56 protein-coding genes and 1 pseudogene (2 of these 57 cut by a window edge) are annotated in these 54,157 nt (G+C 69.2%); 29 read left to right on the forward strand and 28 right to left on the reverse strand.

Features of this window, described 5'->3' with window-relative positions; translation table 11 throughout:
* A protein-coding gene (locus WME98_RS24610) for an ATP-binding protein (RefSeq protein ID WP_437953484.1) crosses the window boundary here: on the forward strand, positions 1-611 show its final stretch. 2,755 nt of this gene lie to the left of the window's left edge; the window shows 611 of its 3,366 coding nt (coding positions 2,756-3,366); its start codon lies off the left edge, out of view; it ends in the stop codon at positions 609-611.
* A 12-nt stretch (positions 612-623) separates the two neighbouring features.
* Here the strand turns inward: WME98_RS24610 and WME98_RS24615 are convergent, their stop codons facing one another.
* From WME98_RS24615 to WME98_RS24630, 4 genes are all read right to left on the reverse strand, one after another.
* A complete protein-coding gene (locus WME98_RS24615) occupies positions 624-1,631 on the reverse strand; it encodes an aldo/keto reductase (protein ID WP_437953485.1) in 1,008 nt (335 codons plus the stop codon).
* A gap of 265 nt (positions 1,632-1,896) precedes the next feature.
* Positions 1,897-2,940: a galactose/methyl galactoside ABC transporter permease MglC gene (gene mglC, locus WME98_RS24620; protein WP_437335386.1), complete on the reverse strand. Its 1,044-nt coding sequence runs from the start codon at positions 2,938-2,940 to the stop codon at positions 1,897-1,899.
* A 35-nt stretch (positions 2,941-2,975) separates the two neighbouring features.
* Positions 2,976-4,490 carry a sugar ABC transporter ATP-binding protein gene (locus tag WME98_RS24625; protein ID WP_437953486.1) on the reverse strand — a complete coding sequence of 505 codons (1,515 nt, stop codon included), beginning with the start codon at positions 4,488-4,490 and terminating at the stop codon, positions 2,976-2,978.
* A gap of 79 nt (positions 4,491-4,569) precedes the next feature.
* Positions 4,570-5,583 carry a galactose ABC transporter substrate-binding protein gene (locus tag WME98_RS24630; RefSeq protein ID WP_437953487.1) on the reverse strand — a complete coding sequence of 338 codons (1,014 nt, stop codon included), beginning with the start codon at positions 5,581-5,583 and terminating at the stop codon, positions 4,570-4,572.
* 482 nt (positions 5,584-6,065) lie between these two features.
* On the opposite strand from WME98_RS24630, the gene WME98_RS24635 reads away from it, so the two are divergent.
* The 5 genes from WME98_RS24635 to WME98_RS24655 all read left to right on the forward strand — a co-directional run bounded on the left by WME98_RS24635 (position 6,066) and on the right by WME98_RS24655 (position 10,920).
* Positions 6,066-6,473: a hypothetical protein gene (locus WME98_RS24635; RefSeq protein ID WP_437953488.1), complete on the forward strand. Its 408-nt coding sequence runs from the start codon at positions 6,066-6,068 to the stop codon at positions 6,471-6,473.
* Positions 6,474-6,655: 182 nt separating this feature from the next.
* Positions 6,656-7,741, forward strand: a complete 1,086-nt coding sequence (locus WME98_RS24640) for a Gfo/Idh/MocA family protein (protein ID WP_437953489.1) — start codon at positions 6,656-6,658, stop codon at positions 7,739-7,741.
* Between the two features lie 187 nt (positions 7,742-7,928).
* Entirely contained in the window at positions 7,929-8,495 is a 567-nt protein-coding gene (locus WME98_RS24645; protein WP_437954020.1) for a hypothetical protein, read from the forward strand.
* Between the two features lie 222 nt (positions 8,496-8,717).
* On the forward strand, positions 8,718-9,512 hold the full coding sequence (locus WME98_RS24650; protein WP_437953490.1) for an alpha/beta fold hydrolase: 795 nt from the start codon (positions 8,718-8,720) through the stop codon (positions 9,510-9,512).
* Positions 9,513-9,924: 412 nt separating this feature from the next.
* Entirely contained in the window at positions 9,925-10,920 is a 996-nt protein-coding gene (locus WME98_RS24655; protein WP_437953491.1) for a metal-dependent hydrolase, read from the forward strand.
* Between the two features lie 284 nt (positions 10,921-11,204).
* Here the strand turns inward: WME98_RS24655 and WME98_RS24660 are convergent, their stop codons facing one another.
* Positions 11,205-12,230 (reverse strand): AraC family transcriptional regulator, encoded by a 1,026-nt coding sequence (locus WME98_RS24660; RefSeq protein ID WP_437953492.1) that lies wholly within the window; start codon positions 12,228-12,230, stop codon positions 11,205-11,207.
* Between the two features lie 122 nt (positions 12,231-12,352).
* Between WME98_RS24660 and WME98_RS24665 the strand changes: the two genes are divergently transcribed.
* Entirely contained in the window at positions 12,353-13,267 is a 915-nt protein-coding gene (locus tag WME98_RS24665; RefSeq protein WP_437953493.1) for an NmrA/HSCARG family protein, read from the forward strand.
* Between the two features lie 92 nt (positions 13,268-13,359).
* Here WME98_RS24665 and WME98_RS24670 read toward each other — a convergent pair whose 3' ends face one another.
* The 4 genes from WME98_RS24670 to WME98_RS24685 all read right to left on the reverse strand — a co-directional run bounded on the left by WME98_RS24670 (position 13,360) and on the right by WME98_RS24685 (position 16,533).
* A complete protein-coding gene (locus tag WME98_RS24670) occupies positions 13,360-13,734 on the reverse strand; it encodes a hypothetical protein (protein ID WP_061626301.1) in 375 nt (124 codons plus the stop codon).
* Positions 13,735-13,973: 239 nt separating this feature from the next.
* A complete protein-coding gene (locus WME98_RS24675; protein WP_061626300.1) occupies positions 13,974-14,594 on the reverse strand; it encodes a glutathione S-transferase family protein in 621 nt (206 codons plus the stop codon).
* Positions 14,595-14,882: 288 nt separating this feature from the next.
* Positions 14,883-15,041 (reverse strand): hypothetical protein, encoded by a 159-nt coding sequence (locus tag WME98_RS24680; RefSeq protein WP_437953494.1) that lies wholly within the window; start codon positions 15,039-15,041, stop codon positions 14,883-14,885.
* 52 nt (positions 15,042-15,093) lie between these two features.
* On the reverse strand, positions 15,094-16,533 hold the full coding sequence (locus WME98_RS24685; protein ID WP_437953495.1) for an AAA family ATPase: 1,440 nt from the start codon (positions 16,531-16,533) through the stop codon (positions 15,094-15,096).
* Positions 16,534-16,653: 120 nt separating this feature from the next.
* Here WME98_RS24685 and WME98_RS24690 point away from each other — a divergent pair, with 120 nt between their 5' ends.
* A complete protein-coding gene (locus WME98_RS24690; protein WP_437953496.1) occupies positions 16,654-17,403 on the forward strand; it encodes a glutathione S-transferase in 750 nt (249 codons plus the stop codon).
* 100 nt (positions 17,404-17,503) lie between these two features.
* Here the strand turns inward: WME98_RS24690 and WME98_RS24695 are convergent, their stop codons facing one another.
* Positions 17,504-18,475 carry an aldo/keto reductase gene (locus WME98_RS24695; RefSeq protein ID WP_061626310.1) on the reverse strand — a complete coding sequence of 324 codons (972 nt, stop codon included), beginning with the start codon at positions 18,473-18,475 and terminating at the stop codon, positions 17,504-17,506.
* A gap of 63 nt (positions 18,476-18,538) precedes the next feature.
* Between WME98_RS24695 and WME98_RS24700 the strand changes: the two genes are divergently transcribed.
* Complete coding sequence (locus WME98_RS24700; protein WP_437953497.1) at positions 18,539-19,129, forward strand: TetR/AcrR family transcriptional regulator; 591 nt, start codon at positions 18,539-18,541, stop codon at positions 19,127-19,129.
* A gap of 28 nt (positions 19,130-19,157) precedes the next feature.
* Here the strand turns inward: WME98_RS24700 and WME98_RS24705 are convergent, their stop codons facing one another.
* Complete coding sequence (locus WME98_RS24705) at positions 19,158-19,310, reverse strand: hypothetical protein (RefSeq protein WP_437953498.1); 153 nt, start codon at positions 19,308-19,310, stop codon at positions 19,158-19,160.
* Positions 19,311-19,546: 236 nt separating this feature from the next.
* Here WME98_RS24705 and WME98_RS24710 point away from each other — a divergent pair, with 236 nt between their 5' ends.
* The gene (locus WME98_RS24710; RefSeq protein ID WP_437953499.1) at positions 19,547-19,768 is read left to right on the forward strand and encodes a hypothetical protein; all 222 of its coding nucleotides are present in this window, start codon (positions 19,547-19,549) and stop codon (positions 19,766-19,768) included.
* A gap of 59 nt (positions 19,769-19,827) precedes the next feature.
* Here the strand turns inward: WME98_RS24710 and WME98_RS24715 are convergent, their stop codons facing one another.
* Positions 19,828-20,721, reverse strand: coding sequence for a LysR family transcriptional regulator (locus WME98_RS24715; RefSeq protein WP_437953500.1), 894 nt, complete (start codon positions 20,719-20,721; stop codon positions 19,828-19,830).
* 223 nt (positions 20,722-20,944) lie between these two features.
* Here WME98_RS24715 and WME98_RS24720 point away from each other — a divergent pair, with 223 nt between their 5' ends.
* Positions 20,945-21,730 carry an MBL fold metallo-hydrolase gene (locus WME98_RS24720; RefSeq protein ID WP_437953501.1) on the forward strand — a complete coding sequence of 262 codons (786 nt, stop codon included), beginning with the start codon at positions 20,945-20,947 and terminating at the stop codon, positions 21,728-21,730.
* A 113-nt stretch (positions 21,731-21,843) separates the two neighbouring features.
* Here the strand turns inward: WME98_RS24720 and WME98_RS24725 are convergent, their stop codons facing one another.
* The 3 genes from WME98_RS24725 to WME98_RS24735 form a co-directional block, all read right to left on the reverse strand.
* Positions 21,844-22,629, reverse strand: coding sequence for an alpha/beta fold hydrolase (locus WME98_RS24725; RefSeq protein WP_437953503.1), 786 nt, complete (start codon positions 22,627-22,629; stop codon positions 21,844-21,846).
* 16 nt (positions 22,630-22,645) lie between these two features.
* Positions 22,646-23,281: an HD domain-containing protein gene (locus WME98_RS24730; protein ID WP_437953504.1), complete on the reverse strand. Its 636-nt coding sequence runs from the start codon at positions 23,279-23,281 to the stop codon at positions 22,646-22,648.
* Between the two features lie 81 nt (positions 23,282-23,362).
* Positions 23,363-24,370: a GlxA family transcriptional regulator gene (locus tag WME98_RS24735; protein ID WP_437335402.1), complete on the reverse strand. Its 1,008-nt coding sequence runs from the start codon at positions 24,368-24,370 to the stop codon at positions 23,363-23,365.
* 269 nt (positions 24,371-24,639) lie between these two features.
* On the opposite strand from WME98_RS24735, the gene WME98_RS24740 reads away from it, so the two are divergent.
* The 3 genes from WME98_RS24740 to WME98_RS24750 all read left to right on the forward strand — a co-directional run bounded on the left by WME98_RS24740 (position 24,640) and on the right by WME98_RS24750 (position 25,734).
* Complete coding sequence (locus tag WME98_RS24740; RefSeq protein ID WP_437953505.1) at positions 24,640-24,882, forward strand: addiction module protein; 243 nt, start codon at positions 24,640-24,642, stop codon at positions 24,880-24,882.
* 309 nt (positions 24,883-25,191) lie between these two features.
* Positions 25,192-25,545 carry a hypothetical protein gene (locus tag WME98_RS24745; RefSeq protein WP_437953506.1) on the forward strand — a complete coding sequence of 118 codons (354 nt, stop codon included), beginning with the start codon at positions 25,192-25,194 and terminating at the stop codon, positions 25,543-25,545.
* Positions 25,546-25,665: 120 nt separating this feature from the next.
* Positions 25,666-25,734, forward strand: a complete 69-nt coding sequence (locus WME98_RS24750; RefSeq protein ID WP_437954021.1) for an HNH endonuclease — start codon at positions 25,666-25,668, stop codon at positions 25,732-25,734.
* Between the two features lie 225 nt (positions 25,735-25,959).
* Here the strand turns inward: WME98_RS24750 and WME98_RS24755 are convergent, their stop codons facing one another.
* The 4 genes from WME98_RS24755 to WME98_RS24770 all read right to left on the reverse strand — a co-directional run bounded on the left by WME98_RS24755 (position 25,960) and on the right by WME98_RS24770 (position 27,706).
* Positions 25,960-26,196, reverse strand: coding sequence for a hypothetical protein (locus WME98_RS24755; protein ID WP_437953507.1), 237 nt, complete (start codon positions 26,194-26,196; stop codon positions 25,960-25,962).
* Between the two features lie 33 nt (positions 26,197-26,229).
* Positions 26,230-26,718: a nucleotidyltransferase gene (locus WME98_RS24760; protein ID WP_437953508.1), complete on the reverse strand. Its 489-nt coding sequence runs from the start codon at positions 26,716-26,718 to the stop codon at positions 26,230-26,232.
* Positions 26,693-26,884 (reverse strand): hypothetical protein, encoded by a 192-nt coding sequence (locus WME98_RS24765; protein WP_437512688.1) that lies wholly within the window; start codon positions 26,882-26,884, stop codon positions 26,693-26,695. Before WME98_RS24765 ends, WME98_RS24760 begins: the two co-directional genes overlap by 26 nt.
* Positions 26,885-27,157: 273 nt before the next feature.
* Complete coding sequence (locus WME98_RS24770; RefSeq protein WP_437953509.1) at positions 27,158-27,706, reverse strand: JAB domain-containing protein; 549 nt, start codon at positions 27,704-27,706, stop codon at positions 27,158-27,160.
* 243 nt (positions 27,707-27,949) lie between these two features.
* On the opposite strand from WME98_RS24770, the gene WME98_RS24775 reads away from it, so the two are divergent.
* Positions 27,950-30,580 carry a DUF6531 domain-containing protein gene (locus tag WME98_RS24775; RefSeq protein WP_437953510.1) on the forward strand — a complete coding sequence of 877 codons (2,631 nt, stop codon included), beginning with the start codon at positions 27,950-27,952 and terminating at the stop codon, positions 30,578-30,580.
* A gap of 29 nt (positions 30,581-30,609) precedes the next feature.
* Here WME98_RS24775 and istB read toward each other — a convergent pair whose 3' ends face one another.
* On the reverse strand, positions 30,610-31,362 hold the full coding sequence (gene istB / locus WME98_RS24780) for an IS21-like element helper ATPase IstB (protein WP_437945317.1): 753 nt from the start codon (positions 31,360-31,362) through the stop codon (positions 30,610-30,612).
* Positions 31,363-31,381: 19 nt separating this feature from the next.
* Positions 31,382-32,914 (reverse strand): annotated as a pseudogene (gene istA, locus WME98_RS24785) (IS21 family transposase); the annotation flags it as partial.
* 250 nt (positions 32,915-33,164) lie between these two features.
* On the opposite strand from istA, the gene WME98_RS24790 reads away from it, so the two are divergent.
* Both WME98_RS24790 and WME98_RS24795 read left to right on the forward strand, forming a co-directional pair.
* Complete coding sequence (locus WME98_RS24790; protein ID WP_437953511.1) at positions 33,165-34,700, forward strand: RHS repeat-associated core domain-containing protein; 1,536 nt, start codon at positions 33,165-33,167, stop codon at positions 34,698-34,700.
* 316 nt (positions 34,701-35,016) lie between these two features.
* Complete coding sequence (locus WME98_RS24795; protein ID WP_437953512.1) at positions 35,017-36,492, forward strand: hypothetical protein; 1,476 nt, start codon at positions 35,017-35,019, stop codon at positions 36,490-36,492.
* Between the two features lie 87 nt (positions 36,493-36,579).
* Here WME98_RS24795 and WME98_RS24800 read toward each other — a convergent pair whose 3' ends face one another.
* The gene (locus WME98_RS24800) at positions 36,580-36,804 is read right to left on the reverse strand and encodes an addiction module protein (RefSeq protein WP_437953513.1); all 225 of its coding nucleotides are present in this window, start codon (positions 36,802-36,804) and stop codon (positions 36,580-36,582) included.
* Between the two features lie 341 nt (positions 36,805-37,145).
* Here WME98_RS24800 and WME98_RS24805 point away from each other — a divergent pair, with 341 nt between their 5' ends.
* On the forward strand, positions 37,146-37,868 hold the full coding sequence (locus WME98_RS24805) for a hypothetical protein (protein ID WP_437953514.1): 723 nt from the start codon (positions 37,146-37,148) through the stop codon (positions 37,866-37,868).
* Between the two features lie 14 nt (positions 37,869-37,882).
* Positions 37,883-38,707: a hypothetical protein gene (locus tag WME98_RS24810; protein WP_437953515.1), complete on the forward strand. Its 825-nt coding sequence runs from the start codon at positions 37,883-37,885 to the stop codon at positions 38,705-38,707.
* A gap of 287 nt (positions 38,708-38,994) precedes the next feature.
* On the opposite strand, the gene WME98_RS24815 is transcribed toward WME98_RS24810, so the two are convergent.
* The 3 genes from WME98_RS24815 to WME98_RS24825 form a co-directional block, all read right to left on the reverse strand.
* Entirely contained in the window at positions 38,995-39,198 is a 204-nt protein-coding gene (locus WME98_RS24815; protein WP_437953516.1) for a hypothetical protein, read from the reverse strand.
* Positions 39,199-39,430: 232 nt separating this feature from the next.
* Positions 39,431-40,057 carry a JAB domain-containing protein gene (locus WME98_RS24820; RefSeq protein WP_437954022.1) on the reverse strand — a complete coding sequence of 209 codons (627 nt, stop codon included), beginning with the start codon at positions 40,055-40,057 and terminating at the stop codon, positions 39,431-39,433.
* Positions 40,058-40,062: 5 nt separating this feature from the next.
* Entirely contained in the window at positions 40,063-40,716 is a 654-nt protein-coding gene (locus tag WME98_RS24825) for an RNA polymerase sigma factor (protein WP_437953517.1), read from the reverse strand.
* A gap of 163 nt (positions 40,717-40,879) precedes the next feature.
* On the opposite strand from WME98_RS24825, the gene WME98_RS24830 reads away from it, so the two are divergent.
* Positions 40,880-41,158 carry a helix-turn-helix domain-containing protein gene (locus WME98_RS24830; protein WP_437953519.1) on the forward strand — a complete coding sequence of 93 codons (279 nt, stop codon included), beginning with the start codon at positions 40,880-40,882 and terminating at the stop codon, positions 41,156-41,158.
* Between the two features lie 365 nt (positions 41,159-41,523).
* Here the strand turns inward: WME98_RS24830 and WME98_RS24835 are convergent, their stop codons facing one another.
* The gene (locus tag WME98_RS24835; protein WP_437953521.1) at positions 41,524-42,474 is read right to left on the reverse strand and encodes an integron integrase; all 951 of its coding nucleotides are present in this window, start codon (positions 42,472-42,474) and stop codon (positions 41,524-41,526) included.
* Between the two features lie 444 nt (positions 42,475-42,918).
* On the opposite strand from WME98_RS24835, the gene WME98_RS24840 reads away from it, so the two are divergent.
* From WME98_RS24840 to WME98_RS24855, 4 genes are all read left to right on the forward strand, one after another.
* Complete coding sequence (locus WME98_RS24840) at positions 42,919-43,869, forward strand: DUF2934 domain-containing protein (RefSeq protein ID WP_437953523.1); 951 nt, start codon at positions 42,919-42,921, stop codon at positions 43,867-43,869.
* 161 nt (positions 43,870-44,030) lie between these two features.
* Positions 44,031-45,212, forward strand: coding sequence for a hypothetical protein (locus WME98_RS24845; RefSeq protein ID WP_437953524.1), 1,182 nt, complete (start codon positions 44,031-44,033; stop codon positions 45,210-45,212).
* Between the two features lie 222 nt (positions 45,213-45,434).
* On the forward strand, positions 45,435-46,865 hold the full coding sequence (locus WME98_RS24850) for a hypothetical protein (protein ID WP_437953526.1): 1,431 nt from the start codon (positions 45,435-45,437) through the stop codon (positions 46,863-46,865).
* 203 nt (positions 46,866-47,068) lie between these two features.
* Complete coding sequence (locus tag WME98_RS24855) at positions 47,069-48,154, forward strand: hypothetical protein (RefSeq protein WP_437953528.1); 1,086 nt, start codon at positions 47,069-47,071, stop codon at positions 48,152-48,154.
* 329 nt (positions 48,155-48,483) lie between these two features.
* On the opposite strand, the gene WME98_RS24860 is transcribed toward WME98_RS24855, so the two are convergent.
* Positions 48,484-48,843, reverse strand: coding sequence for an EthD domain-containing protein (locus tag WME98_RS24860; RefSeq protein WP_437953530.1), 360 nt, complete (start codon positions 48,841-48,843; stop codon positions 48,484-48,486).
* A gap of 213 nt (positions 48,844-49,056) precedes the next feature.
* Between WME98_RS24860 and WME98_RS24865 the strand changes: the two genes are divergently transcribed.
* The 4 genes from WME98_RS24865 to WME98_RS24880 all read left to right on the forward strand — a co-directional run bounded on the left by WME98_RS24865 (position 49,057) and on the right by WME98_RS24880 (position 52,875).
* A complete protein-coding gene (locus WME98_RS24865; protein WP_437953532.1) occupies positions 49,057-49,629 on the forward strand; it encodes a TetR/AcrR family transcriptional regulator in 573 nt (190 codons plus the stop codon).
* Between the two features lie 428 nt (positions 49,630-50,057).
* Positions 50,058-50,273, forward strand: coding sequence for a hypothetical protein (locus tag WME98_RS24870; protein WP_437953534.1), 216 nt, complete (start codon positions 50,058-50,060; stop codon positions 50,271-50,273).
* Positions 50,249-50,677: an HNH endonuclease gene (locus WME98_RS24875; protein ID WP_437953536.1), complete on the forward strand. Its 429-nt coding sequence runs from the start codon at positions 50,249-50,251 to the stop codon at positions 50,675-50,677. Before WME98_RS24870 ends, WME98_RS24875 begins: the two co-directional genes overlap by 25 nt.
* An 851-nt stretch (positions 50,678-51,528) precedes the next feature.
* Positions 51,529-52,875, forward strand: coding sequence for a DUF1552 domain-containing protein (locus WME98_RS24880; protein WP_437953538.1), 1,347 nt, complete (start codon positions 51,529-51,531; stop codon positions 52,873-52,875).
* 288 nt (positions 52,876-53,163) lie between these two features.
* On the opposite strand, the gene WME98_RS24885 is transcribed toward WME98_RS24880, so the two are convergent.
* Positions 53,164-53,991, reverse strand: a complete 828-nt coding sequence (locus WME98_RS24885) for an NAD-dependent epimerase/dehydratase family protein (RefSeq protein WP_437953540.1) — start codon at positions 53,989-53,991, stop codon at positions 53,164-53,166.
* Here WME98_RS24885 and WME98_RS24890 point away from each other — a divergent pair.
* A protein-coding gene (locus WME98_RS24890) for a hypothetical protein (protein WP_437954185.1) crosses the window boundary here: on the forward strand, positions 53,914-54,157 show its 5' end (the start). The gene runs 287 nt beyond the window's last position; 244 of the gene's 531 nt are visible here — the first part of the coding sequence; its start codon is at positions 53,914-53,916; the stop codon falls past the right edge of the window. The two genes, WME98_RS24885 and WME98_RS24890, sit on opposite strands and share 78 nt — an antisense overlap.

Here is a 54,157-nt window from a genome sequence, read left to right on the forward strand (position 1 = left end):
CCGCGCCGGCCGACCCTTCGCCGGCGCCGGCCGACCCTGCGGCGGCGCCGGCCGACCCTGCGGCGGCGCCGGCCCGCCCTCGACCCGGGCGCGCCGAGCCGCTGCGGCTCGTCCGGGAGGGCGAGTACTGGACCGTCAGCGCCGCGGGCGCCCTGTGCCGCGTGCAGGACAGCCGCGGCATGCGCATGCTGGCGCAGCTCGTGGACGAGCCCGGCCGAGAGCTCCACGTGCTCGAGCTCTCGGGCAGCCCCGCGGGCGTCGATCCCGGCGACGCGGGCGAGATCCACGACGCGCGGGCCCTCGCCGAGTACCAGGCGCGGGTGCGCGAGCTGCGCGCCGAGATCGAGGAGGCCGCGGCCTTCAACGACCTCGGCCGCCGCGAGCGGCTCGCCGCGGAGCTCGAGGCGGTGACCCGGGAGCTCTCGCGCGGCCTCGGCCTCGGCGGCCGCGCGCGGCGCGGCGCCTCGGCGGTCGAGCGCGCGCGCGTCAACGTCCGCCGCCGCCTGACGCTCGCGCTGCGCCGCATCCGCGCCGCGAGCCCCGCCATCGCCGACGAGCTCGAGGCGGCGCTGCGCACCGGCGTGCACTGCGTCTACACCCCCCCGACCTGAGCGCCTCGCCGCTCAGCCGCTAGCACGGTCGAGCTCCGCGCAGAGCTCGGGCGAGAGCTCCAGGTTCACGGCGCGCAGGTTCTGCTCGAGCTGCTCGAGCGTCCGCGGCCCCACGAGCGGGACGACGCGGGGGGCGCGCTGGTGCATCAGCCACGCGAGCACCAGCTGGTGCGGCAGCACCTCGAGCCGCCGCGCGATCGCGGCGACGGCCTCGAGGCGCGCGTCGCTGTCGCTGCCGAGGTAGGGCTGCATGGCCCAGTGGCCCTGCCGCTTCTCGGCGCTGTCGTAGATCCCCTTCAGGATGGGCGAGTACGCGACCAGCGTCAGGTCCGGGTGCTCGCGCAGGTAGTCGAGCTGCTCGTCGTCCACGATCGACGTGTGCTCGAGGCCCTGGCGCCGGCGGAGGTAGCTGTGCTGCTGCTGCAGCGCCACCGGCGCGGGCCAGCCCTCGGCCGCGCAGCGCTGGCGGATGCGCTCGAGGCGCCAGGTGCGCACGTTCGACCAGCCGATGAACCGCGCCTTGCCCGCCTTCACCAGCTGGGCGAGCGCCTCGAGCGTCTCGTCGAGCGGGGTCACCCGATCGTCGACGTGCACGTAGTACAGGTCCACGTGGTCCGTCTGCAGCCGGCGCAGGCTCGCCTCCAGGGCGCGCTCGAGCGTCTCGCGGCCGGCGCCCTCGAAGTCGCGGCGCGCGCTCGTCCAGTCGACCTCGCCGCCGCGCCAGTGCGCGTCGGGGGTCCGCACCATCGCCGCGCCCTTGGTCGCGAGGAACACCTGCCCGCGGTTGCCGCGCTGCGCGAGCCAGCGCCCCAGCACCGCCTCGCTCTCGCCGCCGTGGCTGCCCTGTCGCAAGAACCAGCCGTAGCAATTGGCGGTGTCCAGGAAGTTGCCGCCCCGCTCGACGTAGCGATCGAGCATCTGCCGCGACTCCTCCTCGCTCGTCAGCGTGCCCATCAGCATGCAGCCCAGGCTCAGCTGGCTGACTTTCTGGCCCGTGTTTCCCAGCTCGACGACCTTCATCGTGCGCTCTCCTGGCTCGAGGTGCCGCATCGGGACCGCGCCCGGCGCATGCCGTCTCCCGGGCCGCCCGCCTCGAGCCGCGCGGGCGCCACCCGAGGGGCGTAACTTGGCGAGGAACGGACGTAACCCGGGCGATCTCGCGGCGCCGGCCGCGCCGGAGGGCCCGCCGTTCCCCGGCGAGCCCGCCGTTCCCCGACGGGGCCGAGGCCTCTCGGGCCAGCGCCGCGTCGCCCAGGCTCGTCCCGGCGCTCCCGGCGACGGAGGCTCAGCGCTTCCGCAGGTACTTGCGAATGTCGACGGAGACGGCCGCCACGATGATGATGCCCTTGATGATCTGCTGCCAGTAAGGGGACACCCCGAGGATGACGAGGCCGTTGTTGAGCACCTCGAAGATGAGCACTCCGGTGAGGATGCCGCCGACGGTCCCGACGCCGCCTGACGTCGAGACGCCGCCGATGACGCAGGCCGCGATGGCGTCGAGCTCGTACATCAGGCCATAGTTGTTGGTGGCGCCGCCGGTCCTCGCCGCGAGGAGCGCCCCGGCCAGGCCGTAGAGGGCGCCGGCGAGGAGGTACACGAGCAGGAGCGTCTTCGGGACGTCGACCCCCGAGACGACCGCCGCTTCGCGGCTCGAGCCGATGGCATAGATGTTCTTGCCGAGGCGGGTCTGGTTGAGGAGCACCCAGATGAAGAACGTGATCACCGCCGCGATGATGACGAGATACGGCAGCGCCCAGTCGCCGCCGAAGCGGATCGCGCCGGTGCCGATGGCGGTGAAGTCGTCCCGCAGGCCGCCGATCGGCTGGGCGCCGAGCGGCGGGCGGTCGACGTAGAGCGACGCGGCGCCATAGGCCATGATCATCGTGCCGAGCGTGGCGATGAAGGGCGGCACGTTGAGGAAGGCCACGATCGACCCGTTGACGAGCCCGACCGTGGCGCCGACGCTGACGGCCGCGGCGACGCACAGGAGCACCGGCTGGCTGGCGAGGTGCGGGTACATCCGGCTCGCGTAATCGGGCCGCTGCAGCAGCGAAGCGGCGACGCAGGCGGCGAGCCCCACCGTGCGGCCGGCGGACAGGTCGGTCCCGCGCGTGATCAGGACCCCTCCCTCGCCGAGGGCGATGATCACCCGGACGGAGGAGATGATGAGGACGTTGATGAGGTTGGCCACGCTCAGGAAGCTGGGCCGCAGGACGCCGATCACGAGGACCAGGAGGAGGAGGACCAGAGAGATCGCCTGCCGGCTGGCGAACTCTCGAACTGCCCTCATGCGATCGCGGGCGGCGCCGCCGGCGCTGCTGGTTGCCATGGAGTGGTCCCTCTGCTTTCGATCGATCCGGTGGCTCAGCGGAACTGCGTGGACAGCGACATGATCTCCTCCTGGGTGGCGCTCTTGCCTTCCAGGATGCCCGTGACCCGCCCCTCGCACATGACCATGATGCGATCGGACATGCCGAGCACCTCGGGCAGCTCCGAGGAGATCAGGATGATGCTCTTCCCCCGCCTCGCGAGGTCCGCGATGATCGTGTAGATCTCGTATTTGGCGCCGACGTCGACGCCCCGGGTCGGCTCGTCGAGGATGAGGATGTCGGGGCTCGTGAGGAGCCAGCGCGCCAGGATGACCTTCTGCTGGTTGCCGCCGGACAGGTCCTGGATGAAGGCGCGCGTGCTCGGCGTCTTGACCCGCAGCGCCTCCACGAGCCGCCGCACGTCCGCCTCGGCGCGGCCGAGATCGAGCAGGCCGGCCCTGCGCTCGTAGCTCTTCCAGCTCGCCGAAAGCGTGTTGTCGGCCACGTGGAGCATCGGGAAGATCCCCGTCGAGCGGCGCTCCTCGGTGAGGAGCGCCATCCCGCGCGCGATGGCCTTGATAGGGCTCCCGAGCTGCGCCTCTCTCCCGTCGACGACGACACGACCCTTCGCGACGGAGCGCAGCCCGAACAGCGCTTCCATCACCTCGGTGCGCTGGGCGCCCACGAGGCCGCTCACCCCGAGGATCTCGCCCCGCCGGAGCTCGAAGCTCACGTCCTCGAAGGACCCCGGATCCGCCGAGGTCAGCCCCTCGACCCGCATCACCACCTCGCCGGGGTCGTTCTCGCGCGGCGGGAACCGGTGCGTCATGTCGCGGCCGACCATGCGCTGGATGATGAGATCGGTCGTGAGCTCGGACGACGGATAGGTCCCGACGAGGCGCCCGTCGCGCATGATGGTGACCTCATCGGAGATGCGGAGGATCTCCTCCATCTTGTGCGAGATGTAGATGATGGCCACCCCCTCGCCCCGGAGCCTGCCGATGATCTCGAAGAGGTGCTCCACCTCGTGCTCGGTGAGCGACGAGGTCGGCTCATCCATGATGATGATCCTGGCGCGCCGGGAGACCGCCTTGGCGATCTCCATCGACTGGAGCTTCGAGACCGGGAGGTCCACGGCCCAGGCGGTCGGGTCGATGTCCATCCGGAGCTCCTGGAAGAGCGCCTGCGTGTCCCGCAGCATCTTCTTGTGATCGACCAGCTTGAGCGGCCCGAACCGACGGATCGGGAAGCGCCCCAGCCAGAGGTTCTCCATGACGCTCCGGTAGGCGATCGGCTGCAGCTCCTGGTGGATCATGGCGATGCCGTGATCGAGCGCGGCGCGCGACGACGACAGCGATACGGTCTTGCCGGCCAGCGCGATCGTGCCGGCGTCCGGCGTGTACATGCCGAACAGGCACTTCATCAGCGTGGACTTGCCCGCGCCGTTCTCCCCCATGAGGGCGTGGACGGTGCCCGGACGGACCCGCAGGGTCACCGAGTCCAGGGCCTTCACCCCCGGGAACACCTTGGAGATGCCGCTCATCTCGAGGGCGTAATCGGCGCCGGCCATGACGATCTCCTGTTGCTCTCGGCCGGGGGAGGCGGCGCCGGCCGCTCCCCGACCGACGCGCGTCGCCAGCGCGCTGGCCTCACTTGTACTGCTGGTGGTTCTCCTTCGTGACCTTCCGGTAGGGGACCCAGACGTACCTGCCGTCGAGCGGCGCGACGCTGGTCTTGACCTCGGCGCCGGTGGCGAGCGCGAGGGAGATGTCGAAGATCGCCTTGCCCTGGCCCTTGGCGTCGTTGAGGACGGTGCCGAGGAGCGTGCCGCTCGCGATCGCGTCGAGGGCGGGCGGCGTCGCGTCGACGCCGACGACCGGCATGTACTTGCCGCCGGTGAAGTACCCGGCCGCCTTGAGCGCCTCGATCGCGCCGAGGGCCATGTCGTCGTTGTTGGCGAGGACGACCTCGATCTTGTCGCTGTGCGCGGCGAGGAAGGCGGCCATCTTCTCCTGCCCCTTGACGCGCTCCCACATGGCCGTGTCCTCCGCGAGCTTCTCCACCTGGAGCCCGGCGCCGGTGATGGCCTTGATGGAGTACTCCGTGCGGATCGGGGCGTCCTGGTGCCCGGGCTCGCCGGTCAGCATGACGTACTGGATCTTTCCATCCTTGTTCCGGTCGGCCTCGGGGTGGGCCTTCCAGTAGTCGACGACGATCTCGCCCTGCATCGTGCCGGACTGCTCGGCCTCGGCGCCGACGTAATAGGCCTTGTCCCACCTGGCCATGTCTTCTTTGAGGGGCTCGCGGTTCCAGAAGACCACCGGCACGTCCTTGGCCTTGGCCTTGTCGATGATGATCGGCACCGCGGTCCGGTCGACCAGGTTGATGGCCATGACCTTGAAGCCCTGCACGAGGAACTGGTCGACCTGATCGTTCTGGATGGGCTGCTGGTTCTGGCTGTCGACGATGTTCAGCTCCGCCTTGCCCTTGGCGCTCTCCTCGATGGTCCGCCGTATGTACGACATGAAGGTGTTGTCGAATTGATAGACGGCGACCGCCAGCCTGGGCGTGCCGGAGGCGGCCGCGCCGCTGCTCGGGCCGCCTTCCTGACAGCCGGACATCATGACGGCGACGGCGGCCGCCGCGAAACAAAGCGCCCTCATATGGAGATCTCCTTACGCATCAGCCGTCGAACGAGCGAGGCTCGTCGTGGTCTCTCTGGATTACCGCTGGTGAAAGGACGAGCGCCGTCGAGCGGCGATCGCTTCCACGACGACCGAGCGACGGAGTCGGTGCCTAGACCCGGAGGTCTCGGCGCGCAGGACGGCCCGCCCGTGGCGAAGCAAAAGCACGCACTTCGTCCACATGTTAACGATAACATATGGGGTGTCAACGCGAATCGAACGGCCTGCGGGCCGCCTCGATCCCGGGGAGGGCGCGGCGAGCGGGGCTCCTCCGAAGCGCCGCGTCAGGCGGGGAGGGCGCCCGCCCGCGGTCGCGGCGGCCGGCCGCCGCTGCGCGCCCGTCGAGGATGGCGGCGTACATCGGTCGATTTGGATTGACGCCCGTCATGTTAACGTTAACATATGCGTCCTGAGCCGCGATCTCGCGGCTGAGCTTGCCCTTACCTGACAGGAGACGTCGCATGTCGATGAGCATGAAGCTGATGGGTGCCATGTTGATGAGCGTCGGCATTGGCTTTGCGGGGGCCGCGTGGGCCGCGGGCGGGGCGGCGGACGTCCCCGCTTCGGTGGCCGAGGGGAAGGATTTCGGTTGTGGTGCAAAAGGACAGAAGGCCTGTCCGATGCAGGGCTGGATGAAGACGGTGATGCAGTCGGCGACCACGAGCGGTGACGGCGCGAAGATCGCGTCGGCGCTGGATTACGTCGCGTCGAAGCCGCCGCCCGGGATGCCCAAGTGGGTAGCCATCTCGAAGGAAGGCGCGGAGAAGGCCAAGAAGGGCGACATCGACGGCGCCAAGGCGAGCTGCAAGGCGTGCCATGATCTGTACAAGGCGGAGTACAAGGCGAAGCTCCGCGACGCCGCGTTCTGAGGCGCCTTTCACGGCGCTCCCCCTCTCCGCAGCTCGCGCCGGGCGCGCCACCTCCTGGCAGCCCTGGCCGTACCCGCCGGGGCTCAGGCCAACGCTGGCCCGGGAGAGCTCCGGCCGATCCCGACGACGTTGCGTTTACAGACGCGCCGCTCGCCACTAGCCTGGCGAGCAGTGAGGTGCCCATGTCCACATCAGCCCAAGGTCCAGAGTCCGACGAACAACTCACCCCGGTGCGCTGGGGCGTCCTCGGGGCGAGCAACTTCGCGCTGACGGTCAGCCTCCCCGCCATGAAGCGGGGGCCCCTCACCCAGCTCGCGGCGCTGGCGTCGCGCGACATCGGCAAGGCGACCGCCGCCGCGCGATCGCTCGGCATCCCGAGGGCGTACGGCAGCTACGACGAGCTGCTCGACGATCCGGAGATCGACGCCATCTACAATCCGCTGCCCAACCACTTGCACGTGAAGTGGACGGCGCGCGCGGCCCGCGCCGGCAAGCACGTCCTCTGCGAGAAGCCGATCGCGCTCAGCGCCGAGGACGCCGAGGCGCTTGTCGACGTGCAGCGCGAGACGGGCAAGCTGATCGCCGAAGCGTTCATGATCCGCAACCATCCGCAGTGGCAGCAGGCGAGGGACTGGGTGCGCCGCGGCATGATTGGCGAGCTGGTCAGCGTCCAGGCGGCGTTCTCGTACTACAACCGCGACGCCGCAAATATCCGCAACAAGAAGGCGGTCGGGGGCGGCGCGCTCTACGACATCGGCTGCTACGCGGTGAACACGTCGCGCTTCCTGTTCGGGCGCGAGCCCGTGCGGGCGATGGCGCTCGTCGACCACGATCCAGAGTTCGGCACCGACCGCTTGACCTCGGGCCTGCTCGACTACGGCGGCGCGCACCTGACGTTCACGTGCAGCACGCAGGCGGTGCCCTACCAGCGCGTGAACGCGTTCGGCACCAAGGGCCGCATCGAGCTCGAGATCCCGTTCAACGCCCCCGGCGACCAGCCGTGCAAGGTATGGCTCGATGACGGCTCGACGCTGAACTGCAGCTCGGCCAAGGTCATCTCGTTTCCCACCGTCGACCAGTACCACCTGCAGAGCGAGGCGTTCTCGCGCGCCGTCCGCGCCGGGGGGCCCGTCGAGAATTCGATCGAGGTCGCGGTCGGCAACATGCGCGTCATCGACGCCCTCTTCCGTTCCGCCGAGAGCGGGCGCTGGGAGAAGATCTCGCCCGCGACAGGCGCGGGAGGGAGACCGCTCAGAAGCGTGCGTTGAGCGCGGCGAGCTCGCCCGGATCGCGGGCTGCCCCGCCCGTTCCCGGCGCGCCGTCGCCCCCCACGGCCAGGCGCCGTTCTTCACGAAACCTGCACGCATCGCTCCACCAAGCTCCACGAGCTGCTCATGCCGCCCACCCGTCACGTGAGCTAGGGTGAAGCCATCACTCAAGCACGGCGGTGAGGCGATGACAGGAACGGCGCACAACGGTGGCGGACGGCGCGGAAGCCCCTGGAGGGTAGCGGTCTGGGGCATTGCAGCGCTCGTCCTGCTGCTGCCCTTGCTCGCGATGCAGTTCACCGAAGAGGTAGCCTGGGATCTGGCGGATTTCGTCATCTTCGGATCCATGCTGGTCGGCGCTTGCGGCGTCTACGAGCTGGCTGCGAGGGTGACGAGCAACACCGCGTACCGAGCCGCCGTCGGCGTTGCGCTCGCGGCGGCGTTCGTCCTCGTCTGGATGAACCTCGCCGTCGGCATCATCGGGAATGAGGAGAACCCCGCCAATTTGATGGTTGGCGGGGTGCTCGCCGTCGGGATCCTCGGGGCCATCATCGCGCGCTTCCAGCCATACGGAATGGAGCGCGCGCTGGTCGCGACGGCGATCGCTCAGGCGTTGGTCGGCGTGATCGCGCTGATCGCCGGATGGGGCTACACCTTGATCCTGACAGGGGTCTTCGTCGCGCTGTGGCTCACCTCGGCCCGGCTGTTTCGGAGGGCGGCGCGGGAGCAAGCTCACGCGGGCGCAGCGCCGTAGGCGGACCCGCGACGTGCGCCATCGACCCCTGCGAGAGCTTGTCCGTGGGTCTCCACGATGCGTCCCGAGCCGCTCGCCGTCGTGTCCGGTTGCGCGGCCAAGGTCGGCAGGCGCGGGAGCCAGGAGGATTGACCTTGCGGACGCCACGTTCCCTGCTGCATTCTCCCGTCTGATGCGTGGATCCGCGCTCTCGAGGGGCGCTACCCCGCTCAGGTCGATGCCATGATCGCGGAAGCTCACCTGACCCTGCGAGGGCGCCGGTTCTCGTTCCTCGACTTCGGCGGTGCCGGGAGCTTCATCCTCGCGCTGCACGGTCATTTCGGGCGCGCTCGCATGTTCGCGCCGCTCGCCGCCGCGCTCGGACCCGGACACCGGCTGGTGGCGCTCGACCAGCGTGGCCACGGGCTCAGCGACCACGGCGGCCCGTTCACCCGCGAGGACTACGTCGAGGACGCCGCCGAGCTCCTGCGCGCGCTCGGCCTCGGTGCGGCCGTGGTGCTGGGCCACTCCATGGGCGGCGTGAACGCCTACCAGCTCGCCGCCCGGTACCCCGAGCTCGTACGCGCGCTGATCATCGAGGACATCGGCGCCGTCGTGCGCGAGCCGGAGGTGCCGCACCCGGTCCTCGACGTGAGTCGGTGGCCCGTGCACGCCCCCACCCGGAAGGCGCTCGCGGCCGCCATCGAGGCCCAGGGCATCCCGGACGCGAGCTACTTCATGGACAGCGCGATCGAGGACGCCGACGGCTGGCGTCTGCTCTTCGATTACGCCGACATGATGGCCTCGCAAGAGGCCCTGCTCGGGGACTTCTGGGATGACTGGCTGGCGTCCTCCTGCCCGGCCCTGCTGCTGCACGGGCAGGAGAGCCCGATGCTCTCGGCGTCGATGGCGCGGACGATGGCCGAGCGCAGGCCGCGGACCCATTGGACGACGTTCCCCAGGTGCGGCCACTGGATCCACGACGACGACCCAGCCGGCTTTGCCGAGGCCATCCGGGAGTTCCTCGCCCGGATCTGACGAGGTGCGCGGCGCTGACGAGCCGCCGCCGTCTCGCTGCCGCGGTCAGCCCGTGCTCGGCGGCGGCGCTCCTCGCCGTCGCCGGCACGGGCGGCCCGGCGCCGTTCTTCCACCGCCCGGCGAGCCTCGAGGCCGGCCGGCAGTATCCGCTGCTCGTGTTCCTGCACGGAAACCACGCTACGCGCGGCACGGGACAATATCCGCGCGTGGACGACACCAACGGTCACCTCGACAAGACGTCGCTCGCTCCGCGAGTCGATGGCGGCCGGAGCGTATCCCCCGGCTCCACTGCACGCCGCCAGATCCACGACGACAAGCGCGCTGCGCGCGAGGCCGCAGAGCTCGCCTCGGCGACGCCGAGCGGGTCACGGCCTTGCGCTCGCTCGGGGCCATGAGGTAGCTGACGACCCTCATGGACACGCTGACGCATGGGCTCCTCGGGCTGGCGGTCGGCGCGACGCGTCGCCCCGACATGAGGCCCGGCGAGGGGCGCGCGTCGCCGACCGACCGCGCCGTCCTGCTCTCGTGCGTGATCGCCGCCGAGCTGCCGGATCTCGACTATTTCTGGCCGGCCGGGGACGCGGTGCTGCGCACCCTTCGCGCGCACCGCGGGCCGTCGCACGCGCTCCTGTTCGCGCCGGTGGTGGCGGCGGTGGCCGCCGGGGTCGCCTGGCTCGTCCTGCGGCGGCGGGCTCGGTTCGGCCCGGTCTACGCGTTCAGCGTCCTCTCGGTCGCCCTCGCGCACCTCTTGCCGGATCTCTGGACCGGGTGGGGAACGCGCCTGCTCCTCCCGTTCTCGGACGCGCGCCTGACGCTCGACTGGACCGGCGTGCTCGACCCGCTGGTCACGCTGCCGCTCGCCCTCGGCGCGCTCGTCGCGTGGCGCCGGCGGGCGCGCTGGCGGCGCGCGGTCCTCGTCGGCGCCGCCGTCGCCGCCGTGTACGTCGGCGGCCGGGTCGCCATGCAGCAGGTGCTCGTCGCCCGCGTCGCCGCCGCCCACCCCGGAGCGCAGCGCGTCGCCGTGTTCCCCGCGATGCTCGGCGTGACGACATGGCGCTTCATCGCGGCGCACGAGGACGCTTACGCGGCCGGCACGGTCGACCTGCTCGGCGGCGCGCCGACCGAGGAGCGCCGGGTCGCGCGCGCGCCCAGCGGCCCTGTCCCCGCCCGTGTCGCCGCCGTCCCGACCGTGCGTGAGGCGCTCGCCTGGGCTCGCTTCCCCGTGGTCCGCCACGCGCCCGCCGGCGACGGCGGGACCACCGTGCGCGTCGCCGACCTCCGCTACCACCTGCGCGGCGACCCGACGCTCGAGTTCATCGTCGACATCGCCCCCGACGGCGCGGTGACGCGCGCCCGCCTCGAGCGCGGCGGCTCCGCCCGCGAGCTCCTCGACCGCTGGCGACAGTAGCGCTTCGCGCCCGCCACGAGCACGAAACGCACCCGCGTCGCCGCTTGCATTTGCCAGAGGCTTTCATCGTCGACGCAGAGGGCCCGAGAACCAAAGGAGACAAACCACAGAGGCACAGAGGGCACAGAGGAGAAGAGGGGTACCTACTTCACGAGTGTGTCTTGTTCGATCCCGATCGGCAAGTCGTACATCACCGCGTTGACCATCGACGAACAGTGATGATGAGCTGACCCGAGCAGCCGCTCGCCAGCGGCGCGCCGACGCCATGGGCGCGCATCGGCGCCTCACGCCCTCGGGGCGCGTCGAGCCGGCGGAGCCTGGGCTCGAGGCCGAGCGCCTGGCTCAACGCCAAGATCGCTCTGGCGCGCGTGCTGCTGGCGACGGTAGGCCCCCGGCGCCATGCCCGACCACTGCCGGAACGCGTGGCCGAACGAGGCCTCCGACGCGTAGCCGGTGAGCTGAGAGGTGAGCGCGAGCGTCGCGCCTTCGCGCAGCAACATCGTGGCCTTCTGCATGCGCATCCGCGTGAGGAAGCCGAGCGGCGGCTCGCCAACGAGGCTCGTGAAGCGCGCCGCGAAGGCAGACCGCGACAGCCCGACCTCCTCGGCGAGCGAGGCGACCGTCCACGGATGCTCCGGCCGACGGCTCATCAGGCCCATGGCCGTGGCCACGCCCGGGTCGCGCAGCGCGCTGACCAGCTCGAGCGATCGACACGAGTGCGAGGGCCCGTCGCCGAGTGTCTCGACATACGCCCGCATCACGTGGACGAACAGCACGTCTGCCATGCGAGCGAGCACGAGATCGGCGCCGAACGGCCTCGACTCGATCTCGCGCGTGAGGAAGCGGAGGTGCTCCACGAGCGACGTCTGACCCGCGCCCGCACCCGCGAGCCGGAACGCGGGCGGCAACGACGACACGATCGGGACGGAGAACGGGTCCTCGAGCTCGACGAGCGCCGACGTGGTCCGCGTCTCGGTCCCCGCGCCGCCCAGGGTCAGGTGCCACACGCGACTGTCGCCGCTCTCGCGGACCCCGGGCAGCTCTTCGAGCGCGACGACCGGCGTGCCTTTGCGATCCCGGAGCGAATGCGCCCGGCCGTGCGGCACCACGGCGACGTCGCCGGCCGTCAGGTCGAGCGCGTGGCCGTCGTCCTCGGTCGAGAGCCAGGCCGCGCCGCTCACCACGTGGTGGATGCAGAAGGTCGAAGGCCTGCTTCGAAGCGCGACGCCCCACGGCGTCCTCGCGTCGAGGCAGGCCCACGACGTCGCCCTCGCTCGAACCGAGGACAGGAGCTCGCTCAGCGGGTCCACGAGCGGCCCCGGATGGACGATTTCGCAAGCAACCTGGACGCGCTCGACTGGTCGCCTCCGCGCGAGCGCCGCATGGTTGGGGGGTAATTCGAGGCCTTCATTCGCCTCTGAAAGGATAACTCATGTCCACCGAAGCGACCACCGAGCCGGTGCTGGTCACCGGCGCCACTGGCAGGCAAGGCGGAGCCGTCGCCGCTGCGCTGCTCGAGCGAGGCGTCCCCGTGCGTGCGCTCGTTCGTGACCCCGGCGCGGCCCCTGCGATCGCGCTGCGCGCCCGCGGTGCGGTGCTCGTGCGGGGCGACTTCGACGACCCCGGCTCGCTGCGCGCCGCCTGCGAGGGAGCGCGGGCGGTGTTCTCCGTGCAGCACCCGAACATGGCCGACCTCGAGTCGGACTCCGAGCGAGCGCAGGGGAAGAACCTCGTCGAGGCAGCCCGGGCGACCGGCGTTCCGCAGTTCATCCATACGTCGGTGTCCGGAGCCGGCGCGCACCACCGGCGAGCGCCGGGCTGGGAGCTCGAGCGGGGCGCCAGCCGCAACTACTGGGAGAGCAAGGCGTACACCGAAGAGCTGGTGAAGAATGCCGGATTCCGTTTCTGGACCCTCATCAAGCCGTCCTTCTTCATGGAGAACTTCGTCCGCCCTTCCATCATGTTCGAGGGGGGCACGGGCGACCGCCTGCTCACCACGATCGCGCCTGACACGGAGCTCGCCGTGGTCGCCGTGCAGGACATCGGGGCAGCGGCCGCGGCCGCCGTCCAGGAGCCGTCACGGTTCCACGGTGTGGAGCTCGAGCTCGCCAGCCAACGGTTGACGATGCGCGAGATCGCTCGTGCGCTGTCCCGTGCGCTCGACCTCCCCATCGAAGCTCCGTCGCTCACGGCCGACGAGGCCGTCGCCCGGGGTCTGATGCCCATGATCGCGCGCCCGCACGCGCGGCTGAACCACTACGGCAGCCCGGCCACCCCCGAGGCGGCGCGCGCGCTCGGCATTCCGCTCACCGACTTCGAGACCTGGCTTCGACACCACCGTGTGTGAATCTCAACCCGGAGGCCCTCGGCAGCCGTCGTGTCGAACGATTCAGGTGACGCTGTAGCGTCCGCGCTCCTGAATGGCTCGCGGCAAGCCGATCACGATCCGGGCGGACGGAGCTGCTTGCGGACCTTCTTGATGAAGGTCTGCGTGCACTTTCCGTGGGTGGCCTCATGCTCGATGATCTCGAGCGTGAGCTTGGCCTTCGTCCCGCTGGAGAGATGCGCAGCCGCGTTCACCTCCCTGGCGAGCTGGATGCCCTCCAGCGACGCGGGTCCCTGCGGCTTCTCGACGGCCGCCGTCTTGTTCGGCTGCCGGTAGTGGGAAGGCTTCGTCTTGGTGACGTCGCGGAAGCGGGGGTCGTCCGAGCGCCGGCCGGTGCCGTGGCAGCCCGGGCAGGTGGCGGTGCTGCCGGAGAACGAGTTGGCGATGCGGCCGTCGCCGCCGCAGACGCCGCAGGATTCACTGGTCATGAGCCAGGCCCTCGGGTCGGGGTAGGTGCTTCGGGTCCTTCATGCCGAGAGCATACAGGCGATCGTGGCTCGTGGGAGCCTCGCCTGGGGCGATCCTCCGTTTTGCGCGTGGTTCGCTGCGAGCGCAGCGGCGCGCCCGCCCCCTCGGCACCGAGCCGCCCGTCCGCGGGTGACTGCGCCGATCGGCGGCCCGGCTCTCCGGGTGATGCTCCGCGAGCGCCACGGTTGGGGCGGAGACGTCAGCCCGGCCGGACCCGCTTGACCGCAGGACGGCTCGTGCAGCGGGCGATCCACGCGTTCACGTTCGCGAACGGCGAGAGATCCACGCCGAAGCGGGCCAGGAACGGCAGGGCCGTCACGAGCGCGACGTCGGCGAGCGAGAACTGGTTGCCCACGAGGTACTCCTTGCCCTCGAGCGCGCGGTCGAGGATCCCGACCCCGTCCGCGAGGTCCTGCTTCGCGCCCTCGGCGACCTTGGGGTTGCGCTCGTCGGCGGGGAAGCGCTCCAGCGTGTTGCGCAGGAGGCGCGTCGTCGCCTCGTACAGCGTGACGTTGGCCCAGGCCATCCACTTGAACGCCTCGGCGCGATCGGCGCCGAGCGGCGGGAAGAGGCCCTTGTCCACGCCGTAGCGCTCGCCGAGGTAGAGCAGGATCGCGAGCCCCTCGAAGATGGGCTTCCCATCGACGACCAGCAGCGGGACCTTGCCGTTCGGGTTGAGCGCGAGGTACTCGGGCTTGCGCTGATCTCCCGCCGCGAGGTCGAGCTTGACCTTCTCGTAGGGGACGCCGAGCTCCTCGAGCGCCCAGTGCACTCGGTCTGCGCTCGTCATGGGGGCGTAATAGAATTTGAGGTCGGACATGCGGCGAGCAGAACCCCGCCGCGCGCGCTCCGCAAGGGGCTTCGTTCGTCGCGCATGAGCTCGATCTCGGTCGGCGGCGCTCGACCTGAGGCCGTCACGCCCGCGGCGCCGTGAGGCGGCAGGGATCGCGCGCTACGACACTCGCTGCTGGATGATCCGCGCAAGGCTGTTCAAGGGGCTTCGCGCGGGCACCATGAAGGTCGGCTCGCTCTTCGCCGATGTTCGCGACATGCCGAGCGATCGTTGCGTCTATTGCGGCACCACGCCCCCGCCAAAGCTCCATGGCGATCATCCGATCCCCAGGCATCGAGGTGGCCCCGAATCGGCGCCGGCTGGATGCGCAGGGGCGCGGCGCGCCGCGATGGCCTGCTCGTGGACGGCGGCGTAGCGGCCGCCGGGCGCGACGATGACGTAGGCCGTGAGCGGGACGTGCAGCTCCGTGGACACGTGGCGCAGCTCCAGGCCAGCGCGCCATCCTCGCGGGTAGGCGTCGGGCGGCTCACTCCGACATGGCGCTGGCCCCGAGCAGGCTCTGGGTGAGCTTTCCGCCTTCGACCGCGAGCTCGCGTAACGCGGTGTCGATGTGCCGGTCCTCGACGACGCGCCCGGCCCCCTCGTCGGCGGCGAAGAGCGCGGCCTTGCGCAGGAGCTCGCGGAGGAAGGCCGCGCTCACGCCCTTCGTCCTCGCCACGAAGGCGTCGAGCTGCGAGAGGCGCAGCTCGAGCCCTCGGCCGTAGAGCTCGAAGAGGCGGCGACGGCAGCCCTCGTCGGGCAGCGGCACCTCGAGCGCCTGATCGATGCGCCCCGGCCGCGCCGCCAGCGCCGGCTCGAGGATGTCGGGCCGGTTGGTCGTCAGGATGAAGAGGATGTCGGCGTCGTCGGAGAGCCCGTCCATCTGGTTCAGCAGCTCGAAGAGGACCGCGTTGCTCCCCGCGCACTGCCGGGTGCGCTCCTCCGCGACGAGATCGACGTCCTCGAGGATCACCGTCGCCGGCTCGAGCAGGCGCGCGAGCGCACACGATTGCTCGATGAGCCCCATGCCCCGCCCGGTCAGCAGGATCACCGTCCGATCCGGCATCTGCCCCGCGAGGTACATCGCCGTGAGCGTCTTGCCCGTACCAGGAGGTCCATGCAGCAGCATGCCGCGCTTGAGGTGGCGGCCCATCGCCCTGAGCTCGCCGCGGAGCTCGGCGAAGCGGACGGCCTGGCGCTCGATTCGCTCGAGGAGACCTTGCGGCAGGATGATCTCATCCTTGCCGATGGCCGGCAGCCGATGAAACCGCACGTCGATGGTGCCTTGCTGCGGCTGCTCGAGGGAGATGACGTGGCCCCGGTAGATGCTCCGCGCGCGCATCGTGTTCCGCACCTCGGCGAGCACCGCCTCCGCTTCGGCGCGCTCCGCGGCCATCACCTCCAGCGTGAGGCTCTCGCGCCACCCCGCTGACGCGCTCACGTACACCACCAGGCGCTGCTCGCCACGCCGGACGAGGTGCACGCCGCTGCGGACGCAGGCGATGACCCGGCCCTGATCGAGCGGCAGGTTGACGTACTCCACGGGCCCGACGTCGATCCCTGCGCCGGGCATCGCGCTCCGGGGCGACGCGATCTGCGAGAGCCTCGCCGTGAACATCTCGTGCGTCGAGGTGATCCCGAAGAGCTCGGCCTCGCGCTCCGGCTGACCGAGGTAGGCCTGGAGAGCGAGGTGCAGGTTGGGGTGCTCGTACTTCGCAAACTGCTCGGACACGACGGGCATCTGCGCCGGATCTCCGCCCAGGTGCTCGCGAATGCGCCGCCGTATCTCCGGCTCCTGTGCGGGCGCCTGCGCTGCCATCTGCTCGAGGAACGCCTGAAAAGAAGCGCCGAACGTCGACGGGTCGAGCTTGGGGTCGGTCATCTTCGTCACCACCACCGCCGAGGCTACACGAGCCGCAGCGGCCATGGACCTCTCCTTCGGCGGCGCGGCGCAGGGCGCACCGGCTCGCGTGCCCGCGCCGGACCCGGCGGACCGCTCGGCCGCGCGCCCATTGACCGCGGCGCTCGGCGGCGCGAGTTATCCGTCATGAACGCGCCCACGTACGAGCTGTATTACTGGCCGGGCATTCAGGGCCGCGGCGAATTCGTGCGCCTCGCGCTCGAGGACGCCGGCGCTCCTTATGTCGATGTCGCCCGCCTGCCCGCGGCGAAGCACGGCGGCGTCGCCGCCATGCAGAAGCTCATGAAGAGCCACGCGCTCGCGCTCGAGCCCTTCGCGCCGCCGTTCCTCCGCTCCGGCGACCTCGTGATCGCGCAGGTGGCCAACATCCTCTTCTACCTCGGCCCGCGCCTCGGCCTCGCGCCGGACGACGAGGCGAGCAGGCTCGGCGCCCATCAGCTCCAGCTCACCATCACCGATCTGGTCGCCGAGGTGCACGACACGCATCACCCTATCTCCGTCGCGCTCTATTACGAGGACCAGAAGCCCGAGGCCCTCCGCCGCAGCCAGGCCTTCCTCGCCGAGCGTATGCCCAAATTCCTCGGCTATTTCGAGCGCGTCCTCGAGCGCCACGGCGGTCGTCACCTCCTGGGAGGCGCGATGTCCTACGTGGATCTCTCGCTGTTCCAGGTGATCGAGGGCCTCCGCTACGCGTTCCCGCACGCCATGGCCGCCTTCGCGCCCAGGATCCCTGGGCTCGTCGCGCTGCGCGACCGCGTGGCCGAGCGCCCGCGGATCGCGGCCTACCTGGCCTCGGATCGGCGGATACCCTTCAACGAAGACGGCATCTTCCGGCACTATCCGGAGCTCGATCCGGCGCCGTCGAAGAGACGATAGCCTTCATGATCCGTCCTTGAAGCCTCGTCGATGAGGGTTTCCCGGCGCGGCCGGGAGCTCCGTCAGGGGGGGGCCGGCGTGTGGGCGCGACCCGAGTCGCTTACCGCGCCGCGTACTTCATGACGAACGGGGGATACCGATCGCCGACGATCGCGCCCGGCGCGAACGCAGCGTCGAGCTGCGCGAGCTCGTCCGGGGAGACGCGCACGTCGAGCGCCGAGAGGTTCTCGTCGAGCCGCGCGCGCCGGCTGATGCCGACGAGCGGCACGATGTCGTCGCCGCGCGCGCGCAGCCACGCGATGGCCAGCTGGGCTGGCGTGCAGCGCTTCCGGGCGGCCATGTCGACGAGCGGGCGAGCGGCGCGGACATTCTGCTCCAGCGCGTGTCCCTCCATCCGCGGCGCCACGAAGTGCGCGCCAGGGCTCGGCGCCGTCGCGCCGCTGAGCAGCCCGTCGGCGAGGACGCGGTAGGCGACGATGCCGATCCCGAGCTCGCGCGCGGTCGGCAAGATCTCTGCTTCGATGAAGCGGCACGCGAGCGAGTACTCGATCTCGAGCGCGGCGATGGGGTGCACCGCGTGCGCGCGGCGCAGGAGCTCTGCGCCGACCTCGGACACGCCGACGTGACGGACTTTGCCCTCGCGCACGAGGTCGGCGATGGCGCCGATCGTCTCCTCGAAGGGCACGTCGGGATCGGGTCGCCCGGGCTGGTAGAGGTCGATCTCGTCGACGCCGAGGCGCTGGAGCGAGTAGGCCGCGAACGTCTTCACCGTGGCCGGGCGGCCGTCCATCCCGAGGAACTTGCCGCCCGGGCTACGCAGCATGCCGAACTTCACGCTCACGAAGGCCCGGTCGCGCCGGCCTTCGATGGCGCGTCCGATGAGCGCCTCGTTGTGCCCCATGCCGTAGAAGTCGGCGGTGTTGAGCAGGCTCATCCCGGCGTCGAGCGCCGCCTGGATCGTGGCGATGCTCTCGGCGTCGCTGCCGGCGCCGCGGCTGGGCGACATCCCGCCGCAGCCGAGGCCCAGCGCGCCGACGAGCGGACCGTTCTTGCCGAGATGCGTGCGCGGTATCATGGGCATCGTTCGATCCCCCTCCTCAATGTTAGAGCGAACGCTCTAACAATGGTTCGCCGCATGCGCACTGTCAACCCCGACCAGCACGAGAAGAAGCGTCGCGAGCTCCTCCGCGCCGCCCTGCGTCGCTTCGCCGCCGAGGGCGTGCAGGCCTCCATCGCGAGCATCTGCGCCGAGGCGGGCGTCAGCCCTGGGCACCTCTACCATTACTTCCCGAGCAAGGAGGCCATCCTCGAGGGCATCTTCCAGCTCGTGCTCGACGAAGCGACCGCGCACCTGTCGGGCGACGTGAAGGACGCGCGCGACCTCCCCGCGCTCGTGGCCGACCTCTACGGCGGCAAGGGGCCGGCCCTCCTCTTCGACGTGCTCGCCGAGTCGCAGCGCAACGCCGCGATCGCGGATCGGCTCCGGCGCCACAGCGCCGAGATGAAGCAGCTCCTCGCGGGCGCGATCGCGCGCGGACAGGCCGCCGGCCTCGTCGACGACACGCTGCCGGCGGCGGACCTCGCGACCATGGTGCTCGCCGTGCTGGACGGCAGCAAGGCGATCCGGCTACGCGATCCAGCCGTCGACCGCGACCGCGCGCGCGAGATGCTGCTCGCGCTCGTGTCGCGCGTCCTCAGCACGTCCGGTGATCGACCCCTCCGATGATCACGAATTGCTGACTCAGCTGCTGCGGTTACTCCGACTCGCCCTCGGCGAGCGCGACGGGCTGGTCGCTCTCGGTGAGCACGCCGCGCCCGTGCCACACCATCAGCACCGCATAGAGCGCCGCGAGCACGCGAAAACCGCTGAGCAGGCCGAAGCGCTGCCCGAGCGAGCCGCCCGCCACCGCGCCGATCAGGCTCCCGGCCGGCCCCGAGAATCCCGACCTGCCCGCGCAGGCGCTCGACGAGCGGCGTGGCCGAGCGCCCGCGGCCGGGGGGAGCCCCGGAGAGCACGCGATCGCCGACGACGACCGTCGCCAGCAGCCGCCGCTGCTGCGCCGCGATCTCTCGATCCACGCGGGCCATGGTCGCGAGCAGGGCGCGTGGCGTGTCGAGGAGCAGGTGCCGATCCCGCATGTGCGTGACGACCATGTTGTACGCCTCGACGCCCGGCGCGAGGCGGTTCACCGTCGCGATCTCCTCGGGCACCGGACCGGCGCTCGTGAAGGGGCGCCACGAGAGATCCGCGCGCGCCATCCCGATCGACGAGTCCAGGGGCCCGGCCGGCCGGCGCGCGAACGGCGGAGCACGCTCCCGGCGTCACGCGGGCGCCACCGGCTCGCTGCGGGGTCAGGTGGCCTGATCGGCGCGACCCTACGCGCTGGCCTGGTGGCGCGCCCAGCGCGCGCGGGGACTGCGCCGTCAGCGCCGCGCGGCCCTTCCCTTCGGCGGGCGCCACGCGCGCAGGCTCTCCACGAGGAGCTCGAGCACCGCGCGCACGCGCGGAATGGCGCGTGCGCTGCGCGGGCAGAGCAGGACGAGCGGGCGTCGGACGGGTGGCAGGTCCACCTTCAGCGCACAGAGCGGCGGCCGCCTGCCGAAATGCGGGTGCTCGCGCGGGAGCAGCATCGCGCCGAGACCTAGCTCGCACGCGCGGATCTGAACGAGGTAGTCGTCGGATGCGAAGGACGGGCGCCAGCCCGGGATCCGGCGTCTGAGGACGCTGTTCGGCGAGAGGTCGTCGAACGGCGGCGCCCAGCCGATCCAGGCAAGATCGGCCGGGTCGGTCTTGCCCGCCACGCGCGCCGCGTACTGCTCCGACGCGAAGGCGCGCAGCTCGAGGTCCACCGAGGCGACGCTGGTCTCATCGGCGGGGGCGCCCAGCCGCAGCGCAAGATCCGCTTCCCGCCGGATCAGATCGAGCGGGCGCACCGTGGACACCACGTGCAGCTGGATGCTCGGCGTGCTTAACGAGATCGCTGCGGCGAAGGGGGCGAGGAAGGCGTGCGCGACGCCGGGGGGCGCCGTCATCCGGACCACGCCCGCGGGCGCGTGTCGCCGCTCGGCCGCGCGGGTCAGCTCGGCGGCCCAGTCGGCCATCCGCTGCGCGGGCTCGAGCAGGCCGGCCCCGTAGGCCGTCAACGCGGCGCCAGCGACGCCCCGGTCGAACAGGGGCTCGCCGAGGACCGCCTCCAGCTCGGCCAGGCGCCGGCTCACGGTCGGCTGGGTCATCTGCAGCTTGCGCGCGGCGGCGCTCAGGCTGCCTGCCTCCGCCACCGCGAGGAATAGCCGTGCGTCGTCCCAGGAGATATTCATCTGCGTATATCTACATGCTGGTTTCGTCAGTTTTTATCCATTTTTTCGAGAGCACACTGGCGGCATGTCCATCCACGCCACCCCTCTCGTGTCCCGCACACTCCTCGCCTCGGCGCTGCTGCTCGGCGCCTGTACGGAGCCATCCCCAGCGCCGAAGGCCCCACCCGCGTCGACGCATGACGCGGGGAAAGCCACCCTCGGCGAGCCGACCACGCTTCAGGCGATGGAGGCGCTCCTCCATGACGCAGGCCCCATCACCGTCCAGACCGTCGTCAGCGCGCGGTGGGAGTCGAGCCGCAGCGGGCTCATCAACCTCGAACACGAGCGCGCCGCCGCCTTGACCGACGGCGCTGAGCCGGTCGAGATCACCTTCCACGCGCTCGCGCACCCGACCCGGGGCCTGTACATCATCGACACCGGTGCGGCGCAGTCGCTCGCGGCGCACGACCATCCCCTGAGGACTGGCGCCGTCGGGCAGGCGTTCAACTTCGGCGCGTTGCGGGTGGAGGCCGGCCTCGGCGTCTGGCGCGGCGACCGGTCGCTGGCCGGAGTGCTGCTCACGCACCTGCACTTCGACCACGTGCTGGGCTTGCCCGACGTGGCGCGCGACGTCCCGATCTTCCTCGGCCCCGGCGAGTCCGCGTTCGAGAGCCCCTTCCATGCGCTGACGCAGCCTGTCGTGGACCAGCTCCTCGACGGCCGCGCGGCCCTTCAGGAGTGGGAATTCGACGAAAGCGGCGCGATTGACGTGTTCGGCGACGCCTCGCTCTTCGCTCTCGCTGCGCCGGGACACACCCCGGGCTCGGTCGCCTACGTCGCGCGAACACCCGAGGGATCCGTGCTCTTCACCGGCGATGTGTGCCACACCGTCTGGGGCTGGCGCAACGACGTCGAGCCCGGGACGTTCTCGTACGACCGCGCCGATAGCGCCAGGAGCCTCGCCTTTCTCCGCGCCCTCGCTGCCCGCCACCCGTCGATGCAGGTGCGCCTCGGGCACCAATCCCTGTGACCGCGCCCGGCTGCGCGGCGTTGTCGGCGTCCGCCGTCAGGACCCCCCGTCCGCAGGAGGGTGAAAGCCTGGCCGTTCGCGGTGTTGCCGAACCCGTGCTGGAGGCTTCCGGCTCACGCGGATTCGAGCTCCGTGACGAAATCACGCAGCGCGGAGGCGAGCGCGACGGGCGCCTCGAGGGGCGACAGGTGCCCTGTGCCCGGCAGGACGCGCAGGCCTGCGCCGGCGATGCGCGGCACCACCTCGCGCCGCAGGACGTCGAGGCGCTCGACCTTGTCGAGCTCACCGGCGATCACCAGGGCCGGCGCGTCGATCGACGCGACGTCTGCGGAAATGTCCTCCAGCGACGCGACGTGCGGCCAGGCGGCCTTGGCGGCGGGCGCGCCGCGCAAGCTGTCCTCGATCACCTGCTGGCGCAGCGCGGAGCTCAGCGGACGCGCGGTCAGCACATGATCGAGCACAGAGCCGATCGATTCCGGCGAGTCGTAGGCGCGGGCCATGGTCGCGCGTTGCTCGTCGCTGAGCGGCATCGGCGTGGGCGGCGCAGGGGCGACGAGGACGAGCCCCCGCAGTCCGGCGGGCCGGCGGGACGCTAGCAGCTGCGCGACCTTGCCGCCCATCGAGTGGCCCACCAGCACGTGGCGCTCGAGGCCGAGCACCTGGATCACGGCCTCCGCGTCATCGGCCAGATCGCCGATGCGATAGCCCTCTTCCGGTGCGTCGGAGTCGCCCCAGCCGCGGTGGTCGATCGCGACCGTGCGGCACCTCGGGGAGAGGGCCTCGGCCACCGCCGCCCACGTGCGCGATGAGCCGCCCCAGTAATGGAGGAAGACGAGGGCGATGTCGCCCTCGCCTCGCTCCCGGACATGGATCTGGATCCGGTTCGCCGTGATCTTCATGAGCGCTCCGTCCAGCTCAGCTGTCGAAGGGGGCGCCCTCCAGGAGGGCGCTCGCGTCGAAGGGCTGAAAACCCGGCACGTAGCGGCGGCCGAAATCCGAGAGGAAATTGCCGGCCGTAGTGTGCGGCTTCCGCTCCACGACGCCGCAGAGGGCGCGCCGGAAATCCTGCTTCATCTCCAGCCGCGGATAGGCCCTCAGGATCTCCTCGACCGCTCCGCGCGGCAGCGCCTCCAGCCCGACGCCGCCGTAATCGATCCCGATCCCGAGGTGGGCGATGGCGACCTCCGGCTCCTTGTGCGGCGCGATGCCCAGGCTCGTGTGCAGCGCGATGGCGTCCCATACGAGGGACGCCTTTTCCCGGGGCAGACCGCGGTCGGCGAGGAAGGTCCGGGCGGCGTTGGCGCCGTCGACTTCGAAGCGCTCGGGGCCGGCGAAGCGCTCGGTCAGGCCGAGGTCGTGCAGCACCACGGAGAGGTAGAGCAGCTCGCGGTCGCAGGCGAGGCCGCTTTGCCGGGCCGCGAGCTCGCCGAAGTAGTACGAGCGCATCACGTGGTGGAAGAGGTAAGGGGCCGAGACCTCGCGCGCGAGCGCGGTCGCGTCCTGGGCGAGGCGCGTGTCGGGGGCGTGGATTCCTGCGATCGCTGTGGTCATGGCGGGGGCTCCTGTCTGCCGGCGAAGGCCGAGCGAGAGGAGGGTGCGCGCTCGCTGGCCGGGCGCCCCGCCGAAGTGCGGTCATTTCCTGCCACGCGCGCGGGCGTTCCCGGAGAAGCGCTCCCGGTACTCGAGCGGTCCCACGCCGAGCCGGCGCAGGAAGGTGCGTCGCAGGTTCTGCTCGTCGCCGAAGCCGCACTGGTGGGCGATCCGCTTGAGCGGGAGGTCCGTGCCGGCGACGGCCTGGCAGGCGGCCTCGAGGCGCATGGCCGCGACCGTCTTCGCCGGCGTTTGCCCGAGCGCGGCCGTGTACGCGCGCGCGAAGGTGCGCGGGCTCATCCCCGCCTGCGCGGCCAGGCGCTCGACGCGGAGATCGCCGGCGAGGCGGTCGGCCATCCAGGCATGCAGGTCGGCGAAGGTGCCGCCCTCGGCGGCCTGCGCCGCGAGCGGCGCGCTGAACTGCGACTGTCCGCCAGGCCGCTTGAGGAACACGACGAGCAGCCGGGCGACCGCCATCGCCGCGCGGTGCCCGAGGTCCTCCTCGACGAGCGCGAGGGCGAGGTCGATGCCCGCGGAGATGCCGGCCGAGGTCCAGATCGAGCCGTCGCGCAGGTAGACGGAGTCCGCGTCGACGCGGACGCGCGGGTGGCGCTCCGCGAGGAGCGGCGCGGAGCGCCAGTGGGTCGCCGCGCGGCGACCGTCGAGCAGGCCCGCGGCGGCGAGGAGGAAGGCGCCCGTGCACACGGCGCAGGTGCGGCGCACGCGCGGGGCGCGGCGGGCGAGCCAAGCGACGAGATCGGGCGGCACGGCCGGGGCCTCCGGCGGCCCGCTGCCCGGCACGATCAGGGTGTCGATGGCCTCGTCGTCGAGCGCCGCGAGCGGCTCGGCACAGGCCGCGAGCCCGGTCGTGGTGCGCACCGGCCCGCCGGCCGTCGCGGCGACGATCGCGCGATACGGCGGAGGAGCGCCCGGCGCGCGCAGGGTGTTCGCCACGGTGAAGGCCTCGAGAGGGCCGGCGAGATCGAGCAGCGCGACGCCCTCGAAGGCGAGCAGGACGACGAGGCGGGGCTGGGTGAAGCTCGGTGGCATGAGGGGAGAGTAGATAGATCGAGGCGGGCCGGGCGGGGGCGCGGCAGAGCGGGAATGCGCGCGATCCCGCGGGCGCCCGCGCCACGATGCTGCCGCCGTGCCCATCGCCGGCCGATGGTCGACGTCGACTGGCGTGGCGCTTGCGATGACCGCGGCCCCGGCTCGGCCGGACGGCGTCGCAGTGCGTGGTTCGTCGTCGGCGCGGATCGTTCTCGACTGCGAGGGCCGTGTGCTGCGCCGTCGCGGTACCTCGTTGTATCTTGCGGCTCATGGAACGAGCCATCCAGGCCCCGCCGCCCGGCTTCGACGATCTCACCGTGCACGAGCAGATCGAGTACATCCAGGCGCTCTGGGAGCGGATCGCGGCGAGGGAGGACGAGGTGCCGGTACCCGAGTGGCACAAGGCCGAGCTCGATCGCCGGCTCTCCGAGTACGAAGCCGCACCGGAGGCTGGCCGGTCCTGGGAACAGGTCGAGGCCGACCTCCGTGCGCGCCTCGCGACGCGTCGATGAGCCGGCTCCTCGTTCGCCCGTCTGCCGAGCTGGACATCCAGGAGGCGGCCCCCGCGCTCCTTTCCATGCGCATCTCGACCTTTCCACCGCCGGGCGCTCGCGATCGTCGGCGCGCACAGCCCGGGCATGTCCCAGCTTCTACCCGCCCGCGGCCGGCACGCAGGCAAGGCACGTGCGACGCGCCGCAAGTTCTCGCGATCATGCTACGGAGTTCGAGCTGTCCTGCGCAACGACGATGCTCTCATGCAAGGTAGGAGAGGCCGGCCGTTGCCCCGGTGCTCCCGGCCTGGTATGGCTAGGGTGGCTGTTATGAGCTGGACCAAGGATGACCAGAGCAAGCTCGACCGTCTCCGTGGCAAGGAGCTCTCCGGCACGCTGACGGAACCCGAGCAGGCGGAGCTAGCGGCGCTCATGGCGCGGATCGAGGCGGAGGAGGCGGCGCTGCTTGCCCCGGAAATGGCTCGGCTGCATGCCGAGGCCGGAGACGTGGCGGCCGAGCTGGCTCGGGTCGAGAGCGAGAACGAACAGCTGGCCCAGCTCATGGCGCAGCAGCAGGCCCTCGTGGCCGACACGCGCAGGTTCCTCGAGGAGTTCGACCGGCGCCGCGCCTCCATCCTCGACGGATTTGCCCGTATCGCCGGCGGACCGCTGCACGCTGCGTGAATGGCCGTCTCGACGGAAGCGCGCGCCATCGTCCGGGTCGCCTTCGGTGGCCAATGTGGTTACTGCGGCGTTTCCGAAACGTCCGTGGGGGGTGAGCTGTAGATTGATCACTTTCACCCGCTGGCAGCGGGTGGGTCCGATGACATCGAGAACCTCGTCTACGCTTGCACCGCGTGCAACCGGTTCTAGGGCGACTATGCGCCCGTACACGATGCACCTGAGAGCTTGCGGCTCCTTCGCCCTCAGCGTAACGATTTCGGCGTGCACGTCGAGGAGACGGTCCACGGTAGGCTGATCGGGCTCACGCCTCGTGGCTGGTTTCACATCCAGCGACTGCACCTCAACCGCCCGCAGCTCGTCGAGAGGCGCCATTGGCTCCACGTCCTTCAGGCGCAGAGAGCCGATCTCTCGCGTTCACGGGAGGCGGAGGCGCGTCTGCGGCGGGAAAACGAGGCGCTCCAAGGCGAAATCACGCGTCTTCGGGCAGCCGTGGCCGCTTTGCTTGGTGGAAGCGAGCGCTGAATCCGGCGCCGTGCGCAGCACGGTGGAGCGGCCGACGTAGAGGGCGTCGTCGGAACCGCGGGCGAGCAGGCGCGTCTCGCCGACGCGGCCGTGGGCGTCGAGCGCTGCGATCCAGAGCTCCTCGTGCACGCGCGACGCGAGAGGTGCCAACGGCATCCGCGCTCAGCTCCGTCTCCGTTCGTCGAGCGTGGCGCGGAGCACCTGTAGCATGACCTGATCCTTGGGGCGGGTGAGCTTCTCCTTGATCGCGATGAGCCGTTCGAGCGTGATGACACGTATCGAGATCTCACCGAGATCCAGCTCCTCGCTGTCGGCCAGGAGCTCCTCGTACGATGTCCCTTCCTCGATTGTGCCCAGAAGGTCCAGCGTGCCCATGTTGGTCGCCAGCAGCTGGTGCCCAGTGGAGGCCAGATGGGAGGCGGTTGGTGAAAGCCTCCTCTGGAGATCTATCCGGTAGACGGCGTCGAGCTCACGCAGCGCAACGAGCAGCCGTTCGATATTGTCCGGCGTGCGAGCGTGTACGACGTCCAGATCGAACGTGTTGACGGGGGCTCCCTGGATCACGGCGGCGACGCCACCGACGACGATGAAGTCGACTCGATGCCGGGCGAGCACCCCGAGGAGGTCAGCGATCTTCGTCGGAGCGGGCATGCGGTTCTCGCGCGCGCCTGCTCTCACGGGCGAGCGTGACGAAGTCGATGTGGGCCTGGAGGGTGGCGACCCGGTCTGCTGGCGTAAGGCTCAGCATCCAGCGGATGAGCGTGAGGTCGACGCCGTCCTCATTGTAGACCGGAGGTGCCTCTTCAGGATCGACCATCTCGGGTGGAGCGTATCACGCACGGATGCGACGGACGAGCACCCGCGTCGCGGCGGGCTGTGCCGCACTCCATCCAGGCATGCGGCGCCAAGCGTCTCGCCGGCCGTCATTGCGCGGATCCTGCCCGGGTCTTCACCAGGCCGGACCAGAGGGGGCGGGGGCGCCATCCGCCAGCCTGAGCCGCCGCTGCCGGAGGCTTGCGGAGCAGCCGGTCGGGGCGATGCGTGGGACGTTGGCGGCTGGATGCGCAGGGGCGCCGCGCCCCGCGAGGGCCTACTCGTGGACGGCGGCGTAGCGGCCGCTGGGGGTGACGATGACGTGGGCGGTGAGCGGGACGTGCAGCTCCGAGCCGAGGTGGCGCAGCTCCAGGGTCATTGCTTCGTCCTCGCGGGTCGGAGTCGGGTCGCCGCTGGGGTGGTTGTGGGCCAGGACGAAGCTGTGGGCGGCCATGTCCAGTGCCGTGCGCAGGACGGTGGAGCGGCCGACGTAGAGGGCGTCGTCGGAGCCGCGGGCGAGCAGGCGCGTCTCGCGGACGCGGCCGTTGGCGTCGAGCGCGGCGATCCAGAGCTCCTCGTGGACCAGGGAGGCGAGTCTCGGGCCGAAGTGCCGCGCCACGCGGGCGGCGTCGGTGAGGAGCGCGCCCCGGCGCGCGCGGGCTGCGTGGGTGCGGCGGCCGAGCTCGAAGGCGGCGGCGAGCCGGGTCGCGTCGAAGAGGGCGATCTGGGTGCGCTCGGCGAGCGCCGCGGGCGAGAGGCGGCCGAGGGAGGGGAGAGCGGCCGTGCCGAGGATGCGCGGGCCGACGCCGGGGAGGCCGAGCACCATCTCGAGGAGGGCGGCCTCGGTCGCGGTCGGCAGCTCGGTCGCCGTCTCGGCGGGGGCGTCGACGGGGGGCGCGGCTCATCGGGGGCATCGGGGCCACCTCCGAGAGCGGGTGAGGGCGCGGCCGAAGAGGCGGCGAGGTGCTCCTCCGGGGCGGGGCTGCAACCGAAGCGGGGTTGCGGACTCTGACCAGTGAGGACCGACCAGGGGGTGTCGAATCCTTGCGGTACGCCGCTTCGCGGTCGTGTGAGAGACGGCTATTTTCTCCGTAGCGAGCTTCGCGTCGACGCTGACAGCAGCCGCCATCAGGTTATCATCACCGCCATGGCCCGCACCGCACCCGTCCCGAACATCCCCGCGATCCCTGGCATGAACCCCGGCGTGTGGATCATGGGCGGCGGCGGCGCGGGCGGAGGGGGAAACGGACGGGGTGGCAATGGACAGGCCGATGGGCAAGGGGCCAATGGGCAGAGTGGAGGCAACGAGGCCAATGGCGGAGGCAAGAATGCCAGCGGCTGCGGCCAGGGCAAAGGTGCCGGTTGCTCCAACCCCGTGCACGGCGGGGGCGGCGGCGCTGCCGCGGGTGACCCCGTCGATATCGTTACCGGTCGCGTCTACACCGAGCCCGTCGTCGACCTGGCGCTGCCTGGCCCTCTGCCGCTTATCATCACCCGCGCGTACTCGTCGACAGCGCGTAGCCGCGATGTCGGCCTCGGCTTCGGGTGGACACATTCGCTCGCGTGGGAAGTCGAAGTGCGGCGCCGCTCGGTTCGTGTGTGGCGCCCTGAGGGAACTTTCCTCTCCTCCCGCCGCCTTGAGGCTGGAGACTCCACCGTGCTCGAGGATGGCGCCCTGCTTCTCCACGACGCGACCGGCTACACCCTCATCACCTCGGACGGCCGACGACATGAATTCCCAGGCACTCCCAACCCGGGTCAGCGCCTGCTACTGAGCCGCATCATCGACCGCAATGGAAATGCGATCAAGCTCAACTATCGTGATGGCGTACTCGAGTCGATCATCGACAGCGTGCAGCGTGTCGTCCGTGTACGCCGCCACCAGGGCGGCCGCATCGCGGCATTCGAGGTAAAGAACAGCCCGTCGCAGGGCCGGTGGATCGCCTACCGGACCTACACCTTCGATACAGCTGGGGACCTCGTCTGTGCGACGGATGCAGAGGGGCACGCATCGAGGTTTTCTTACTCCGAGCATCTCATGACGTCTCACACGTATCCGGCGGGCCTGCGCGTGGTGTATCGTTACGATGCACAGGGGCGCTGCGTCGAGACGTGGGGGGAGCACCCGGGCGCGCGTGATCCAAGCCTCGCGGACGACGTACCGGCATTCCTGGCAGACAGGACGACGGAAGCGAGGGGCGTGTATCATTGCAAGCTTGAATACGGTGGTGATGGATACACCGAGGTCGTCGACTCACGGCAGGTGCGCCGCTACTTCGGAAATGGACTTGGCAAGATCGACAAGGTCGCCTGGGGTGTCGGCGTTCACACGTCTTCCTACGATCAGTACGGTAACCTGCTCGCCTATACGGATGCGCTTGGCGCGACCTGGCGCTGGGAGCGAGATGCGCAGGGAAATGTCGTCCGCGCCGTCGATCCCATGGGCGCCACGACCGAGTATCGTTACGATGAGGCCGGAAACTTGGCCGAAATCATCGACCCGCACGGGGTCTGGACGCGCTACGAGCACGACGCACGCGGAAACCTCCTTGCCGTCCATGACGCGTCAGGCGACGTGATCCGTTACGCGTACGATGATCGCGGCCTGCTCGTGGAGGCCACCCTCCCCAACGGGGGTGTGACGAGGATCCACCGAGATGCGCACGGCAATCCAACCGAAATCGTCGAGCCGAGCGGTGCCTTCAAGCGCATACGCTACGACTACCTGGGGTGCGTGCACGCCATGACGGACGAGCGCGGGTATGAGCGCCGGTATGTCTACAGTGCCCGACGCGAGGTCGTCGTGGTGCATCTTCCGGACGGTGGTCAGTACTCGTTCGCCTACGATGCCGACGGCCGGCTCGAGCGCCTTACGGACCCCGTCGGGCGCGTCCACGAGCTCCGCTGGGCCGGTCTCGGCGCGGTGCACGAGCTCCGAAAGCCGGACGGATCGCGCATCCGCTACCGCTATGATCGCGATGGGGCGCTCACGCTCGTCATCAATGAGAAAGGCGAATGCCACCGGATCATCCGGAACTCGGCGGGCTGGATCGTCGAGGAGCAGACCTTCGATGGTCGACACGTCCGCTACCAGATGGACGTCGCCGGGCGAATCACCCTGATCGAGGGCGACAGCCGTGACAAGACAGAGTTCGTCTACGACGCCTGCGGACGCATCGTCGAGCGTATCTACTCGGACGCAACGAAGGATAAATTCGCATACGATGCCTGTGGTCGCATGATCTCCGCCTCGAACAATGCCGTCCAGTGCGAGTTCACTTACGATGGCCGCGGACGGATGACCCGCGAGACGCAGATTTTCGGAGGAGCAACGAACGTCGTCAGCAGCGCCTACGACGCGCTCGGCAAGCGCCGGATGAAGCTCACCTCCCTCGGGTACCGGGAGGTGGTCGAGCACGACGCCATGGGCCAGCCGGCGCGCGTGCTCCTCGGCGGAGTCGATCCCATCGAATTCCGCTGGGATGCGCAGGGGTTCGAGACCGAGCGCGTGCTCCCGGGAGGCGGTGCGGTCCAGACGAAAGTGGACCCCCTCGGACGCGTCGAGCGACGCCGCGTGATGAAGCAATCCGGCGGTGCCGTGGTCGGTCCCGGGCAGCCCGAGTGGGTCGGTCCGTTGCTGCGTATTCCGACGGACGTGACGGCTCGTTCCGGGGCGACGCGACGGCCCAGTCCGGCGTGACGTGGACCGGAGCGTAGCGACGAGCGCGGTCAGGTCTTCGTCTCGGTCACCTCGGGAGCCACCGCCTTCTTCTTCCGCATCGACCCGCCGCGGAGCGTCACCAGGTGCGCGTTGTGGACAACGCGGTCGCAGATCGCGTCGGCGATACTCGCCTCTCCGATGGCTTGGTGCCAACTTTTCACCGGGATCTGCGAGGTGATCACGGTCGACGACGTGTCGTATCTGTCCTCGAGGACCTCGAGTAGATCGCGCCTCTCGACATCGGTCATGGGCGCGAGCAGGAAGTCGTCGAGGACCAGCACGGCGACCTTGGCCATGCGCGCGAGGGCGTTGGCGTAGGTCCCGTCGGCACGCGCGACCGCGAGCTGCTGGAGCAGGCGCGGGGTGCGGATGACGAGGGCGCGGAAGCCCTGCCTGCAGGCTGCCTGCGCCAGCGCGCCGCCGAGAAAGCTCTTCCCGGCTCCGGTCGCTCCCAGCACGATCACGTTCTGCTTCGCTCGGACCCACTGGCAGGAGCCCAGCGACCGAGCGAAGGACCTGTCTACGCCGCGCCCTGCCTCGCAGGAGAAGTCCTCCATGCACGCGCCCCCCGGCACCCGCGCATCCTTCAGCAGGCGATGGAGCCGCTTGTTTTCACGGGCTGTCCACTCGCGGTCGACGAGCAACCCGATCATCTCCTCAGTGGAGAGCGGCTCCGCCGACGGCGCAGCCTCCCTCTCTCTCAGCATCGCCGCCATCGCGTTCAGCTTCATCTCGACCAGCTTCTGAATCGTCTCTTCCAAGATCACTCCTCTCCTCCTTGTCGAAGTACTCAGCACCGCGGATGTTCTCGTGCGCCAGGGCCCCCCGGGGCGGCGGCTCGACCAGCGGCGCGCGGTCGAGACCATTCCTCAGGATCGCGGTCACGCTCTTCGCGGTGGGGCTGCCGATGCGAAGCGCACGCGCGCACGCAGCGTCGACGCGCTCGCGACCGTACTTGTCCGCGAGCCGGATCACGCCCAGGCACGTCCGGTAGCCCGTCTCCGGGTGGGTGCGGTGGCGCATGACCGCGCGCGCGAGCTCGCCGACGTTCGGACCGATCGTCTCGGCCCACGCCACCACGCGCTCCGGCGGCCACTTGCCGTAGTCGCGATGGGCCCTGGGGCGATGCTCGTCCACGATCACCGCCGTGCCCTTCCGCCCGTAGCTGCGCGCGTGCGATGCGACGCGCACGCCGTCGTGGAACAGCTCCACGACGGCCGCCGTCGCTCGGATCTCGACGCGCGCACCGACCAGCGTGTACGGCGCGCTGTAGAGCCGGTCGTCGTAGCAGACGCAGTAGTCGATGTTGACCTTGGCGTGCTTCCAGTCGGCGAGCTCGTACGGCCGCGCCGGCAGTGGCCGCAGCACGGGCTTGTCGATGGTCTCGAACGCTGTCCGCCGGCAGCCGTCGAGCCGCTGGAACGGCCGCGCATTCAGCCGCTCGAGCAGCGACGCGATCGCGTCGTTGAGCTCGGCAAGGCTGAAGAAGGTCCGGTGTCGCAGCGAGGCGAGGATCCAGCGCTGCGCGATGAGCACGCCGCCCTCGACCTTGGCCTTGTCGCGCGGCTTTCGAGGCCGAGCCGGGATCACCGTCACGCCGTAGTGGTGCGCCATCTCGAGGTAGGTCGGGTTGATGTCCGGCTCGTACCGATCCGGCCCGGAGACCGCGCTGCGGAGCTGGTCGGGGACGATCACCTCGGGCACGCCACCGAAGTACTCGAGCATCCGAACCGTCGAGCCGACGAAGTCGGCGAGCTTCTGCGAGCGCGTTGCCTCGGCGTACGTGTAGTTGCTGGCGCCGAGCACCGCGACGAACAGCTCAACCTCGGTCACCTCGCCGGTCGTCTGGTCGACGATGTGCGGCTTCCTTCCCGAGTAGTCGATGAAGACCTTCTCGCCGGCGCGGTGAACCTGACGCATCACGACGCCGAGCTTCTTCTTCCAGCCTGCGTACAGGTCGCAGAACCGGCTGTACTCGTAGGGCCTCAGCGGAGCCTGTGCCGCGCTCGCTTCGCGGTACTCGAGCCAGAGCGTCTGCAGCGTGACGCACGGCTTCGACAGCTCGCGGTGCACCCAGGAGAAGTCGATCGGCACGCGCGCGGGCGGCTCGTTGCGGCCGACGTCGCGGAACAGCCGCGACTCGATCTCGGCCTCGGTCATCTCTCGGGCGACCTCCCACGTCAGCCCCGCCTTCTCCGCGCGCGCCAGGTAGCCGCTCACCGTGCTCTCGCCGACGCAGGCCGCTGCAGCGATCTCCGCTCGGCTGCGCTTGCACTCGAACTTGAGCCTCAGAATCTCTCGAACCTTCCGCATCGATAGCCGCTCCGACATCGCGCCCATGTACGCGATGAGGCTGCGACCGCGAGCGCCGCCTGTGGGCCGTCACCCCCGTCGGAACGGTCCGTCACGTCCCTCGGAACGGCCCGTCACGTGCGTCGGAACGAGCCGTCAGGTGTGTCGGAACACCCCGTCGGGTGGCCCGGAACGCCCGGTCACGTCCCGTCGGAACGAGCCGTCACGTGCGCTCGGAATCGGCCGTCACGTCGGCCCGGAATACGCACCGTTGCCGCTGAAGATCACAAGTGAACGCGCCTATCGGTACTCGCCAGCTGGTGATCTCCTGGAGGAATGGGATCTCTCCAAGGGGCGTGTCATCTACACGTACGATCCAGCCGGGCAGATCCTCTCCAAACTCCCGGAGCAGGCGCGCGCCGAGGTCTATGCCTATGATGAGGCAGGAAACCTCTTCGAGCAGGGCGCGGGCGCAGAACCAAGGACCTACGAGCTTGGAGGAAAGCTCGTGCAGCGCGGGCGCTCGGAGCTCCTTTACGACCGTGATGGACGCCTCGTCGAGAGGCGCATCACCGAATCCGATGGGCAGCGACGCGTGTGGAGATACCACTGGGACGCGCGCGGGCTTCTTTCACATGTCGTGACCCCGGACGGGCAGCGCGTCGGCTTCGTGTATGATCCCTTCGCGCGCCGGGTCGGCAAGCGCACGGTCGCGAGCGACGGCGTCGTGTGGCTGACTCGGTTTGTCTGGGATGGCGACGTGCTCGTGCACGAGATCCGCGAATCGGCCGGTGCTATCGGCGCCCCCGTGGTGGAGCAACGGACCTACTGCTTCCGGCCGGGGACGGTCTTCCCGCTGGCCCATGTTGACGCCATTCCGGATGGCTCGCGCAGCCTGGCGGCCGAGTGGGTTCATTACGTGAACGATCGTACGGAGCGGCCCTCGGTCCTCGTCCGCGGCGACGGCGAAGTCCTCGCGCGGCTCGAGACCCGGGTGTGGGGCGGCGTCGAGCAACAGGAGAGCGCCCTGGCCACCACGCCGCTGCGCTACCCGGGCCAGTACGAGGACGAGGAAACCGGGCTGTGTTACAACCGTTATCGGTACTACGACGCGGAGAGCGGGCGGTATATCAGCGCCGATCCGATCGGCCTTCAAGGCGGCCTGCGGCCGTTCGGCTACGCGAACAACCAGCCGTTGCTCGTGGTCGATCCGGATGGGCTCGACCCGGTGCTCTCGACGGTGAGCGGCAGCTCCGGCTCCTTCACGAGAGGTAGCCAGGAGTCTCCGGCGGAGATCGGGGGCGGGACGAACCCGGATTTGCATGACATTATCAGGCAATCGCTCCCGCCTACCGTGAACAATAGATATCCCGGCGGTCCCGACCCAAAATCGTGCGCGGAGCCCCGTGCGCTCACGGCTTACATCCGGAAATGGGAGAAGGTCAATCGCGATGGCAAGCCGCTCGATCCGGACAATCCGGAAGATCACGCAGACATCCGGAAATGCCTCGGCTCGATCACGAGCGTCAGCGCCCAGAACCCGGCGAACGGGAGCCAAGAGGCCGTCGACCGCGCCCCCTGTCCCAATTGCAGCCAGCTCCTCGCGGATCTGCACTCGAAGTGGGGTGGACCTACACCAGATAAGATCCAGCGGGGCTATCCTGCGCTGACTGGCAAGCGGGGAGCGAAGAGGGGGATCGGCGAGCCCACGAACTTCTCTAGCCCGAAGGATCCGAGCTGGCTCAAAGACCCGCTTCCCAAGGACGTGAGCTACCAGCGGCATGAAGACTACGGAAGGCCGGTGTGATATGAGCATGCAGGTGGCAGAGGTGCTGAACGTCATCCTGGAGAATTTGTCCGAGCACTCACGACGCACGCTGACTGCTGGGGGCGCGTGTATCGAAGAGGCTGGCCGTGTGGACGAAGCGTCGCTCCGGGCCGTCCTGCGCGGCAAGGGGCTCCCGGAACTCGACACCGCGCTCCAGTTCCACCGTGACGTCGGCGGCCTCTCTGTGCTTGGACTCTCGCTCACCTTCTCGTCAGCGCGCCAGATAGTGCACTGGCCGGCCAGGCGAACGCCCGACGGAGAAGTTGCTGTTCCGGTCGGCTGCAGCCGAGGAGCCGTGTACTTCATCGATGCCCGTGGCGTGCTCTACCGGATGCGCGCCGCACCGCGAGACAAGGAGCTCACCCCGGTCGCGACGGACCCCTGGACCCTGCTCGAGAAGATCGCCCTCCTCGCCAGCCTCGAGCCACTTGCGAAAGGGGCGCTGCGCTTGCGATTCCGCCCGTACGTGGGCGCGGCGCTCGCGGGAGCGCTCGGTGCGGAGCCTGTCGTCGAGGCCACGGACAGCTTCCACCGCTTCTTCCGCCGGGGCTCGCTCGTCATCGCTGACGGACACCCGCTCCGGGACGAGGGGGAGCGCGACACGCTCGTGTGGACCCCCGTCCTGGAGGACGCGGTCGCCGCGCTCCGCGCCGCGGGCTCGGCGTGCAAGGCGATCGGCGCGGAGCTCACGACAGCCGCCGGCGAGTTCCAGATCGAACCGCCGAGGAGCGCGCCGGTGGCGCCGTCACCCGAGGTGCTCCGCGAAGGCGGCGCGGTCGCGCTCCTCGCGGGCGCTGGGGAGGAGGGCACCTCCGGCCATGTGTGGGCGCCGCCAGGGCCTCCGCGCCTGGAGCAAACACGGCTCTTCGCGGGCACGCTGCTGTCCTGGGAGACCGTCGACGAACGGGGTGCGCGCATCCGTGATTTCACCGGCGCTGAGGAAACGCTGGGCCCGCTGCTCACGCCGCGCGCCGTCCGTGGGCTCTTGCGGCTCGGCGCGCGCGTCGACCCCCGGCGCAAGGGCGAGCGGGCCTCGCTCGAGCACCTGCTCTCCTGCTGGGAGCTGCCGGCGCACGAGGCGGCTTTCGACTTCGAAGAGCGCCTGGGCGGCCTTCGCTTCGCCAACTTGCAGTGGGGGCCGTTCGGCATCGTCGGCGCGTGGCCGGACCGGCCAGCCGCGAAGGAGGCCGCGAGCGTGGACGAGGGCCAGCTCGTCCCGATCGGCGCCGAGATCCTGGGCAGCGTGAGCTACGCCGTCGACGCCGAGGGCGCGGTGCACCTGGAGGACGAGCACCTGGAGCCCACGCCGATCGCCGTGTCCTGGCCGCTGTGCCTCGAGCGCCTCGGCGCCGCCAGCGCGGACGAGGGCGAGCTTCCGTGCTCGTGCCAGATCAAGGCGCGTGTCGGCCTGGCGATTGCGGCTGCGCTCGGTGCCGCGCCGGTGCCGGAGGGCACGGACCAGCATGCCTCGATGTGGTACCGCGACGGCATCTCGGTGCTCGACGTCGCGGCAGACCCCTACAGCCGCGAGCCACGTACAACGGTCGCTGCGCGCAGCGATGGGGATTTGGTGATCGCCCTCCAAGTGGCGCTCCAGGCTGCCCCGGATGCCGCCGTCGAGGTGTTCGGAGTGAAGGGAGATCCTTCGCCGCCCGCGCCGGAGGAGCCTGTCGTGGTGCGCGCGCGCGTCTGGGGCAACACGTGGGACAAGGCGCAGCGGGAACTCTGCATCTACGGTGGGCCCGAGCGCTACCGCTTCGTCTGGCGCTGAAGCGTCCTCGCGGAGTTCAGCGAGTTTCCGTGGGCAGGATCCCCTCCAGCACCTGGAACCCGGATGTCTTTGAACATCTGGGTGACGTCACCGGAGCCGTGCGCGGGCGTCGTGAAAGACTTCCTCGGCCGGTCGCCCCCGGGACGGATCTGCGTCAAGCTCTGCGTCCCGGCGCGTCGCTTCCTCGGTCCAGAGGCGCCTGTGCTCGTCCTCGGAGAGCTCATCCAGGCTTGCCAGAAGCGTCTCTGCGAGACGTGCGCGCTCCGCGACGGGCAGCTTCAGGGCTTCGGCTTCCAGCTCGGGAAGGTTCACGCGGGGATTGTACCGCGAGGCTCGGAGGCTGCCCAGGCGCGCTTCCCCATCGGCGAGGAGGTGCCGCGACGACGGCGAGGGCCGACGTCGACTGGCGTGGCGCAGGCACGGAGCGACCTGACCGAGCTCGGGCTAGCCAAGCCCCGGTCGGTTGCTCCCGGGTGAGGGCGCGGGCGAAGAGGCGGCGCGCCGCGAGCCGGCTGCGAGCAGCGGCCGCCCAGAGCTGGTTCCGGCATACCCCTACGGCCGGCTGAGGGGGAGCCCCGAGCGGTTTTTCCACCTTACTTTCCGCGTGGAAAGACATTCCACCGTCGCCTAGCATCAGGGCGCGGAGGCACCTCATGTCGAAGAGCAATCTTCCAGGCAGGCTCGGAGCTCTCCTTGTCTTCGGCACCGTCAGCGCGATCATGATGCCGGCATGCACGATCCGGATCGGGAAAGGCGGGGAAAGGGAGGACAGCTGGCCCACGCCAGACGAGACGCGGCCCACGCCAGACGAGGAGCAGCCCGCACCGATGGACGATGGCGTCGAGGATGGCACGACGTTTACTCCGGAAGAGGAGGCTGCGATCGATGCGGCCTACAGCGCTGACCCAAGGGAACTTGCACTGGTGAATGCAAGGGCAGCTTATGCAGCCTATGCGCTCTCTGGCCTCACCGAGTCGCAGTTCACCGATCCAGCCGTGGTTGACCAGCAGGCACTTGAACAGTTCATTCAGCAGAACACAGAGCTGGCCTGGCAGCTGGCCGAAGAATGGGTCGCATCCATCGACCCGACCTTGCTGTCCGCCGGGTACCCGATCAAGGTCGAGTGTATGGATCCACCGCTTCGATGCCAGTCGAGCGTGAAGTGCTCATTCGCGAAGATATGCGTGCTGAACGACTGCGGCGATGGTCGTTGCAGGACGTGCCCTGACGTCTGGAACCTTGGCAATCTGATCGTCGATGGATGGTGCACTTATACCTGCTACGACGCTGCTGACGTCGTCGGCGCTGCCATCACACTGAAGCCCGCCATCGGAAGCAGCATGGTCCCCTGGATTCAGCTCTGTCGACCGAAGTGATCGAGGGACTTGCCATGGACGCTGATGACGCCTCGAAGCGCGCTGCCCGGGTGGCGCAAGTTGTCTCAGGAGCCCTGAACCTGGCAGGCTTGCTCGCGTCGTCGCGCGCAGCGCGCAAAGCCGGCGCGATGCCGTCACGCGAGCACGTCCTGGAGCTCCTGAGCGAGCTCCTGGCCGTCATCGGCCAGGGCCCCGAACCAGGGCTCAGCGCCGGTGGACGGCCGCTGGACATTGCGCCACAGGTGGAGAGACTCCTCGCGTTATGCCAGGGCTGGTCGCCATCGGCGGAGATCCCGGCCGAAATCCAGCGTGCCGCGCGTGACATGCTCGCTGTGTTCGCGGTCCCGGAGCCGCCCGGCGGGTGGGACGGCTGGGAAGGCGCACCGCCTGAAGCGCAGCCTGGCCCGGAAGACCCCGACCCGGGCCTGCCGCCTACCGCGGCGGAGCTGGCAGCGATGCCCGATACGGTCACCTTCGCGGCAGCCATCGTGTGGTGCGGCTATCTCGCCTCGCCCAAGATGGTCGCGAAGATCCCTCCCGCGGATCTGCGGCGTCCGGCGCTCGCGCACATCGACAGCTTGCTCGCGACATTCCGGCCTGTTCGCCGGAATCATCCGGAGACACGCGCTTGGTGGCGAGCGCTGCTCGAGCGCTTGGAGAGCTTCCGAGCGCTCTGCGAGGCATGGGACGGCACCGAAGCACCGCCCCTCGGGTTGCAGGAGGCCGCGCGGGCGGTCCTTATGCAACTCAATCACACGTCGAGCTCGGAGGATCTTGAAGCGCTCGATGAGGAGGTGAACCCTTTTTACCTCCGCTCTCCCAGCCCACGAGACGCGTAGGCTCTACGAGCCGGCGCTGCGCGGGCGGGTGCCAGCCCACCTCGGCCCAGCGCCGGCGTGCGGCGACGACGCGTGGAGGGCGCGCGCTACGGAGAAGCGACGGCGTGCCCGCGCCATCGCAGGAGCGCCGCGGCGTGCGCCTTGCGGAGCATGGACAGGTCGCTCTTGTGGCGAAGACGCTCGAGCTCGATGCGCTCCGTCGGCGTGAGGAGCCCCTGGGCGTTCCGGTCGAGCAGCTCGTCGTAGCGCGCGAGCTCTGCTTCGGACCTGTGGCTCCTTGCGATCTGCTAGAGCGCCTGGTCGTCCATCTTGTCCAGGCAGGCGAGGTCGATCTGGAACTCCGGGGGGGCGTCGTCCCAGGCGGGAGGGCTGCCGAGGCTCAGCGCCCGCCGCATCACGGCTTCGAGCGGCTGTCGGGTCGCAAGCGCAGTCCCCTTCAGTCGCTGGTACAGCGCTTCGGGGAGAGCGAGCGTGACGGTGGCGGTCGACATCGCGCTGGGGTGGACGCTGGAGGCGAGCCCGCTTCGCCGTCGAGCCTAGCACGAGGAGCCCCCGGCTCCTCCCCGGCCAGCCGCGATGACGAGAGCGAACGCGCGGCGGGGCGGCCGGCTGGGACGGTGCGCGGGAGGCTGGCGGCTGGATGCGCAGGGGCCGTGGGGGCGCCCTACCGCAGCGGCGCGGCGCGCCGGCGACGGGGCGGGGCGCTGCGCCCCGCGAGGAGACCTACTCGTGGAGGGCGGCGTAGCGGCCGCTGGGGGTGACGATGACGTGGGCGGTGAGCGGGACGTGCAGCTCCGAGCCGAGGTGGCGCAGCTCCAGGGTCATCGCTTCGTCCTCGCGGGTCGGCGTGGGGTCGCCGCTGGGGTGGTTATGGGCCAGGACGAAGCTGTGGGCGGCCATGTCCAGCGCCGTGCGCAGAACGGTGGAGCGGCCGACGTAGAGGGCGTCGTCGGAACCGCGGGCGAGCAGGCGCGTCTCGCGGACGCGGCCGTGGGTGTCGAGCGCGGCGATCCAGAGCTCCTCGTGGACCAAGGAGGCGAGCCTCGGGCCGAAGTACCGCGCCACGCGGGCGGCGTCGGTGAGGAGCGCGCCGCGGCGCGCGCGGGCGGCGTGGTATCGGCGGCCGAGCTCGAAGGCGGCGGCGAGCCGGGTCGCGTCGAAGAGGGCGATCTGGGTGCGCTCGGCGAGCGCCGCGGGCGAGAGGCGGCCGAGCGAGGGGAGAGCGGCCGTGCCGAGGAGGCGCGGGCCGACGCCGGGCAGGCCGAGCACCATCTCGACGAGGGCGGCCTCGGTCGCGGTCGGCAGCTCGGCCGCCGTCTCGGCGGGGGCGTCGACGGGGGCGCGGCTCATCGGGCTCATCGGGGCCACCTCCGAGAGCGGGTGAGGGCGCGGGCGAAGAGGCGGCGCGCGAGGCGGAGGCGGGTGGCGACCGTGGGGCGCGGGAGCGAGAGGGAGGCGGCGATCTCGAGCGAGGAAAGGCCGGTGGCGGCGAGCGACAGGATCTCGCGCAGCTCGGGGCGGAGACGGCGGAAGGCGCGGAGGAGGCCGCGGGCGACGAGGCGGGCCTCGGGAGAGGGGGCGGCGAAGGCGGAGAGGCGGTCCGGGTCGACCGCGGGGAGCTCGTGGCGGCGGTGGGCCTTGTCGCGGTAGTGCGAGGCCTGCCGCGAGGCGATGCCGGCGAGCCAGCGGCGGAGGGCGTCGGCGGGAGGAAGAGCGGGGGAGGGGCGGAAGCGGCCGGCGCGCAGGCTGCGCCAGGCGCCGAGGAGGGTGTCCTGGGTGAGGTCGTCGAGATCGGCGGGGAGAACGCCGCGGGCGCGGAGGGTGCTGCGGATGAGCGGGCGCTGTTCGAGGAGCGCGGTGGGGTCGAGGTAGACGGCGGGGTGCGGTGGCTGGTGATGGAGGGGTTTGGGCGGGCGGGCGAGCCGGCTGCGAGCAGCGGGGCGGGGGCAGCGGCGGGAGGGCGGATCGATCTCTTGGCCCTGGTCAGGGCGTAGACGTACGGTTTCCATGTCGGACCTCGTTAGAGCGGGGTTCGGCCACGCCTCCGGACGGTGCCAGCCGTCGCGGGGGCACTTTGTGTTTTGTTCAGGGTACGTGCGAGGCGCGATCCGAGTCAAGGGAAGCCGTCGTTCACGACCATTTTTTTAGCCTGCCCAGGTTCAGCCAGCGGCGATGGAACCCATCGAAACTGATACGGTTTTTCGGTACATCGCGGCGAACGTGCAGCGGCTTCGGGTCAGGCGAGGGCTGACCCAAGACGAGCTGGCGGCAGCGGCGGACGTGAGCCTTACCCTTCTGCATCGCCTCGAACGCGCCAAGACCAACGTCAGTGTCGCGGCTCTTGTAGCGATCGCCAACGCCCTCGGCGTGACGCCAGCAGCACTGTTTCGGCCGGCCGCGATGCCGGAGACGACGCGCGGGAGGCCCCGCAAGCGTCCCGCCGGCCCTTGACGGCCATCCCTCGCTGCCCGCAGCTCGCCGCCTGCGGCTATCGCCGGTGCTCCTCACCTTGACGCAGAGCTGGCGCGTGCTTTGCGCAGACGCTGCACAGCGCCGCGGCGAACTCTACAGACCGTCGCAACTTGAGGGTCCCAGCCGATAACTGGCCGGGCCGTTGCAGGGCCACTTCTTCGCTTCGGAGGGGTAGGGCATCAAGGAACCGCTCGCGCCTTCATCCGGTGTAGAGACCGCACGGTCCTGCGCTGGCCTCCTTGACAAGATGGGGCAGCCGTCGGCTAGGCTACCTTTCCACGATGCATGGGGGCGGCACGAGGGGGTGGGGGCTGAGTTCAAGGCGCTCCACGCGGAAGCGGCGGTCAGCGGTCGAGAGGACTGATCACGCCGAGAGGACCGCGGTCGACGATGTGGGTGTAGATCATCGTGGTCCGCACATCCTTGTGGCCGAGCAATGTCTGAATCGTCCGGATGTCGGTGCCCGCCTCGAGCAGGTGGGTTGCGAAGCTGTGGCGGAGGACATGGCATGTCGCGCGCTTGGTGAGCCCCGCCGCCCGTCCGGCATCGTGCACGGCCCTTTGCACCGCCGATTCGTGCAGGTGGTAGAGGACCTGTCGACCCGTCGCTGGATCGGTGCAAGGGCGAGAGGCGGGGAAGAGGTACTGCCAGGGAAGGCTCGTGGCTGCTCCTGGCATCTTCGCTCGCAGAGCGTGGGGCCGGTCGACCTCGCCGCGGCCAGCCGCGAGCTCCTTCTTGTGCCGTTGCGCCACGGCGTCGAGCTGGGCCTGCAGCTCGCCGCGCGCCCGAGCAGGGAGCAAGGCCGGCCGGTCGTGCTGTCTTTTCCCGCGGCGCACCATGATTTGCCGTCGATCGAGGTCGACGTCTTTGACGCGAATCGAAAGCGCTTCGAGGAGGCGGAGGCCGCTTCCGTAGAGGAGCTCGCCGATGAGTCGAAAAGTTGGGAGCAGGTGCTCGAGCAAGGTGAGAGCGTCCTTTCGCGAAAGGACCGAGGGGAGGTGCTCCGGCCGGCGGGCACGCTCGAGCGCTTCGAGCCGGGGTATCTGAAGGTCGAGGACCCGCTTGTACAGGAAGAGGAGCGCGCACAGCGCTTGGTTCTGCGTGGACGCCGCGCTGCGGCGCGCGACCGCAAGATCGTTGAGGAAGTCCGTGACCTCTTCCGCGCCCATCTGCCGTGGGTGCTTGCCGTGATGAAAGCGAATAAATGCCCGGATCCAGTGGACGTACGCCTCTTCGGTACGCGGAGAGTAATGCAGGCGTCGGATGGTGGCGCGTACGGCTTCGATGAGGGTCATGGGGATGGTTCCGATTGGTTGGGGCCGGTTCGTCGGACCCTCATTGACCCTTATCGGCGCAGGCCGGGCGCGAGTTGCGGTGGCCAGCGGATATTTGGGCCGCACATCAGTCGCCCGAGGCAATCAATTACAGGCACGCATTTTGCTTCGCGGCACACCGTCGCCGTCCGAAGCCCCTCAACTGCGATACGTAGTTGTGCAGCGGCGGCCTATCTCCGGAGATGCGCAGATAGCCTGCGGAAGATCGCGACCTATCCGCGGGAATATCTAGATATACTGCGGGGTGCCGCGACTCATCCGCGAGAACACGGTGATCGGGTACCACGGTCCGCAGCCTACATGCAAAAACGCGGAGATATGTCGCGCGGCATAGATGATTGCGACGTTAGACGCACCAGAGCTACTTGTGTTACGAGTTCATGGTTCACGACGGAGCCTGCAAACATGAGTACGTTTGACGACCTTGTGCGACAAGTGGCCCACAGTCTATGGCAGAGCCGCGGCTGCCCGATCGGCTCCGACCAGGACGACTGGTTCACTGCCCTCTCCATCGTTAATGGGATCGTCAATGCCCGGTCGGAGGGGCCGTCGGCCTTTTTCCACTGTTTCACACGCAGCCGAAACATCGATGACGCATTCGAGACGCTTCGCATGATGCTCGATATAGGCATTCTCCTGACACCAGAGCAACTTACCTTCTATCCAAGTCCCAGAGTTACCCAGTCGCGATTGTCAATGGCGTTTATCCCATCACACGAATTGTATCGACATTCTCTCAGGTTCGGACCGTTCGCCCTTAAGATGGCATCGTACGCCACCCTGGCCGGAGACTTTGGCGCGTCACCGGTATGGTATATTCCATCTTTCATCAAGAAGGATACAGGCGCGAACATGTTCGAGCATGGCGCTGAGGTGGCTGAAGGCTTGGCCAAGACGCAGCAGTGGATCCACGACATGCGCAACGACCCCTTGCGCGCCGATGAGCGACACGAACCCCATCGCATTATGCGGCTGTGCTTGCGGTTGATATATCCCACTCATTATAAGGACTCGACGGACATTCGTGACCTGTACTTCTTGCAGCGGGAATGGCGTATCATTCGACGCGACTCACAGCTTAACCGTTGTATCGAGCTCAATCATGCCGAGCGCAACAGGCTTCTGAAGCACAATCCGTCCTTCTTTGGCGCCGACGTAAGCGTTTGGTCTGAAAGTGCAGGAGCTATGGTTGCCAAACCTCGCGTGGACGCGACATTCAAGCTTGATGTATCGTTCGCCGATGTCGTGTCCGAGATCATCGTTCCAGGGAGCGTGACGCGCAGGGTCAAGGATGAGTTGAAGCCGCCGGTGCCCATTGTAGAAGCCGAACGCTATGAATACGGCTATCACCAGTGAAGCGGCTGGCGCTTGTCGGGCGCCTAACTCAGCGATGGATCCGACGAGCGGGCGAGGCGCGCCTGCGGCGCACCTCGCCCGCTCGCGGCTCATCGCCAGTCGTTAGGCGCACCTCAAAGCCCGAATTCGCCGCGTCACAATCACCTCTCCCCGATGAGTGAATGATGAGTACACCACCGAACCCCGACCAGCCCGTTCCACCCCCGGCGGCGCCTCACCAGTACCTCAAGTACATCGGCCAAGCTCCGGACAAGGCGATTGTCCGCGAACTTGCGGTTCAGCTTGCGAATCACTTCTTCCGGCACGAACAGCTAAGTCTCTCCCGCAACCAGTGGAGCAAAGAGCCGAAACGAGTGTGCGACTGGGAACTTCTCGTTCGAAACGAAGATGAGTCTGTCACACCGAGTCCCCGCAAGTCGACACCGCTGCAGCTGAGCGACATCGAGCGCCACCTCTCGACGAACGGAACACTTCGCTTCGCGGATTTGGGACTACCCGATCCGATGTGTCGGTGGCTCGACGCATCAATGAAGATTTCGCCAGGGTTTCATGCGCTACCTGCCAAGGGTTCCCACAGCAAGGCCGCTCAGGCCCTTACCTTTTACGCAAAGTCCAACTTAGGGCCTCGGTTTCCGCTTGTACCCACACTCGACCGTGAAGGAACGGCTTACACTTCATTTCAGTCGAGCTTGCTCACACGGCTGGGCACGCTGCGAGCCAAACTGGTGGCAACAAGTGACGTTCCACACGAAGACACTTGGTTCGAGGACTTTCGCGCCCTAGTGGGTGAATGCGTGGCGCTCATTGAAAACACGCTTCATCAGGCATACTTCAAGGCACAATACGATCCTCTCCCGGGTTGGACCTTTGACCCGGCTGCGTTGGGTGAGCGCCATGGTCGAAGAATCCTGGACAAGATCAAGTGGATATACCAGATAACGGGACACGAGTTTCATGCTGATAGTGAGATAAAGGCGTTCGTCGTTATAAAGGGGTTGCGCAATCACCTTCAGCATTTCGATCCGCCCAGCTTCGCGTGTACTTGGGAAGAAATGGCGGACTGGCTGAACGCGGCCCTCGGAGTTGCGCAGCTTGCGTGGCGCATGCGAACGGCCTTGGGTGCAACACCATCAGTCCCACTCATTGCACTGCTGCTCCAGCGCCGTGTCACTTTTTCTCCAAAGGACCCGACGCGCCCGCGATTCAAGCAGCCCGCCTACGTAGGATATGCGAGCACGAGCGAGCAAACCCTCGCGAAAGGCGCGAAACCGTCGCTGCTGCCGGGACACATACTCATGCACGGCTCGTACGAGACGCGCATCTTGCGGTCGGAGACCTCATGAGCAGGGCCGACTCGTCGGGCGCAACTACGGCGCCTAACTCGCGCATGGATCTGACAGTCACCGTTGCGGCGCAGCGCGCCCTCCGGTCGCGCTGCTTGCTCACGGCGACTGCAGCTCATGCGCACGTTGGACGGGCGGGCGGCGGCGCCTCCCTTCGTCGGACTCGCGCCTATTGTCGTTGCGGTGTATACTTCTCGAAAGTACGCAACGGCGAACACCCATATGGCTGAACCCACCATCCACGCCCATTTTCTCGCCATTTGGCGGCGGGCGTTGAACCAACCTTCGCTCGAGACCCTCACACCATCCCTGATCGCATCGTGGGCGAGCGTGAGGGGGCTCCAGGTCCAACACGTCGAGGAGCGTGATGTCGGAGCGTTTGCCCCAACGACCAGCATCGTCTTGAGCGTACCCGACGGGCGGGCGTGCTTCCCGAAAGTTAGCCCGAGCGGCGATCAGGCATGGCAACGTCGACGGGACCACGCGAATCGCGATGCAGCCACGTGGGCGAAGATGGAGTGGTTTTCGCCCTTGTGGGTTCCGCGGGGGAAGGTGGAATCACTCTTGAAGGAGACAGCGAACTGCTCGCAGCAGCGGGCCGTGGAGTTGTTCGACTATCACACGTCGACCATTTACACGCTCGCCTTTCAGGCCACATGCATTGCGCAGTTGCTACCACAGGCACGCAGCCTGCGGGAATTCTGTCCTCTCGCACGAGAGGCGTACCTGGCGTTCTACAGTGGGTATCGTGCCTCAAGCATCGCAGCGCTGATCCCGGTTATCGAAGGCTCTCTCACGAGGATTGTCTCTGGGGCCAACCTATCGGTAGGCGATAGAGTTGACCGAGCCGTGGCTCCTGCAATCGAGCTTGCCGCGCAACTCCACTTCGAGCGAATGTGGGTTCCGCGCGAATATAAGACCGTAGAATATCTGCTCGGCCAAGACGAGCGGGTCTTCTTTTTCGAGACCTTCCGACGCTGGCTGCGCAGCTCGTTCTTTCGCCGTACCGACGAGTATGATGGCGCCACGTGGCTGAATCGCCACATGTTTGCACACGCGACGTCCTCATCGTGGCAGCAGTCCGCCAATTTTGCACGGCTGGTTGTCGCACTCGTGAGCCTTGGCGTTGTCGAATCGTGGCACGATGAGTCAAACCAAGTGTCGCTCTTCTTTCCAGACATGAACGAGGACAGTACACTCCTGTGGCAACAGGCACTGTTCTACGGCCAGGCACAGTCTATTCTAAAGCAGATGGAAGCGCAGCGTTATCACGATCATGGCCGCCTCGTCCCCGAGCTGCCAACGGACAACGGTGTCTTGCTGCGCAAGGCCATCCTGTCTGAGGACTGCATCAACGACCTCGTTCGGCCGCTGCGCGAAGCAGGGTGGAATGTAGCTGTGGGCGAGCCGGATGAACGCGCTCTGTACGTGACTGTAGCTGCTACCGCTGGTGACGAGCGTCTCCGCGTCGCGCTCCTTTACAGCTGCGCCACCGCGAACGAAATCTATCGTCAACTAGCACTCACATCGGACGCCATTCTCTACCGGGGGGGCCCTTACCGCCAGGATCAGTACGCGTATGGGGTTACGATTCACGTGGGGCCTGTGGCTGGATGGCAACCGCCGACGGCACCTGACCGCCGCAGGGATTAGGTCCCGTGGAGCCGCCCAACCAGCCAATGGATCCGACCGCGCCTGCGGCGCGGCGGCTCATCGGCGAGCCGTTCGGCGCCGGAGAGCGTAGCCGACGGTTGTTGTCGCCCGACGTCCGATGCGGGGCGGGAACGCCGCGGGGCAAAGTACGTCGTGGCCGATGTCACCGCGCCGCGCCACGAGGTCGCCGGCCGGCGACGGTCGTGGTAGCGCTGCTCCTGATGGCGAAGGGCAACCGCATGGCGACGACGCGCGAGGTTCGCTCCTCGCAGCGACAGCGGCGTGTTCGCGTCTACACCGCCTGGCACCCGGTGCTCGTCGCGCTCCTGGAGCACGTGCTCCCCGAGGGCTGGTACCAGTGCATCTCGGAGTTCCAGCTCGCCCGCGAGCCGCTCCGCGTCGACATCGTCATCCTCCGTCGCAGCCGTCGCGGAGCCCCACCCCGGCCGCGCCTGCTCACGAGCGTGGTGGGCGAGCTGGCCGAGCACACGCTGGTGCACTTCAAGGGGCCGACCGACGAGCTCGAGCGCGACGACGCGCGCATGCTCCTCGCGTACGCGCTCCAGTACCTCGTGGTTGCCGAGATCGACGATCCCGGCGCGGTCGCCCTCCGCGTGCTCGCGCCCCGCCTGACCCCGCGCTTCACCGAGGCGCTGAGGTCGCTGGGCTGCACGCTCACACCGACCGGGCCGGGCACGCATGAGGGGCGGCTCGGGGTCTTCCCGCTGCGGGTGGTGGAGACGGTGCCCGCCAACGCTCGCGAGGGCGAGCATCTGCTGTACACTGTGACCCCTGGGATGGTCGCCGACCCCGGCGGCATCCCGGCGCTCTCCCCGGCGGAGATCGCGGTGTTCTGGGCGCTCCTGGAGCATGTCGAGCAGGTTCGACACCCCCTCCCGGGGCAGAGGAAGCGGCACATGAAGGACGAAAAGCGGGTCGTCGAGAGCTTCGAGCAGGCGCTGGCACGCCTCGTTGCGCGGCTGCCGCCCGAGCAGCGCCTCGCGGGGCTCGCGCCCGAGCAGGTGCTGCAGGCGTACGCGCCCGAGCAGGTGCTGCAGGCGTACGCGCCCGAGCAGCGCCTCGCGGGGCTCGCGCCCGAGCAGCGCCTCGCAGGGCTCACCGAGGCGCAGGCGGTGCTCGCGTTGCCGGACGCGATGCTTCGTGCGCTGTCGGAGGAGTACCTCGCGACGCTGCCCCGCCAAACGCAGGCTGCGATTCAGAAGCGCCTCGGGGCGGCATCGGGGCGGCAGCCCGCGCGCCGACGAAAGACGCGCGGCCCTTCAAAATGACGACGGGAGAACGCAAGCTGCGGTGGCGGTCGCGTGATTCGTTCTTCCTGACCGGGTGCCGAACATGCCAATGCGGCTGACGGTTCGGGCAACCGCGCTTCGCTCGGCAGCCTGCCCCGCAGCAGATTGGCAAGGCGTTAGGCACACGGACGACAACGGAACGAGGACGCGACTGAGGACGCACATGTGGAGATGTCGGTGATCATCCCGTCCCGCGCAGGATCGGTGAAGACCGCGGCCACGTGATCGCCGGCGTTCAGCGGGTCTTCACCGGCATCGAACGCGGATTTCGTCGGTGACCTCCCGCGAATTCCCGCGGATTGCCCAGATCATCGACAGCTCTCGGATGTGACGCGCTCCTCGACGACGTAGGCCCAGTACCGCGACCGATCGAGGAACTTCTCCTCGTCCGCGACGACCCGCTCGCGGGTGCCTGGCGCGAAGATCTTCCCGAGCCACGCCTGCAAGGCGGCCCTGTCCGGAAACACGGTCTCCGTCACGACGTCGAAGCCGATCGCAGCATCCTCCATGTTCAGCGCGTCGCCTCGCTTCAGGTAGCTGCGCTTGTACACCGCGGGAACGGGCGCCAGGCTGCAGATGAACGGCACGTGCCTGTTCTCGTAGTAGTCGACGAAGTCGCGCACATCCATGCCTTCCCTCCTGGTGAGAAAGGCGAATAGCTTCACCATGTCGTTCCTCCTCTTCGCCGTCTTCGCCGGATCGAGCCCCGGCGACGAGGGCTCTCCGGCCGAGCTCATCGGCACCCGGGCCAGGTGAAGACGTGGCCAGCTCAGGCCTCCGGCCGCGCGGCTCCGGGAGCGACCGGATGGTTTTACAATACAGAGTGTATCCAGTCAATCCAGTTCGCCTCGATCCGTCCGTCTCGGTGTAGGATGCGGGCGATGCCGAAGCTCTGGAACGACACCCTCGAGTCGCACCGCCGGGAGGTCCGCGACGCCATCCTCGATGCGGCCGCAGCCATCGCGACCGAGCGCGGGGTGCCCGCGGTCACGATGTCGGAGGTCGCGGAGCGCACGGGCATCGGACGCGCGACGCTCTACAAGTACTTCCCCGACGTGCAGGCGATCCTCGTCGCGTGGCACGAGCGGCAAGTCGGCCGCCACCTCGCAGAGCTCCTCGCCGCGCGCGACAAGGCGGGCGATCCAGAACGCCGGCTCGAGATCGCCCTGGGCACCTACGCCCGCATCACCCACGAGGAGCACGGGACCGAGCTCGTCGCCCTGCTGCGCCACGGTGAGCACGTCACCAGGGGCTATCAACAGCTCAGCGAGCTCCTCCGCGACCTGATCGCGGAGGGCGCGAAGCGCGGAAGGCTCCGCGATGACGTCCCCCCCGCCGAGCTCGCGAGCTTCTGCCTGCACGCACTCTCGGCGGCCAGCAGCATGCCTTCGCTGGCGGCGGTCCGCCGGCTCGTGTCCGTCACCATGGCCGGCCTTCAACCTCCGAAGCGCTGAGCCGCCGCCTCGTCGTACCCGCCCGCCAGCGCCCACCGCCGCGCTCCCGCGCCCGGCGAGAGGACACCGAACGGATCGCGGCCGCGTGACCCCCGGCGCCCTCTTGGACGCCGCGCCGCCCTTGCCGCCGACGCTCGGGAGCCCGCCCTCGCACGGGTTCACCACGGCAGGCCCACCCCTGCGACAGGACGACACGCCGCCTCGCAGCTCGCACGGCCGCGACGACGATGCGGCCGGTCTGCTGGTCCGCAGGCATGCTGCCGACTTGACGTAGACGGGCGGCTCGACGGCGGCGAGGAATGCTCCCAGCTCGGTTACGAGCGGGCCTGCCCAGCGGCTGGGCTGCACGGCCACAGGGCCGTGGCGGACCTTGAACCGACGGCAGACCGATGACATGCTGACGCGAGGCGTTGAAGACGGAGAACCTCATGGAGAAGCGAACCATCGAGCAGCTCGAGGCGGCGCTCGACGCCGTCAGCAAGGACCTGGCGCCCCGCGTCGAGGAGCTCGCTCAGAAGAGCACAAGCGGCGTCCTCACGCCTGAAGAGCACAGAGAGTATGCCGAGGTCGTCCGTCTGAACGACATGCTCAGCCTCCTCAAGCTTCAGGCAGAGGAGGTATGGACCCTGCGCGCGGCCTCGTGAAGCTGCCGAGCGACACGCGAGAGCTGGTCCAGCGGCGCGCCCAGGGGGCATGTGAGTACTGCCATCTTCCGCAGGACGCATCGATCTTGCCCCACCAGGTAGACCACATCATCGGAAGGCAACATCGTGGTTCGGATGATGTCGACAACCTGCGTCTATGCTGCATTCGCTGCAACTTGAAGAAGGGGCCGAATATCGCGTCGATCGACCCCGAGAGCAAGCTTGTCGTACAGCTCTATCATCCCAGGCGGCACGCGTGGCGAGAGCACTTCGTCACGGAATCGACTGGAGTCATCAACGGGCTTACAGCGGAGGGGCGCGCGACTGTCCAGCTCCTGGACATGAACGATGAGGATCGAGCTCGCTTGCGCGCGTTCCTGCTGCGCCGAGGCCGGCATCCGTGAGGTCGCGGCGAGGCTCGACACGGCGCGGAGCGGGCCATCCTCCTGCGCGAGCGAAGAGCGGCCCCCACCTATCATTGACCGGGAGCGTCGACCTCGCCCAACGAGGCAATGCGCCCGACGGCGCTCCACGCCGCAGGTGATTGCCAAGGCGTCGATCACCCCACGGCCGCCGCCGTCCCCGCGCCTGTGGACGCGCCGGCTTCACCGACGCGGCTCGCTTGCCGGGCTCCCGTCCATCTCGCCCCCCTTGCCGCCTCGTCCACCGAAGCCGCCGGCCCCGCCCGAGCCTCCCCCGGCGCCCCCCTTGCGACGCCGCGCCGCACTCGCCGAACCCGCCCCTGCGGGCCGCCGCCTCGCGATGGCGGCGCGCTCCGCCGGAACCTGAACGAGCGATGCCGCACCGGTTCGTCCGACGCCCCGCTCGTGGGGGCGAGGGGTGTCCGCCGGGGAAGAGCACGGCGGCGGCCGAACGCGCGGGCCGCGACCGAGATGCTGTGGCATGCCACGTCGCGGTGAGCAGCAGGTTCACGCTGCGACGGAAAAACTTCGCTCCGGCAATATCTGCTCTCGGGGTGAGCCGGTCCGATGGCCATCTGCTACTGCCATTGGTGAAACCGTTGATTCGCCAGAACGATGCTGGAGTTCTCTGCGCTGCCGGAAGCTCCGTTCGTGGCCTTCGCTAACCTCGAACTCCTCATCAAGAATGCCTGTGGTTCGATGAGGGAGCCTCCGTGCGTCCGGAGCGGACGAGGCGTGACAGCAAAGCAGGCGCGTCCTCTCGGGGGCCTCGGTCGGCCATCCCGACGACAGGAGAGAGGGGTATGTCGAAATTCCGCTTGAGCCGACGTGCCATGCTGCGAGGCGCCGGCGCCATCGCCGTCGCTCTCCCGTGGCTGGAGATCATGGGAACCGAGCGCCTGGCGCGCGCGCAACCCGCCCCCGCCCGGCGCTTCCTCGCCGTCTACACGCCCGGCGGGACCCTGATCGATCGCTGGCGTCCGACCGGCACCGAGACGAGCTTCACCCTGGGCCCCATCCTGGCGCCGCTCGCGCCAGTGCAGGACCGGCTGCTCGTCGTCGACGGCCTCGACATGAAGAGCGCGCGCGGTGAGCAGCACCAGAGCGGGATCATCGCCTGGCTCACGGGCACGTCGCAGGAGGGCGCGAACAACGGCGGCTACGGGAGGGGGCCGTCCATCGATCAGGTGATCGCCTCCCGGATCTCCGCCGGTCGGACGGCGGAGGCGAGCATCCAGCTCGCGGTGCGCTGGGCGACGGGCAAGTCCCACGGCCTGATGACGCCGATGAACATCGCCAACTTCGAGGAGGCCGCGCCGTACAGCCCCATCCAGCCGCGCCTCGATCCGGTGGAGATCTTCACCGCTCTCTTCGGCACGCTAAACCCCGGCGCCAGCGACGACGCCGCCCGTCGCCTCGCGCGGAAGCGATCGATCCTCGACTTCCTCGACCGGCGCTACGCCGCCCTCTCCGCGCGCCTCGGCGCGGCCGACAAGCAGAAGATCGACCAGCACCTGACGAAGATCCGCGAGATCGAGCAGAGCCTCAGCAGCACGCCGACTGCGACGAGCGCCTGCCGGGTCCCGACGAGGGTCGACACGTCCGACTACAACCCGAGCGCGGGGCTCGACTCGGACGACGCCGGCTCGATCAAGGACACCTCGACCGACGCGGCGATCCCCAAGGTGGGCAAGCTGATGACGGACATGCTGGTGATGGCGCTCGCCTGCGACATCACCGCGGTCGGCACCCTGCAGTGGAGCGACACCGAGGCGAAGTACACGTTGCCGTGGCTGAACCTGACCGAGCACCACCATTTCTACCAGGAAATGGGCGGCTTCAGGCCGGCCGAGTGCGAGCTCATCTACACCTGGTACTCGGAGCAGCACCTCTATCTCTTGCAGGAGATGGAGAAGGTCGACATGGGCGGGCACTCGCTGCTCGACGAGAGCGTCGTCTTCTTCGGCTCCGAGATCTCGGATCCGCCGACCCACATGAAGACGAACATGCCGTTCCTGCTGGCCGGCGGCGGCGGGGGCCTGCGCACCGGGCGCTGGGTCCGGTACCCGAACCTCCCGCACAACAACCTGCTCGTCTCTATCCTGAACCTGTTCGGCGACACCCGGACCACGTTCGGCGCGCCGGCGTACTGCACCGGGCCGCTCACGAACCTCACGTAGGCATTTCCCGCGATGCCTGGCTGAAGGCGAGCTTCGCCGCCGGCGCGAGCGGCGGGCGCGAGCCATCCTCGACCGCTGAGGTCATCGCCGAGACCTCCCATTCGCCATCACGCCCCAGCCTGCGGGCCGCCGCCTCGCGACTGTGGCGCGGACTTACCCGACTTCACCGGCGATGTGGAGCGCCGTATCCAGCGGTGCCCCGCGTCTCGGGGCGCTCGTTGACCGACTGTGGTCGATGGCGCGCGTGTTGCGGCATGCGCGTCCGCCTACCTGGACGACTGGAGAACATCACGCGCCCGCCGCGATCGCGTCCTGGAGGCGCGGGAACTCGGGCTTGAAGCCGAGATCTTCGCGGATGCGGCGGCCGTCGAGGAGGACGTCGAAGGCTCGGGCCGCTTCGCCGGCCGAGCCGTCGGGCGGTGGGGCGCCGACCGACGCGAAGACGGTGGCGAGGTCGGGGGCTTCGTCGTCGACCACGTTGTAGATGAGGTGCGAAGGCGATGCGGTGTCGAGCACGCGCGCGACAGCGTGCGCGACGTCGGCGTGATGAATCAAGGCCATGCGCTGCGACGGCGGCCAGCCGCGCATCATCGGGATCGCTTCCTCGATGTGCGGATCACCGTCGCCGTAGACGAAGGGGAGCCGGAGGACGCGCACATCGAGGCCCTCGAGGGCGAGGAGCGCGCGTTCGGCGGCGAGCTTGCTCGCGGGGTAGCCCGGTGGCGGCGCGCAGTCGTCGCCCTCGCGGGCGAGGCGGCCGCCGCTCGGTCCGTAGACCAACCCGGTGCTGGTGAAGACGAAGCGCTTCACGTTCGCGGCGCGGGCGGCGGCCGCGAGTCGTTGCGTGCCGAGGTCGTTGACGGTGTGCGCTTGTTCCGGTGTGGCGCCGCGGAAGAAGGCGGCGCAGTGGACGACCGCGTCGATGCCGCGCACCGCGGGCGCGAGCGAGGCTTCGTCGAGGAGATCGCCCTTCACGGTCTCGATCCGGTGCTCGCGCAGCTCGGCGGCGCGGTTCGGATCGCGCACGAGGGCGCGGACATGATCGCCCCGGCGGGCGAGGCGCTTTGCGAGACGGCTTCCGACCTTTCCGGTCGCTCCGGTGACGAGGATCTTCATGACCGCGATGCTAGCGACGCGCGCGGGTTGGGAATTGGAAGAAGCGGACAATGTCACGCGCGGGCATGCGCGATCGGCGCGCACGTTCGTCCTCCGGTCCTGCACGCGAGCCCCCGCCGCCATCGCCTCGCGCCCAGCGCCTCGATTGCGCCGGCCGTCGAGGCGC

The sequence above is a fragment of the Sorangium sp. So ce296 genome (genome assembly GCF_051529605.1).
Lineage (GTDB): Bacteria > Myxococcota_A > Polyangia > Polyangiales > Polyangiaceae > Sorangium > Sorangium cellulosum_D.

Excerpts from the sequence above, each read along its gene's own strand:
- WME98_RS24690 (WP_437953496.1), top strand. The coding sequence starts at position 16,654 with ATGAACGCGCCCACGTACGAGCTGTATTACTGGCCGGGCATTCAGGGC.
- WME98_RS24665 (WP_437953493.1), top strand. The coding sequence starts at position 12,353 with ATGTCCACCGAAGCGACCACCGAGCCGGTGCTGGTCACCGGCGCCACT.
- WME98_RS24850 (WP_437953526.1), top strand. The coding sequence starts at position 45,435 with ATGGCTGAACCCACCATCCACGCCCATTTTCTCGCCATTTGGCGGCGG.
- WME98_RS24735 (WP_437335402.1), bottom strand. The coding sequence starts at position 24,370 with ATGCCACCGAGCTTCACCCAGCCCCGCCTCGTCGTCCTGCTCGCCTTC.
- WME98_RS24880 (WP_437953538.1), top strand. The coding sequence starts at position 51,529 with ATGCTGCGAGGCGCCGGCGCCATCGCCGTCGCTCTCCCGTGGCTGGAG.
- WME98_RS24835 (WP_437953521.1), bottom strand. The coding sequence starts at position 42,474 with ATGACCCTCATCGAAGCCGTACGCGCCACCATCCGACGCCTGCATTAC.
- WME98_RS24670 (WP_061626301.1), bottom strand. The coding sequence starts at position 13,734 with ATGACCAGTGAATCCTGCGGCGTCTGCGGCGGCGACGGCCGCATCGCC.
- WME98_RS24655 (WP_437953491.1), top strand. The coding sequence starts at position 9,925 with ATGGACACGCTGACGCATGGGCTCCTCGGGCTGGCGGTCGGCGCGACG.
- WME98_RS24770 (WP_437953509.1), bottom strand. The coding sequence starts at position 27,706 with ATGGTGCTCGGCCTCCCCGGCGTCGGCCCGCGCATCCTCGGCACGGCC.
- WME98_RS24765 (WP_437512688.1), bottom strand. The coding sequence starts at position 26,884 with ATGGTCGATCCTGAAGAGGCACCTCCGGTCTACAATGAGGACGGCGTC.
- WME98_RS24845 (WP_437953524.1), top strand. The coding sequence starts at position 44,031 with ATGATGAGTACACCACCGAACCCCGACCAGCCCGTTCCACCCCCGGCG.
- WME98_RS24685 (WP_437953495.1), bottom strand. The coding sequence starts at position 16,533 with ATGGCCGCTGCGGCTCGTGTAGCCTCGGCGGTGGTGGTGACGAAGATG.
- WME98_RS24740 (WP_437953505.1), top strand. The coding sequence starts at position 24,640 with ATGGAACGAGCCATCCAGGCCCCGCCGCCCGGCTTCGACGATCTCACC.
- WME98_RS24865 (WP_437953532.1), top strand. The coding sequence starts at position 49,057 with ATGCCGAAGCTCTGGAACGACACCCTCGAGTCGCACCGCCGGGAGGTC.
- WME98_RS24730 (WP_437953504.1), bottom strand. The coding sequence starts at position 23,281 with ATGACCACAGCGATCGCAGGAATCCACGCCCCCGACACGCGCCTCGCC.
- WME98_RS24810 (WP_437953515.1), top strand. The coding sequence starts at position 37,883 with ATGGACGCTGATGACGCCTCGAAGCGCGCTGCCCGGGTGGCGCAAGTT.
- WME98_RS24860 (WP_437953530.1), bottom strand. The coding sequence starts at position 48,843 with ATGGTGAAGCTATTCGCCTTTCTCACCAGGAGGGAAGGCATGGATGTG.
- WME98_RS24640 (WP_437953489.1), top strand. The coding sequence starts at position 6,656 with ATGTCCACATCAGCCCAAGGTCCAGAGTCCGACGAACAACTCACCCCG.
- WME98_RS24645 (WP_437954020.1), top strand. The coding sequence starts at position 7,929 with ATGACAGGAACGGCGCACAACGGTGGCGGACGGCGCGGAAGCCCCTGG.
- WME98_RS24615 (WP_437953485.1), bottom strand. The coding sequence starts at position 1,631 with ATGAAGGTCGTCGAGCTGGGAAACACGGGCCAGAAAGTCAGCCAGCTG.
- WME98_RS24815 (WP_437953516.1), bottom strand. The coding sequence starts at position 39,198 with ATGTCGACCGCCACCGTCACGCTCGCTCTCCCCGAAGCGCTGTACCAG.
- WME98_RS24720 (WP_437953501.1), top strand. The coding sequence starts at position 20,945 with ATGGAGGCGCTCCTCCATGACGCAGGCCCCATCACCGTCCAGACCGTC.
- WME98_RS24870 (WP_437953534.1), top strand. The coding sequence starts at position 50,058 with ATGGAGAAGCGAACCATCGAGCAGCTCGAGGCGGCGCTCGACGCCGTC.
- WME98_RS24885 (WP_437953540.1), bottom strand. The coding sequence starts at position 53,991 with ATGAAGATCCTCGTCACCGGAGCGACCGGAAAGGTCGGAAGCCGTCTC.
- WME98_RS24830 (WP_437953519.1), top strand. The coding sequence starts at position 40,880 with ATGGAACCCATCGAAACTGATACGGTTTTTCGGTACATCGCGGCGAAC.
- WME98_RS24715 (WP_437953500.1), bottom strand. The coding sequence starts at position 20,721 with ATGAATATCTCCTGGGACGACGCACGGCTATTCCTCGCGGTGGCGGAG.
- WME98_RS24760 (WP_437953508.1), bottom strand. The coding sequence starts at position 26,718 with ATGCCCGCTCCGACGAAGATCGCTGACCTCCTCGGGGTGCTCGCCCGG.
- WME98_RS24745 (WP_437953506.1), top strand. The coding sequence starts at position 25,192 with ATGAGCTGGACCAAGGATGACCAGAGCAAGCTCGACCGTCTCCGTGGC.
- WME98_RS24625 (WP_437953486.1), bottom strand. The coding sequence starts at position 4,490 with ATGGCCGGCGCCGATTACGCCCTCGAGATGAGCGGCATCTCCAAGGTG.
- WME98_RS24840 (WP_437953523.1), top strand. The coding sequence starts at position 42,919 with ATGAGTACGTTTGACGACCTTGTGCGACAAGTGGCCCACAGTCTATGG.
- mglC (WP_437335386.1), bottom strand. The coding sequence starts at position 2,940 with ATGGCAACCAGCAGCGCCGGCGGCGCCGCCCGCGATCGCATGAGGGCA.
- WME98_RS24725 (WP_437953503.1), bottom strand. The coding sequence starts at position 22,629 with ATGAAGATCACGGCGAACCGGATCCAGATCCATGTCCGGGAGCGAGGC.
- WME98_RS24700 (WP_437953497.1), top strand. The coding sequence starts at position 18,539 with ATGCGCACTGTCAACCCCGACCAGCACGAGAAGAAGCGTCGCGAGCTC.
- WME98_RS24650 (WP_437953490.1), top strand. The coding sequence starts at position 8,718 with ATGATCGCGGAAGCTCACCTGACCCTGCGAGGGCGCCGGTTCTCGTTC.
- WME98_RS24805 (WP_437953514.1), top strand. The coding sequence starts at position 37,146 with ATGTCGAAGAGCAATCTTCCAGGCAGGCTCGGAGCTCTCCTTGTCTTC.
- WME98_RS24820 (WP_437954022.1), bottom strand. The coding sequence starts at position 40,057 with ATGAGCCGCGCCCCCGTCGACGCCCCCGCCGAGACGGCGGCCGAGCTG.
- WME98_RS24875 (WP_437953536.1), top strand. The coding sequence starts at position 50,249 with ATGGACCCTGCGCGCGGCCTCGTGAAGCTGCCGAGCGACACGCGAGAG.
- WME98_RS24630 (WP_437953487.1), bottom strand. The coding sequence starts at position 5,583 with ATGAGGGCGCTTTGTTTCGCGGCGGCCGCCGTCGCCGTCATGATGTCC.
- WME98_RS24825 (WP_437953517.1), bottom strand. The coding sequence starts at position 40,716 with ATGGAAACCGTACGTCTACGCCCTGACCAGGGCCAAGAGATCGATCCG.
- WME98_RS24635 (WP_437953488.1), top strand. The coding sequence starts at position 6,066 with ATGTCGATGAGCATGAAGCTGATGGGTGCCATGTTGATGAGCGTCGGC.
- WME98_RS24675 (WP_061626300.1), bottom strand. The coding sequence starts at position 14,594 with ATGTCCGACCTCAAATTCTATTACGCCCCCATGACGAGCGCAGACCGA.